General features: G+C 67.9%; 64 protein-coding genes (2 of these 64 cut by a window edge). 20 read left to right on the top strand and 44 right to left on the bottom strand.

Features of this window, described 5'->3' with window-relative positions; translation table 11 throughout:
* The 5 genes from AC1DSZ_RS09605 to AC1DSZ_RS09585 all read right to left on the bottom strand — a co-directional run.
* A protein-coding gene (locus AC1DSZ_RS09605) for a xanthine dehydrogenase family protein molybdopterin-binding subunit (RefSeq protein WP_476838142.1) crosses the window boundary here: on the bottom strand, positions 1-20 show its 5' end (the start). The gene continues 2,296 nt to the left of window position 1, outside the view; the window shows 20 of its 2,316 coding nt (coding positions 1-20); the start codon lies at positions 18-20; its stop codon lies off the left edge, out of view.
* 61 nt (positions 21-81) lie between these two features.
* Positions 82-423: a rhodanese-like domain-containing protein gene (locus tag AC1DSZ_RS09600; RefSeq protein WP_476838141.1), complete on the bottom strand. Its 342-nt coding sequence runs from the start codon at positions 421-423 to the stop codon at positions 82-84.
* 119 nt (positions 424-542) lie between these two features.
* On the bottom strand, positions 543-989 hold the full coding sequence (gene lysM, locus AC1DSZ_RS09595) for a peptidoglycan-binding protein LysM (RefSeq protein WP_476838140.1): 447 nt from the start codon (positions 987-989) through the stop codon (positions 543-545).
* Between the two features lie 148 nt (positions 990-1,137).
* On the bottom strand, positions 1,138-1,710 hold the full coding sequence (locus AC1DSZ_RS09590; RefSeq protein WP_188518967.1) for a sigma-70 family RNA polymerase sigma factor: 573 nt from the start codon (positions 1,708-1,710) through the stop codon (positions 1,138-1,140).
* Positions 1,707-1,922 (bottom strand): NepR family anti-sigma factor, encoded by a 216-nt coding sequence (locus AC1DSZ_RS09585; RefSeq protein ID WP_476838139.1) that lies wholly within the window; start codon positions 1,920-1,922, stop codon positions 1,707-1,709. Before AC1DSZ_RS09585 ends, AC1DSZ_RS09590 begins: the two co-directional genes overlap by 4 nt.
* Positions 1,923-2,084: 162 nt before the next feature.
* On the opposite strand from AC1DSZ_RS09585, the gene AC1DSZ_RS09580 reads away from it, so the two are divergent.
* Positions 2,085-2,897, top strand: coding sequence for a response regulator (locus AC1DSZ_RS09580; protein WP_476838138.1), 813 nt, complete (start codon positions 2,085-2,087; stop codon positions 2,895-2,897).
* A gap of 90 nt (positions 2,898-2,987) precedes the next feature.
* Here AC1DSZ_RS09580 and AC1DSZ_RS09575 read toward each other — a convergent pair whose 3' ends face one another.
* The 5 genes from AC1DSZ_RS09575 to AC1DSZ_RS09555 all read right to left on the bottom strand — a co-directional run bounded on the left by AC1DSZ_RS09575 (position 2,988) and on the right by AC1DSZ_RS09555 (position 5,460).
* On the bottom strand, positions 2,988-3,335 hold the full coding sequence (locus AC1DSZ_RS09575) for a hypothetical protein (RefSeq protein ID WP_476838137.1): 348 nt from the start codon (positions 3,333-3,335) through the stop codon (positions 2,988-2,990).
* Positions 3,336-3,362: 27 nt separating this feature from the next.
* A complete protein-coding gene (locus AC1DSZ_RS09570) occupies positions 3,363-3,521 on the bottom strand; it encodes a DUF3309 family protein (RefSeq protein ID WP_188518970.1) in 159 nt (52 codons plus the stop codon).
* A 337-nt stretch (positions 3,522-3,858) separates the two neighbouring features.
* Positions 3,859-4,164, bottom strand: coding sequence for a hypothetical protein (locus AC1DSZ_RS09565; protein WP_476838136.1), 306 nt, complete (start codon positions 4,162-4,164; stop codon positions 3,859-3,861).
* Positions 4,165-4,338: 174 nt separating this feature from the next.
* The gene (locus AC1DSZ_RS09560) at positions 4,339-4,992 is read right to left on the bottom strand and encodes a low affinity iron permease family protein (protein WP_476838135.1); all 654 of its coding nucleotides are present in this window, start codon (positions 4,990-4,992) and stop codon (positions 4,339-4,341) included.
* A gap of 198 nt (positions 4,993-5,190) precedes the next feature.
* Positions 5,191-5,460, bottom strand: a complete 270-nt coding sequence (locus AC1DSZ_RS09555; protein ID WP_476838134.1) for a glycine zipper domain-containing protein — start codon at positions 5,458-5,460, stop codon at positions 5,191-5,193.
* A 257-nt stretch (positions 5,461-5,717) separates the two neighbouring features.
* Between AC1DSZ_RS09555 and AC1DSZ_RS09550 the strand changes: the two genes are divergently transcribed.
* Positions 5,718-6,002, top strand: a complete 285-nt coding sequence (locus AC1DSZ_RS09550; RefSeq protein WP_188518974.1) for a con-10 family general stress protein — start codon at positions 5,718-5,720, stop codon at positions 6,000-6,002.
* A 160-nt stretch (positions 6,003-6,162) separates the two neighbouring features.
* On the opposite strand, the gene AC1DSZ_RS09545 is transcribed toward AC1DSZ_RS09550, so the two are convergent.
* Entirely contained in the window at positions 6,163-6,870 is a 708-nt protein-coding gene (locus tag AC1DSZ_RS09545) for a glycosyltransferase family protein (protein WP_476838133.1), read from the bottom strand.
* A gap of 215 nt (positions 6,871-7,085) precedes the next feature.
* Here AC1DSZ_RS09545 and AC1DSZ_RS09540 point away from each other — a divergent pair, with 215 nt between their 5' ends.
* Positions 7,086-7,280, top strand: a complete 195-nt coding sequence (locus AC1DSZ_RS09540; RefSeq protein WP_476838132.1) for a hypothetical protein — start codon at positions 7,086-7,088, stop codon at positions 7,278-7,280.
* Between the two features lie 5 nt (positions 7,281-7,285).
* Here AC1DSZ_RS09540 and AC1DSZ_RS09535 read toward each other — a convergent pair whose 3' ends face one another.
* The 4 genes from AC1DSZ_RS09535 to AC1DSZ_RS09520 form a co-directional block, all read right to left on the bottom strand.
* Complete coding sequence (locus AC1DSZ_RS09535) at positions 7,286-8,137, bottom strand: SDR family oxidoreductase (protein WP_476838131.1); 852 nt, start codon at positions 8,135-8,137, stop codon at positions 7,286-7,288.
* A 25-nt stretch (positions 8,138-8,162) separates the two neighbouring features.
* Positions 8,163-8,489, bottom strand: a complete 327-nt coding sequence (locus AC1DSZ_RS09530; RefSeq protein ID WP_476838130.1) for a hypothetical protein — start codon at positions 8,487-8,489, stop codon at positions 8,163-8,165.
* Positions 8,490-8,561: 72 nt separating this feature from the next.
* Complete coding sequence (locus tag AC1DSZ_RS09525; protein WP_476838129.1) at positions 8,562-10,640, bottom strand: PAS domain-containing protein; 2,079 nt, start codon at positions 10,638-10,640, stop codon at positions 8,562-8,564.
* A 180-nt stretch (positions 10,641-10,820) separates the two neighbouring features.
* Positions 10,821-10,958, bottom strand: a complete 138-nt coding sequence (locus tag AC1DSZ_RS09520; protein WP_188518980.1) for a hypothetical protein — start codon at positions 10,956-10,958, stop codon at positions 10,821-10,823.
* A gap of 156 nt (positions 10,959-11,114) precedes the next feature.
* Here AC1DSZ_RS09520 and AC1DSZ_RS09515 point away from each other — a divergent pair, with 156 nt between their 5' ends.
* A complete protein-coding gene (locus AC1DSZ_RS09515; protein WP_476838128.1) occupies positions 11,115-11,651 on the top strand; it encodes a hypothetical protein in 537 nt (178 codons plus the stop codon).
* 137 nt (positions 11,652-11,788) lie between these two features.
* On the opposite strand, the gene ku is transcribed toward AC1DSZ_RS09515, so the two are convergent.
* Complete coding sequence (ku, locus tag AC1DSZ_RS09510; protein WP_476838127.1) at positions 11,789-12,817, bottom strand: non-homologous end joining protein Ku; 1,029 nt, start codon at positions 12,815-12,817, stop codon at positions 11,789-11,791.
* A 438-nt stretch (positions 12,818-13,255) separates the two neighbouring features.
* Here ku and AC1DSZ_RS09505 point away from each other — a divergent pair, with 438 nt between their 5' ends.
* Positions 13,256-13,963, top strand: coding sequence for an outer membrane protein (locus tag AC1DSZ_RS09505; RefSeq protein WP_188518983.1), 708 nt, complete (start codon positions 13,256-13,258; stop codon positions 13,961-13,963).
* Between the two features lie 210 nt (positions 13,964-14,173).
* The gene (locus AC1DSZ_RS09500; protein WP_476838126.1) at positions 14,174-15,199 is read left to right on the top strand and encodes a sensor histidine kinase; all 1,026 of its coding nucleotides are present in this window, start codon (positions 14,174-14,176) and stop codon (positions 15,197-15,199) included.
* A 2-nt stretch (positions 15,200-15,201) separates the two neighbouring features.
* Here the strand turns inward: AC1DSZ_RS09500 and AC1DSZ_RS09495 are convergent, their stop codons facing one another.
* The 3 genes from AC1DSZ_RS09495 to AC1DSZ_RS09485 all read right to left on the bottom strand — a co-directional run bounded on the left by AC1DSZ_RS09495 (position 15,202) and on the right by AC1DSZ_RS09485 (position 16,145).
* The gene (locus AC1DSZ_RS09495) at positions 15,202-15,585 is read right to left on the bottom strand and encodes a response regulator (protein ID WP_476838125.1); all 384 of its coding nucleotides are present in this window, start codon (positions 15,583-15,585) and stop codon (positions 15,202-15,204) included.
* Positions 15,586-15,741: 156 nt separating this feature from the next.
* Positions 15,742-15,918: a hypothetical protein gene (locus tag AC1DSZ_RS09490; protein WP_476838124.1), complete on the bottom strand. Its 177-nt coding sequence runs from the start codon at positions 15,916-15,918 to the stop codon at positions 15,742-15,744.
* Positions 15,918-16,145, bottom strand: a complete 228-nt coding sequence (locus AC1DSZ_RS09485) for a hypothetical protein (protein WP_476838123.1) — start codon at positions 16,143-16,145, stop codon at positions 15,918-15,920. Before AC1DSZ_RS09485 ends, AC1DSZ_RS09490 begins: the two co-directional genes overlap by 1 nt.
* Positions 16,146-16,375: 230 nt before the next feature.
* Between AC1DSZ_RS09485 and AC1DSZ_RS09480 the strand changes: the two genes are divergently transcribed.
* The 5 genes from AC1DSZ_RS09480 to AC1DSZ_RS09460 all read left to right on the top strand — a co-directional run bounded on the left by AC1DSZ_RS09480 (position 16,376) and on the right by AC1DSZ_RS09460 (position 20,597).
* Positions 16,376-18,664, top strand: a complete 2,289-nt coding sequence (locus AC1DSZ_RS09480; protein ID WP_476838122.1) for a mechanosensitive ion channel family protein — start codon at positions 16,376-16,378, stop codon at positions 18,662-18,664.
* Positions 18,665-18,733: 69 nt separating this feature from the next.
* On the top strand, positions 18,734-18,928 hold the full coding sequence (locus tag AC1DSZ_RS09475) for a hypothetical protein (protein ID WP_476838121.1): 195 nt from the start codon (positions 18,734-18,736) through the stop codon (positions 18,926-18,928).
* 202 nt (positions 18,929-19,130) lie between these two features.
* The gene (locus AC1DSZ_RS09470; protein WP_476838120.1) at positions 19,131-19,424 is read left to right on the top strand and encodes a hypothetical protein; all 294 of its coding nucleotides are present in this window, start codon (positions 19,131-19,133) and stop codon (positions 19,422-19,424) included.
* A 343-nt stretch (positions 19,425-19,767) separates the two neighbouring features.
* Positions 19,768-20,085: an ElaB/YgaM/YqjD family protein gene (locus AC1DSZ_RS09465; protein ID WP_476838119.1), complete on the top strand. Its 318-nt coding sequence runs from the start codon at positions 19,768-19,770 to the stop codon at positions 20,083-20,085.
* On the top strand, positions 20,085-20,597 hold the full coding sequence (locus tag AC1DSZ_RS09460; protein ID WP_476838118.1) for a hypothetical protein: 513 nt from the start codon (positions 20,085-20,087) through the stop codon (positions 20,595-20,597). The genes AC1DSZ_RS09465 and AC1DSZ_RS09460 overlap by 1 nt, the downstream gene beginning before the upstream one ends.
* A gap of 81 nt (positions 20,598-20,678) precedes the next feature.
* Here the strand turns inward: AC1DSZ_RS09460 and AC1DSZ_RS09455 are convergent, their stop codons facing one another.
* The gene (locus AC1DSZ_RS09455; protein ID WP_476838117.1) at positions 20,679-21,482 is read right to left on the bottom strand and encodes a response regulator; all 804 of its coding nucleotides are present in this window, start codon (positions 21,480-21,482) and stop codon (positions 20,679-20,681) included.
* A 220-nt stretch (positions 21,483-21,702) separates the two neighbouring features.
* On the opposite strand from AC1DSZ_RS09455, the gene AC1DSZ_RS09450 reads away from it, so the two are divergent.
* The 3 genes from AC1DSZ_RS09450 to AC1DSZ_RS09440 all read left to right on the top strand — a co-directional run bounded on the left by AC1DSZ_RS09450 (position 21,703) and on the right by AC1DSZ_RS09440 (position 23,525).
* Positions 21,703-21,939, top strand: a complete 237-nt coding sequence (locus tag AC1DSZ_RS09450; protein WP_476838116.1) for a NepR family anti-sigma factor — start codon at positions 21,703-21,705, stop codon at positions 21,937-21,939.
* Positions 21,939-22,508: a sigma-70 family RNA polymerase sigma factor gene (locus AC1DSZ_RS09445; RefSeq protein ID WP_476838115.1), complete on the top strand. Its 570-nt coding sequence runs from the start codon at positions 21,939-21,941 to the stop codon at positions 22,506-22,508. Before AC1DSZ_RS09450 ends, AC1DSZ_RS09445 begins: the two co-directional genes overlap by 1 nt.
* 183 nt (positions 22,509-22,691) lie before the next feature.
* Positions 22,692-23,525: an HD-GYP domain-containing protein gene (locus AC1DSZ_RS09440; RefSeq protein WP_476838114.1), complete on the top strand. Its 834-nt coding sequence runs from the start codon at positions 22,692-22,694 to the stop codon at positions 23,523-23,525.
* On the opposite strand, the gene AC1DSZ_RS09435 is transcribed toward AC1DSZ_RS09440, so the two are convergent.
* The 8 genes from AC1DSZ_RS09435 to AC1DSZ_RS09400 form a co-directional block, all read right to left on the bottom strand.
* Complete coding sequence (locus AC1DSZ_RS09435; protein ID WP_476838113.1) at positions 23,526-24,557, bottom strand: cysteine synthase A; 1,032 nt, start codon at positions 24,555-24,557, stop codon at positions 23,526-23,528.
* 179 nt (positions 24,558-24,736) lie between these two features.
* Positions 24,737-25,555 (bottom strand): MetQ/NlpA family ABC transporter substrate-binding protein, encoded by an 819-nt coding sequence (locus AC1DSZ_RS09430; RefSeq protein ID WP_476838112.1) that lies wholly within the window; start codon positions 25,553-25,555, stop codon positions 24,737-24,739.
* Positions 25,556-25,596: 41 nt separating this feature from the next.
* Entirely contained in the window at positions 25,597-26,262 is a 666-nt protein-coding gene (locus AC1DSZ_RS09425) for a methionine ABC transporter permease (protein ID WP_476838111.1), read from the bottom strand.
* Positions 26,252-27,358 (bottom strand): methionine ABC transporter ATP-binding protein, encoded by a 1,107-nt coding sequence (locus tag AC1DSZ_RS09420; RefSeq protein WP_476838110.1) that lies wholly within the window; start codon positions 27,356-27,358, stop codon positions 26,252-26,254. Before AC1DSZ_RS09420 ends, AC1DSZ_RS09425 begins: the two co-directional genes overlap by 11 nt.
* An 8-nt stretch (positions 27,359-27,366) precedes the next feature.
* The gene (locus AC1DSZ_RS09415; RefSeq protein WP_476838109.1) at positions 27,367-27,585 is read right to left on the bottom strand and encodes a hypothetical protein; all 219 of its coding nucleotides are present in this window, start codon (positions 27,583-27,585) and stop codon (positions 27,367-27,369) included.
* A gap of 348 nt (positions 27,586-27,933) precedes the next feature.
* Positions 27,934-30,219: a glycoside hydrolase family 3 N-terminal domain-containing protein gene (locus tag AC1DSZ_RS09410; RefSeq protein ID WP_476838108.1), complete on the bottom strand. Its 2,286-nt coding sequence runs from the start codon at positions 30,217-30,219 to the stop codon at positions 27,934-27,936.
* Between the two features lie 123 nt (positions 30,220-30,342).
* The gene (locus AC1DSZ_RS09405; RefSeq protein ID WP_476838107.1) at positions 30,343-31,137 is read right to left on the bottom strand and encodes an MBL fold metallo-hydrolase; all 795 of its coding nucleotides are present in this window, start codon (positions 31,135-31,137) and stop codon (positions 30,343-30,345) included.
* A 97-nt stretch (positions 31,138-31,234) separates the two neighbouring features.
* Positions 31,235-31,465, bottom strand: a complete 231-nt coding sequence (locus AC1DSZ_RS09400; RefSeq protein WP_476838106.1) for a hypothetical protein — start codon at positions 31,463-31,465, stop codon at positions 31,235-31,237.
* Positions 31,466-31,666: 201 nt separating this feature from the next.
* Here AC1DSZ_RS09400 and AC1DSZ_RS09395 point away from each other — a divergent pair, with 201 nt between their 5' ends.
* On the top strand, positions 31,667-31,966 hold the full coding sequence (locus AC1DSZ_RS09395) for a hypothetical protein (RefSeq protein ID WP_476838105.1): 300 nt from the start codon (positions 31,667-31,669) through the stop codon (positions 31,964-31,966).
* A 120-nt stretch (positions 31,967-32,086) separates the two neighbouring features.
* On the opposite strand, the gene AC1DSZ_RS09390 is transcribed toward AC1DSZ_RS09395, so the two are convergent.
* Complete coding sequence (locus AC1DSZ_RS09390; protein ID WP_476838104.1) at positions 32,087-32,266, bottom strand: CsbD family protein; 180 nt, start codon at positions 32,264-32,266, stop codon at positions 32,087-32,089.
* A 250-nt stretch (positions 32,267-32,516) separates the two neighbouring features.
* On the opposite strand from AC1DSZ_RS09390, the gene AC1DSZ_RS09385 reads away from it, so the two are divergent.
* Both AC1DSZ_RS09385 and AC1DSZ_RS09380 read left to right on the top strand, forming a co-directional pair.
* Positions 32,517-33,203, top strand: a complete 687-nt coding sequence (locus AC1DSZ_RS09385; protein WP_476838103.1) for a helix-turn-helix domain-containing protein — start codon at positions 32,517-32,519, stop codon at positions 33,201-33,203.
* Between the two features lie 128 nt (positions 33,204-33,331).
* Positions 33,332-34,447, top strand: a complete 1,116-nt coding sequence (locus AC1DSZ_RS09380) for an AraC family transcriptional regulator (RefSeq protein WP_476838102.1) — start codon at positions 33,332-33,334, stop codon at positions 34,445-34,447.
* On the opposite strand, the gene AC1DSZ_RS09375 is transcribed toward AC1DSZ_RS09380, so the two are convergent.
* From AC1DSZ_RS09375 to AC1DSZ_RS09305, 15 genes are all read right to left on the bottom strand, one after another.
* Positions 34,444-35,742 (bottom strand): flavin monoamine oxidase family protein, encoded by a 1,299-nt coding sequence (locus AC1DSZ_RS09375; RefSeq protein WP_476838101.1) that lies wholly within the window; start codon positions 35,740-35,742, stop codon positions 34,444-34,446. The genes AC1DSZ_RS09380 and AC1DSZ_RS09375 overlap by 4 nt on opposite strands.
* A gap of 52 nt (positions 35,743-35,794) precedes the next feature.
* The gene (locus tag AC1DSZ_RS09370; RefSeq protein ID WP_476838100.1) at positions 35,795-37,402 is read right to left on the bottom strand and encodes a response regulator; all 1,608 of its coding nucleotides are present in this window, start codon (positions 37,400-37,402) and stop codon (positions 35,795-35,797) included.
* Positions 37,399-39,162 (bottom strand): ATP-binding protein, encoded by a 1,764-nt coding sequence (locus tag AC1DSZ_RS09365; RefSeq protein WP_476838099.1) that lies wholly within the window; start codon positions 39,160-39,162, stop codon positions 37,399-37,401. The genes AC1DSZ_RS09370 and AC1DSZ_RS09365 overlap by 4 nt, the downstream gene beginning before the upstream one ends.
* Positions 39,159-40,178, bottom strand: coding sequence for a SpoIIE family protein phosphatase (locus tag AC1DSZ_RS09360; protein WP_476838098.1), 1,020 nt, complete (start codon positions 40,176-40,178; stop codon positions 39,159-39,161). Before AC1DSZ_RS09360 ends, AC1DSZ_RS09365 begins: the two co-directional genes overlap by 4 nt.
* Before the next feature lie 11 nt (positions 40,179-40,189).
* On the bottom strand, positions 40,190-40,594 hold the full coding sequence (locus AC1DSZ_RS09355) for an anti-sigma regulatory factor (RefSeq protein ID WP_476838097.1): 405 nt from the start codon (positions 40,592-40,594) through the stop codon (positions 40,190-40,192).
* Complete coding sequence (locus AC1DSZ_RS09350; protein WP_188519010.1) at positions 40,578-40,964, bottom strand: STAS domain-containing protein; 387 nt, start codon at positions 40,962-40,964, stop codon at positions 40,578-40,580. The genes AC1DSZ_RS09355 and AC1DSZ_RS09350 overlap by 17 nt, the downstream gene beginning before the upstream one ends.
* A gap of 10 nt (positions 40,965-40,974) precedes the next feature.
* Positions 40,975-41,847 (bottom strand): STAS domain-containing protein, encoded by an 873-nt coding sequence (locus AC1DSZ_RS09345; protein ID WP_476838096.1) that lies wholly within the window; start codon positions 41,845-41,847, stop codon positions 40,975-40,977.
* 453 nt (positions 41,848-42,300) lie between these two features.
* Positions 42,301-43,350, bottom strand: coding sequence for a sulfate/molybdate ABC transporter ATP-binding protein (locus tag AC1DSZ_RS09340; protein ID WP_476838095.1), 1,050 nt, complete (start codon positions 43,348-43,350; stop codon positions 42,301-42,303).
* A 13-nt stretch (positions 43,351-43,363) separates the two neighbouring features.
* Entirely contained in the window at positions 43,364-44,251 is an 888-nt protein-coding gene (cysW, locus tag AC1DSZ_RS09335; protein ID WP_476838094.1) for a sulfate ABC transporter permease subunit CysW, read from the bottom strand.
* On the bottom strand, positions 44,244-45,089 hold the full coding sequence (cysT, locus tag AC1DSZ_RS09330) for a sulfate ABC transporter permease subunit CysT (protein WP_476838093.1): 846 nt from the start codon (positions 45,087-45,089) through the stop codon (positions 44,244-44,246). Before cysT ends, cysW begins: the two co-directional genes overlap by 8 nt.
* Before the next feature lie 2 nt (positions 45,090-45,091).
* Entirely contained in the window at positions 45,092-46,129 is a 1,038-nt protein-coding gene (locus AC1DSZ_RS09325; RefSeq protein WP_476838092.1) for a sulfate ABC transporter substrate-binding protein, read from the bottom strand.
* A 57-nt stretch (positions 46,130-46,186) separates the two neighbouring features.
* Positions 46,187-46,354 carry a hypothetical protein gene (locus AC1DSZ_RS09320; protein WP_476838091.1) on the bottom strand — a complete coding sequence of 56 codons (168 nt, stop codon included), beginning with the start codon at positions 46,352-46,354 and terminating at the stop codon, positions 46,187-46,189.
* Between the two features lie 11 nt (positions 46,355-46,365).
* The gene (cysN, locus tag AC1DSZ_RS09315) at positions 46,366-47,994 is read right to left on the bottom strand and encodes a sulfate adenylyltransferase subunit CysN (RefSeq protein ID WP_476838090.1); all 1,629 of its coding nucleotides are present in this window, start codon (positions 47,992-47,994) and stop codon (positions 46,366-46,368) included.
* Positions 47,994-48,896 carry a sulfate adenylyltransferase subunit CysD gene (gene cysD / locus AC1DSZ_RS09310; RefSeq protein WP_476838089.1) on the bottom strand — a complete coding sequence of 301 codons (903 nt, stop codon included), beginning with the start codon at positions 48,894-48,896 and terminating at the stop codon, positions 47,994-47,996. Before cysD ends, cysN begins: the two co-directional genes overlap by 1 nt.
* Entirely contained in the window at positions 48,893-49,663 is a 771-nt protein-coding gene (locus AC1DSZ_RS09305) for a phosphoadenylyl-sulfate reductase (protein ID WP_476838088.1), read from the bottom strand. Before AC1DSZ_RS09305 ends, cysD begins: the two co-directional genes overlap by 4 nt.
* A gap of 388 nt (positions 49,664-50,051) precedes the next feature.
* Between AC1DSZ_RS09305 and pdxY the strand changes: the two genes are divergently transcribed.
* The 3 genes in view from pdxY to AC1DSZ_RS09290 are tightly spaced (at most 37 nt apart) and all read left to right on the top strand, a layout consistent with a single transcriptional unit that may run on beyond the window.
* Positions 50,052-50,900, top strand: a complete 849-nt coding sequence (pdxY, locus tag AC1DSZ_RS09300; protein ID WP_476838087.1) for a pyridoxal kinase PdxY — start codon at positions 50,052-50,054, stop codon at positions 50,898-50,900.
* A gap of 37 nt (positions 50,901-50,937) precedes the next feature.
* Positions 50,938-52,056 (top strand): endonuclease/exonuclease/phosphatase family protein, encoded by a 1,119-nt coding sequence (locus AC1DSZ_RS09295; RefSeq protein WP_476838086.1) that lies wholly within the window; start codon positions 50,938-50,940, stop codon positions 52,054-52,056.
* 14 nt (positions 52,057-52,070) lie between these two features.
* Positions 52,071-52,111, top strand: partial view of a PhzF family phenazine biosynthesis protein gene (locus tag AC1DSZ_RS09290; RefSeq protein WP_476838085.1) — the beginning only. 865 nt of this gene lie beyond the right edge of the window; 41 of the gene's 906 nt are visible here — the first part of the coding sequence; the start codon lies at positions 52,071-52,073; the stop codon falls past the right edge of the window.

The raw sequence follows: 52,111 nt of genomic DNA, 5'->3' as shown, positions 1-52,111 counted from the left end.
CCGAACTTCTTGACGGTCATGGTGATCCTCGAAGCGGAGCGAATGGGGGTATGGGAGGACGCAACTGGAAGATGGGCGCGGTCAGGGACCCGTCACGACGGGTTCGCCGTGCTGGACCCAGTCCAGCATGCCGCCGGCGTAATGGGCGTCGACCGTGACGCCGCCGGCCGCGGCGGCCGCGGCGGCGGTCAGGGAGCGCTTGCCGGAGCGGCAGGAGAAAACGATGCGCCTGCCCTGCGGATCGGGCAGCGCCGCGGCGTCGAAGGTGGACAGCGGAAACAGAACCGCGCCGGCGATGTGTCCGGCTTCCCATTCGTTCGGCTCGCGCACGTCCACCAGCAGGATGGAGCCGTCCGCCAGCCCCTTCTTGATGTCCTCGATCCCGAGATTCTCGACCTTGGGTCCGCGGCCAAATCCGAACATGCGCGCCAGTCCTCGAACGTTTCCGGACCGGACTTTAGCCCATTCGGTCGGCTTGGCCAGAGCCCTGCGCGCCCCGCCAAGCAAAAGGGGCGCGCCTTGTGGGCGCGCCCCGGATCGCATCAGGCGAGCGGCGGAATCCGCAGCACCTGGCCCGGATAGATCTTGTCCGGGTGGGTCAGCATCGGCTTGTTAGCCTCGAAGATCTCGTTGTAGTGGCTGCCCTTGCCCTTGCCGTACTGCTTCTCGGCGATGGCCCAGAGCGTGTCGCCCTTGACGACCGTGTACATGTTGGAGGCGGCCGTCTCGTTGTTGACAATCAGGTCGCTCTCCACCTCGGCCACGCCCTGCGTGTTGCCGAGCGCCAGGATGATCTTCTCGGCGTCGGCGGTGGACATCGCCTTGCCGGACACCTTCACCTTGTCGCCCTCGACTGTGACCTGGATGCCGTCGCCGCCGAGGCCGTGCTTGGCGACTTCCTTTTGCAGCGCATCCGGCTGCGCGGCGGCGGCGGGCGTCGCGCCGAACAGCTTCTCGCCGGCGTCCTTGATGAACTTGAACAGGCCCATGGTCCCACTCCCTTTGTGTTGTCGATCGATGAAGAGATAGGGCACATGCGCCGGGGTTCAAACAAGCAACCATGGGGCGAGTAGCCCGACCGGGCACGAAAAAGCCCGCGCGAATGGCGCGGGCTGGTCCGTCAGCGTGGCGAAAAAACTATTCGCCGGCGCGGAGCATCTTTTCCATCGCGGGTTCGGCGGGGTTCCAGATCGAATCCCCATCGAATTCGCCGTCGGCCGCCGTGGAGAGCAACTGCCCCAGGCGATTGCGGGCCCGGTTCACGCGGCTCTTCATGGTGCCGACCGCGCAACCGCAGATGTCGGCGGCTTCCTCGTAGGACATGCCGGAGGCGCCCACCAGGATCAGCGCTTCGCGCTGGTCGGGCGAGAGCTGCTGCAGCGCGTTCTGGAAGTCGAGGAAATCCATGTGCGAGTTCTGCGACGGCGCGGACGCGAGCCGGGCGGCGATCTGGCCTTCCGGATCGGCCACCTCGCGGCGGCGCTTGCGGTACTCGGAATAGAAGATGTTGCGCAGGATCGTGAACAGCCAGGCCGACATGTTCGTGCCCTCCGTGAACGATCCCAGATTGCTCCAGGCCTTCACGAGAGTTTCCTGAACGAGGTCGTCGGCGCGATCGATGTTGCCGGAGAGCGACATCGCAAAGGCGCGCAGGCTGGGGATCGCCCCGAGTAGCTCGGCTTTCAGGCTGGCGCTGCCTTGCGGATTCATTCCTGCTCTCCAAGCTTCTCGTCGAGCTTGTCCATGAGCTCCTTGAAGCGATCGGGAACCGGCTGGTTCAGCACCTCGTCGTACACCGCCCTCAGCTGACGGCCGATGTGATCCTGGATCTGCGGAACCATTCCGGGCGTCGACTCACGGCCGACAGCCACCGGATCCGCACCTGCGGGATCCGAGTGCAGAGCACTCTTGTTTTGCGTCATTGCCACCCTCCGGGGAGCACGGGACAACTGTCCCGCACAGCAGGATTGATCGCAGCCACAACGCATGATCGGGTGTACGGTTCCCGGAACGCTGGAACCTTTTTTTCAGCCGTACGTTGTGGCCCAATGCCGCGCCTAGGCACGGGCATCATTGGGGGCGTTATGCCGATTTCTCAGGCCATCTCACCACATCTGCCGTTTATGCGTCGCTTTGCGCGCGCTTTGACAGGCAATCAACGCATCGGCGACGTTTATGTTCAGGCGACACTGGAGTCGATCGTCTCCGATCCGTCGCGCATCGATTTGAATGGCGACGTCCGGATCGCCCTCTACCGGCTGCTGCTCGAAGTGTGGCGCTCGGTGCCGATCAACGCCCAGGTCGATCCCGGCCTCCCCGCCGTGGAGCTCGGCGCGCAGCGCAGCCTGGACGCCATGACGCCGCGCTCCCGCATCGCCTTCCTGCTGCGCTCGCTGGAAGGCTTCAGCACCGCCGAGGTCGCGCAGACGCTGGACTGCTCGCTTGGCGAGGCACAGGCGCTGCTGGACGCCGCCGGCCGCGAGCTCGCGGACCAGATCAAGACGGATGTGCTGATTATCGAGGACGAGCCGCTGATCGCGCTCGACCTGCAGAGCCTCGTGGAGGATCTCGGCCACCGGGTGGTGGACGTCGCCCGCACCCACAAGGAAGCCGTGGCCTCCATCCAGAAGCTTCGGCCGGGCCTGATCCTGGCCGACATCCAGCTCGCCGATGGCTCGTCGGGCCTGGAGGCCGTGAACGAGATCCTGGGCGCCATCGAAGTGCCGGTGATCTTCATCACCGCCTATCCGGAGCGCTTCCTCACCGGCACCCGGCCGGAACCGGCCTTCCTGATCACCAAGCCGTTCCTCACCGACACCGTGAAGGCCGTGATCAGCCAGGCGCTGTTCTTCCAGCGGCGCGCGCAGCGCACCGATAAGGCCGCCATTCCGGCCTGAACGAAAAAAAAGCCGCTCCGCAACGGCGGAACGGCTTTTCTATCGAAAAGATTGCGAAGGCGCTCGTTCGTGACGGGCGCCTTCTTCGTTTCAGCGGGTGATCATCCCGATGATCATGCCGGCGACGCCGGCGGCCACGAGCGCCGTCAGGGGGCTGCGGCGAACCGATTCCTCCAGCTCGGAGCTCAGCGTCTCGAGCCTCGCCTGCGTGTCCTCGGCGATGCCGCTGCCGGCGCGCGCGATGCTGCCGGCCGCGTCCGTGACCTGCCCGCGGGCCGTGCCGACGGCCTCGCGGACCTTCCCGGCCTGGGCCGCAGCCTCTTCCTTCACGAGCTGGGCGACAGTGTCGCTCAACTTGCCAAGGTCGGAGCGCAGCTTCGTCAAATCGTCCTTGACGTCGTCCGCGCCGCCGCCAACCGTGCTGTCGAAATCAGTCACGCGCGTCTCCTATGAGAGTCTTGAAGGTCAGAGCCTGCCGGTCAGCAGCAGGACGATCACGATCAGGATGACCACGCCCAGGATGCCGGACGGTCCGTAGCCCCAGCCGCGGCTGTGCGGCCAGCTCGGCACGGCGCCGATCAACAGCAGGATGAGGATGATCAGCAGGATTGTGCTGATGCCCATGATGAATTCTCCTGAACGTGTGCGGCCTTGCGGTCCGCTTGTTGTTGCCTCGGTTCCCGGCGTGAGAACCACGATCCCTGCGGCAACGTTCAGGGTATCGGGAAGGTTCCTGCAACCTGCGGCCGGCTGCCGCAGGCCGTATTCAAAGTAAAAACGGTTCGACGCTCCAGCGCGTCTACTCCGCGCACCAACGAGAACGGGACCCGCAACTGGTGCTGCGGATCCCGTTTGGCGCGGTTCGATCGGGCGGGAGGGGGCGTTCTAGCCCGAACCGTGCCTTGCTACTCCAACACGACATGCGGTCCCGAGTTCCCGCTCGGGACCCACAAGCCGGGGATCAGTGCGCTTCCAGCGAAGCGACGACCCAGGGGTTCCAGGGTGAGCGCTTTGCGCCCTTGGCGGACGCGTCCTGCTCGGGAGCCGACGTGGTGGCGCTGGTGGGCGCGCAGACGCCGTCCTGCTGCGCCTTCGCGCGGACGGGGGTCATCGCGACCGGCGTGCTCGCCACGATGAGGCTGGCCGCCGGGGCGCTGGCTTTCGCGGCTGCCGGCGCGTTCTTGACCACCGCGATGACGGGCGGCACGAAGAAGAAGGAGACCGCGACCGAGAAAGCGACGGTGGGAAGAATTCGCGACGCGTTCATCTTTGATCTCCGTGTAGATGCATTCGACAACGCCGCGACTCTAGGGAGGTTCCCGCGTCGCCGATGCGCGTTGGCGCACATCGCTCGCCAGCCGCCGCCTCGATTCCGTGGGGCCCCCGCCGACGGCGCGACGGCGGGTGGGAGGTTTGTACTTTCAGGTCTTCGCCCCCGGACCTAGTTGCGCCGGGACGATGACTTTCGAGCCGCGCGGGCCGGCGCTGGCGCACTCTCCGCCTCGCCACCTTCGGCTTCGCGCTCTTCGGCCGCTTTGCGCAGCCCCTTTCCCGAAGGCGGCGCGGCCCCGAGCACGTCCTCGGCCGCGACCCCGACGGCGCGGATCGCCGCGGTCTTCAGCCGCTCGCTGCGCTCCGGAGAATCCGCCGGCGCCTTGGCGGCGGATTCCACTTCTTCTTCGAGGGCCGCCACCACTTCGGGCCGGCCGAGTTCCTTGATGTCCTCGACATTCGGGTCGCGCGCCTGCTTGGCGACGTCACGATACCGGGCCAGCAGCGTGTTGAGCTGATCCTCCGACATCTCTTCCAGGTCGAGCAGCGTGTTGCGCGCCGAATGGGTCGCGCGAATGAGCTCGTCGAGCTTGATCTGGATGGAGGCCGACTCCCGGTTTTGCGTATTCTGGATCAGGAACACCATCAGGAAGGTGATGATCGTCGTCCCGGTGTTGATCGCGAGCTGCCACGTGTCCGAATAATGGAACAACGGGCCCGTGACGGCCCAAAGCAGGATCAGCGCGCACGACCCCACGAAGGTCATCGGGTTCCCGGCGAACTTGCTGGTCTTCGAGGCGAAGGCTGAAAACTTGAACGACATCGTCGAGACACTCCCGCCAACCCGGGCGTGTTCTTGCGACGACTTTGCGCCCCGGGTGTGGTGGAACGTCGCACCCTTGTGGCTGTTCCATTACGAATCCGCAATGCGGGAACGGGTCCGCACACAAACATACCGCCCGAAAACAAAAAGGCCGGCGCGAGGCCGGCCTTCCTGGAGTTCAACCCCGATCGGGGAAGCTCAGTAGTAATCACAAACCCGACGGCCATACGCGTCGTAATAGCAGTCCGCCGAACGACGCGGGGTCGTCGCCGCGCCCACCACGGCGCCGCCGGCCGCACCGATCGCCGCGCCAGCCAGAGCGCCGCCGCCACGGCCCGTCGCCGCGCCGCCGATCACCGCGCCCGCCGCGCCGCCCAGCACCGCGCCGGTGGCGGCCCGGTTGCCCTCTTCGGTCGCGCAGGCGCCGAGCGACAGCGCCACAGCCGAGATCATCAGGATCTTCTTCATCGTGTTCTCCTCCAGACAAACTGAACGCGAAACGTTCCATCCCAGGCCAACAGAAGACCCTGTGTCTCGTCGGCATTGCGGGTGGCAACGCATGTCAAGCCACAAAGGTTGCGATCGCGTCTCGGAAAGCCACAGCGGAGCAGTCGAATCAGTGCGATCGACAAGGCTTCCAGCGGCTCCGTCCCTGCCTGCCCGGGGGCGGAACCAACCTAAAGGGCCAGCGTTGGAGGACACAAACAAACCAGAGGAGCGCAGGAATGCCAGATAAGCAGCAGCGGTCGAACCGGGGCTTCGCTTCTATGGACGAGTCCAAGCAGCGGGATATCGCTCGCAAGGGCGGCGAAAGCGTCCCCAACGAGAAGCGCAGTTTTTCCCGTAATCCGCAGCTTGCCGCCGAAGCCGGCCGCAAGGGCGGTCGCAGCGTCGCTCCTGAGTCCCGCAGCTTCTCACGAGACCCGAAGCTTGCCGCCGAGGCCGGCCGCAAGGGTGGCGAGGCCTCGCACAGCCGTCGGATGAAGGACGCCGAAGCCGGTTCGCGCTGAAGCGTCAACCAGGCCTCTTTGCAGGCGTCGGCCCCGCTGCGGCGGGATCGGCGCCTTTTGCGTTTAAGCAGTCCCGCGTCTCCCGACGCCGAGCCTGGGACAAAACGCAAAACGCGGCGGGTGGAACCGCCGCGTTTTTGAAAACCGGAAGGGTGTGCGCTCAGGCGCCCACGGCCTCGCTGAGATTGATGTCGAGGACCCGCTCGCGCGTATGGCGGACGGCGGGCCGGGAGCCATTGGTCAGCGCAAGGATTTCGCCCTGCATGCTCTGCCAGGTCTCATCCCATGCCGCCGCGTCGCCGCGCGGCGGGTTCACGGCCAGGCGCACGGCCGCATGCCGGCCGGTCTGGCGGGCGAACATCTCGGGCGTGCCGGCGAACACGAGGTCAACGCGGCCCAGGACGCGACGCTCCAGGAGTTGCAGCGTTGCGGGCGCGTTGGGGCGCGCCGCGAGGTCCTCGGCGCAGTCGTAGATGCGCGTCGCCGGTGTCAGGTGCGAGCTGAACGCCATGGCGGGCGGCGACATGAGCCAGATCACGGTCGGCTGTCCGGTCTCGGCGAGAAGGTCGTCGAGCAGCTTGCGCAGCAGCGCGTTCGCGGTCCGGTCCGCGAGCCGCGGCGGCAGATGAGGCGTCGCCACCAGCAAATCGTCGCCCGCCTCTTCCCGCTCGAGCGAGCCGGCCCCTGCCCCGTCCGTCATCGGGTCGTCGAACACGATCACCCGATGATCGCGCGCCGCGCGCGTCATCAGCTCGCGAACCCGCGCGTCGTCCTCTCGCCAGCGGCGGTGCGCAAAGCAGATCAGCAGCGGCTTTTCTGTCTGCGACGGCTTTGCGGCAGGCGCGGAGGTGTCGGTGGGAAGAGACATGGGACGATCCTGAATTCCGGACGCGACGCATCGTGATCCGGCCGGTGAACCGGAATCGCGTCGCCAGATTGGGGCGGCTGCTTTTTGATGAGAACCAAGGGTCTGGAGTGAAACGTTCAAACCTCGCGAGGGTTCCAAGCCGCACGCCGCCATGGCGACGCACGGAACCGCGCCGGGCGACGCGCGTTCAGCCCGCTCCCAAGCCGGAGCCCCCCATGGCCGAACAGGACGCCGGGACTGATCGTCTCGCCGAATGCGCTGCGCTGCTCATCGGCGTCACCCGCATGATGCTGGACGCCGAACCCAAAGCCTTCGCGGCCTGGCTGCGCCGCGTCGCCGACGACATCGAGGCGGAGGCCGCGGAAACGAACCCCGGCGACCTGGCCGTCGAAGCCCGCTCCCGCCACTAACTCCGTCAGCCGTTCACGACCGTGCCGCCGTTCGGGTGGATCACCTGGCCGGAAATGTAGCTCGCATCCTCGCTGGCCAGGAACACGTAGGCGGACGCCACTTCGCGCGGCTGCCCGGGCCGGCTCATCGGCACGTCGGAGCCGAAGCTCTTCACCTTCTCGGCGTCAAACGTCGCCGGGATCAACGGCGTCCAGATCGGGCCCGGCGCAACCGCGTTGACCCGGATGCCGTCCTTGGCCAGCGCCATCGAGAGCGAGCGCGTGAACGCCACGATCGCCCCCTTGGTGGAGCTGTAGTCCAGCAGCTGCGGGCTGCCCTTGTAGGCCGTCACGGAGGTCGTGTTGATGATCGAGCCTCCCGCCTTCAGCAGCGGTCGCACGGCCTTGGCCATGAAGAAATAGCTGAAGATGTTGGTCCGGAAGGTGCGCTCCAGCTGCTCCTCCGAGATCTCGGTGATGTCCTCGCGCTGATGCTGCTCGGCCGCGTTGTTGACCAGCACGTCGACGCCGCCGAAAGCGTCCGCCGCCTTGGCCACGCAGTCGCGGCAGAACGCCTCCTGGCCGACGTCGCCCGCCATGGGAAGCGCCTTGCCACCCTCGGCTTCGATCAGCCGGACGGTCTCCTGCGCGTCCTCGTGCTCCTCCTTGTAGATGAACGCCACCGACGCGCCCTCGCGCGCCATCGCGACCGCCACGGCGCGGCCGATGCCGCTGTCGCCGCCCGTGATGATCACGCTCTTGCCATGCAGACGGCCGGCGCCGCTGAACCGGGGCGCATAGTCCGGCTTCGGGTTCATCTCGCTCTCGTGGCCGGGCTGGGACGCCTGGTGCTGGGGCGGGAGAGTCTGTTCAGGCATGAGGGCTCCGCTGGATGGGCGATGGTCAGGAATGCGGTCCGATGTCCGCCGGGGTCGGCGGCCGGCGCGGCGACCGCGCCAATTCGGGTCCCGCATAGGCTTCGAACTGCAGCATGGCGGTGGCCAGCGACCCGCAGGCCGCCAGCGAGGCGCAGGAGAGCGCCAGAACGGCGATGGGCGCGGCCTGCGTCTCGCCGGCGAAGATCAGGGATGCGATGCCGTGTGCATCCAGGGCCAGCAGGGCGCCCGTGAACGCCAGCCCGAGCACGAGGCCAAAGCTCGCATGGGTGAGCAGGAACCGCGGCCAGGCCGCGAGCGCTTGCGAGCTGTAGGGTTCGGGCTCCGGAGCCATGGCCGCCTTCCGATGGGTTCCACGGAGCAACGGGGCCTCTGGCTGTTCGTTCCCGGCGGTTCGGAACGGGCCTCAGCCCACCCACACCTTGGGCTCGCTCGGCTCGGCGCCGGGATCACGGATGTAGCTGCTCGGGATGTCGAGCCGCCACGAGAAGCCGGCCTCGGCATAGTCGAGTTGCGCCTTGCCATTCAGGGCGCGCGGAACGAGCCGCTCGATCACGGCGTGGCCGAACCCCTTGTGGCGGGGAGGCTGCACGGCCGGGCCGTTGCGCTCCGCCCAGTCGAAGATGAAGCGCGGCGCCTCGCCGGACGCATCCAACCGCCAGCTGATCGCGATCACGCCGGAGGGCACCGACAGGGCGCCATATTTCGCCGAGTTGGTCGACAGCTCGTGGAGCGCCAGGCCGATATTCTGCGCTGCCTCGGGCTCCAGCACGATGTCCTCGCCCTCGAGCGTGATGCGCGTGCCGATCACGTCGCGCCAGTGGCTGAGCTGCGTGCGCACCAGTTGCGTCACCGAGGCGCCCTGCCAGTTCTCGTTCACCAGGATGTCGAGCGAACTCGCGAGCCCCTGCAGGCGGCCCGAGAAGCGGGCTTCGAAATCACGCGCCGAGACGCTGGTGGTGAGCGTCTGGCGCGCCATCGCCTGCACCACCGCGAGGAGGTTCTTGGTGCGGTGCGTGAGCTCCCGCAGAAGAATGCGGTTATGCGTCTCGCGCTGCCGGCGTTCGGTGACGTCGACGCTCGCGCCCACCACGCCCACGATCGCGCCTGCCTCGTCGCGCTGCGCCTCGACACGCAACAGGTGCCACTTCTCGGCGCCCGGCCTCTCGACCCGGAATTCGCCCGAGGCGGGCTCGCCGGAGATCAGGACCCCGCCCTTGAGCTCGGTGAGCTTGCGGGCGAGCTCGGGCTTGAAGATGTCCGGATCGGTCTTGCCGACGAACTCCGCCGCCTCCCGACCCTCGAAATCGCTACTCACCCACGTGTAGGCGAGGTCGCGACCTTGCGTGAACACCGTGATGTCCGCGCCCTTCAGCGCTACCTGGAACCGCAGGATGGTGCTTTGCAGCTCCACGCTGACCTGCGCGAGCCGCTGCTGCACGAGCTTCTCGCTTGTCAGGTCGATGATGGCGCCGATCAGGCCGATCGGGGCGCCGTCCTCGCCCAAAAGCGGCTCGGTGCGGACCCGATACCAACGCCGGTCGCCATTGATCTCGACGCTGTATTGATGGTCGCGTGGCGCGCCCTTGGCCAGAACCTCGTCCTTCGCCGCCACCGCGATCCGGACGACGTCGGCGGGCAGGAAGTCTTCCTCCCGCAGCCCCCGGATGGTCTCCGGCGACTTTCCGAACAGTTCGCCGCTTACCCAGGTGAAGACCCGGTTCAGGTCCTGCGCGAACACGATCACGTTCGCGGCCCGCAAGGCCACCTGGAAGCGCTGCACCGCCCCGGCCAATTCGCGGGTGCGCGCAGCCACCTCCTCCTCGAGGCGTTCGTTGGCCTCGCTCAGACCCTTGCGGCTGTGGTCCACCACCCGCAGGAACCGGTAGGTGCTGAAGATCTGGTGCGCCCCGAACAGCAGGATGCCGAGCGCCGCGATGCCGCCGATCGCCATCTGCGTGCGCGCGGCGTTGCGGTAGCCCCGTTCGGACCGCAGCATCAGCACGCGATTATGATCGAGGAAGCGCACGATCTCGGCGCGCACGGCGTCGTGGTCGAAACCCGGGGCGGAGCCCCGCGCCGATGTGACCGCCTCGTCCCGTTTGCCGGATTCGACGAGGCCCAGCAGGCGCTCGGCCTCGGTGACCTGGGACCGCATGGCGTCACGGATCAGCTCGAGACGCTTGCGCTGCTCGGAATCCCGGACCGCCTCGAACAGCTTTGAGAGATGCTGGTCGGGCGCGGGCAGGAGGGATCGGAAACGTTGGCGCGCGGCCGGATCGTCCGAGATAAGGACGCCATATTCGGCCGCCAGCACGTCGCAATAGGACGCGTCCAGCCTGAACGCATGTTCGCGGACCTGGGCGGCCGCCATGTTGAGGGTCACGATCCGGTCCGTATTGAAGACCGCCAGCGCAGCCGCGAGCACGGCTGCGGCGAGCAGCGCCACCGCGAGCGCCGCCACCGTCACGCCACGATGAAACATTCCGGGAGTGCGACCGCCGGACGACGTTTCCCGTTCTGGTGTGTTCATCATTGCCGGAAAACGCCCCGACCCGGGGACTGCCCTCAAGCCGCCCTCTTGATCCCAACACGCTGCAACGCGCGTCGATCAACATTCGTTCCCATGCGCCCGCCTCGGCGGGCGAATAGTTTCCGCAGGCTCCTAGTTGCCGACCGTGAAATACAGGATCACGCCGGCCACGATGGCGAGGCCAAGGCCGATGCCCAGCACGTATCTGACATTGTGGCCCGTCACGCCCTGCTTCGCGCGCACGTCATTCTCGACAGTCGGTGTATCCAAGGGCTCTCGGGCCATTCGCATTCTCCATTGCGGGTCGTGCAGGCAACGCCACCCGCAGAACGACGGTTCCGCGCCATCGTGGTTGGTTCGAGGAACGAAAGCAGGCCATGCACGTTTGTCTCGCAAATCCGCCCCCTTCACTCTCGCGAGGCATCGATGACGGTTCACGCCCTGCCGCCAAGCGTACGGGTCCTCCTGCCGGGGGACGCCCTCTTCGTGATCGATGTGCTCCGCCGCTTCGAGCGCTTCCGCAACGGCTATGACCAGAAGCACCTGGACGCGGCCGCCGAGTCCATCCGCGACAAGCTCGGCGAAGCCGCCGTGGATGGCGTGATGTCCGACGCGCTGCTGCTCGACAACGAGATCCGCCTGCGCACGGGCGGAAACTTCGGCTTCATGCCCGAAGGCTCGCCGAGCGCCACGCAGGACGAACTGACCCTGCTGCGCATGATCGCGGCGCTCCAGGACGGCTCCTTCAGGATGGCCGGCGAGGACGCGGCGGATCTGGGCGTCATCCAGTCCCGGGCCTTGCTGATGCTCGCCAACAAGATCGCCAACCGCCTCGACACGCACGGCCTGCGGCTGCGTCGCGACGCCATCGGCCTGAACGCCGGCCTTCGCGCCCTTCCGCCGCAGCGCCCGGCCGCCGGCAAGGCGCCCGAGCTGCGCATCGTCGCCACCATGGCGCGCTGACCCCTACGCAACACTGCCGAAGGCCGGAGCGCGCTCCGGCCTTTTTGATTCCGGGAGTTTGCAAAGCCGGCGCGACCGGCTTCCACCAGCGAGACGGCGGAATGGCCAACCGATTTGCAGCGGCGAACCGCGCCCGATCAGGCGCTCTTCTTGGTCCGCGCGACCTTGGGGCGAGCAGCCGCCGCTTTTCCGGCCGCCGCCTTGACGGTTTTGCTCGGCGCGAGCGGCTTGGCGGCTGCAGCCGCCTTGGGCTCGGCGGTCTTTGCAGCCGCAGCCTTCGGAGCCGCAGCCTTGCCGCCGGTTTTCGCGGGAGCGGCCGATGCGGTCGCGGCGGATCGTTTCGCCGGGGCGACGCCCTTCCCGGCGGCTTCGCCCGATCCACCGCGCTGCTCCGCCTCGATGCTCTTGCGCAGCGCGTCCATGAGGTTGACGACGTTGTTTTGCCGCGGCTCGGCCGAGGGCGCGGGCGCGCTGCGGCCCGACTGCTTGGCCTTCACGAGTTCGATCAGCGCGTCCTCGTAGCGGTCGGTGAAACTCGCGGGATCGAAGCTGCGCCGCATGCGGCCAATGATGTGAGACGCGAGGTCGACCATGTCGGGCGGAATGTTGAGGTCCGGGATGTCCTCGAAATAGGCGTCCGGCTGCCTGACCTCATAGGGGTAGCGGAGCGTCGCCGCGAAGAGGCCCTTGCCCCGCGGCTCCAGCATCACGATGCGCTCGCGCCGGTAGAGCACCACGCGCGCGATGCCGACCACGTCGTGCTTGCGCATCGCCTCCCGGATCACCGCGAAGGCCTCCTGGGCGACGCGATCGTCCGGGGCGAGGTAATAGGGAGAGTCGACATAGAGCTCGTCGATCTCGGAGCGCGGAACGAACGCCTCAATGTCGATGGTGTGGCTGCTCTCGATGGCGATCTTCTCGATCTCGTCGTCCTCGACGATCACGTAGTCGCCCTTGGCGACCTCATAGCCGCGCACCTGGTTCTCGGTCTCGACCACGTCGCCGGTGTCGGGGTCGAACATCTGGCGTCGAAGCCGGTTGCCGGTCTCGCGGTTGACCGTATGGAAGGAGACGCGTGAGGCGGCCGTCGAGGCAGGGTAGAGCGCCACCGCGCAGGAAACGAGAGATAGCTTCAGATAGCCCTTCCAGTTTGCACGCGGCGCCATAACGCAACCCTCCGCCCGCGACATCACGCGTCGCCGGACTCCCGAACGTGAGTCTCTTTCGACTCGTTCCCTAGGCGAGGCCTTGCCGATTCTCCGTCGATCCGTCTCGGTAAACCCGTCCCGAGAGAACGAGTAAAATAACAAATATCAATGGTTCTCGCTGGCTCGCTTCCGCCTGCCCAGCATTCGCCACATTTGGGTCAATTTCCAGCCATCCCGCATGGTAAATGAATGGTTATGGTTCCGCTTGGGATTTGCGAGTTCTTGAGGCTTTGCCTTGGTTTGCTCGTTCCAGGCGTGACCTCAATGCCACATCAGCGGGCGTGAACGTTCCGGGCGCCCGTTTCGAGCGCAACCTGAATTGAATATGATCGTTGTGGCGGGTATTGTCTCTCAGGCTCAAGCCTCGAGACCCCTCCTCGAAAGGATGCGAATAAAATGATCCGTAATCTCCTCCTCGCCGCCACGGCCCTGACCGTGATGTCGGGCGTCGCCTCGGCCGCCGACCTGCCGACCTCGAAGGGCGCCCCGATGGCGCCGGTGGTGTACGCCCCCGTCTTCACGTGGCAGGGCTTCTACGTCGGTCTGAACGCCGGCTACGGCTTCTCCGACAACCGCAACGTGACCTTCACGAGCGGCACGGGCGTCGTCACGACGTTCAGCGACAGCAACGACGGCGGCTTCGTCGGTGGTGGCCAGATCGGCTACAACTGGCAGTTCGGCCAGATCGTTGCCGGCGTTGAAGCCGACATCCAGTACGCCGACCTCGGCCGCAAGAGCGACTTCGCTCCCTTCTACTACGGCGGCGGCAACGACAGCAGCTACTTCGGCACCGTTCGCGGCCGCCTCGGTTACGCTTTCGATCGCGCCCTCATCTACGTGACCGGCGGTCTCGCTTACGGCGACATCGGCGGCAGCGCCTTCGGCAACGACAACACCAAGGCCGGCTGGACCCTGGGCGGCGGCGTCGAGTACGCCTTCACCCCGAACTGGACCGCCAAGATCGAAGGTCTCTACGTGAACATCGATCGTGGCAACCGCGGCTACGTTGTCGCCGGCCCGACGGCTGCGACCACCTACGCGGTCACCAGCGGCAAGAACAACGACTTCGGCGTTGTCCGCGTCGGCCTGAACTACAAGTTCTAATCCCCGCTTAAGCGAGGCTTAGTGAGCCCGGCGGACTTCGGTCCGCCGGGCTTTTTCGTGTCTGGATGGCTGCAGTCGGGAGTGATCCTGGCCGGTCAACCCAGCCTGCTGGATGCCAGCAAGGCAACCGAACCCTTTCTCGCCCGTTAAGGAGTTCTGCGTGACACGGCCGGCGCCTCGGCCTGCGTTGATTGAACGGGCGAAATTTTCATGAACAGCGGACACCGGTTCCAGGAACTGGCGGACCATGCACCCGTGCTCATCTGGCGGGTCGGTCCGGACAAGATGTGCAATTACGTCAACATTCCTCGCCTCGAATTCACCGGACGGACCCTCGAAAGCGAATGCGGCGACGGCTGGTTCGACCCCATCCACGCCGAGGATGCGGAGCGGTGCCGCCGACATTTCGACACCGCCTTCGACCGCCGGGCCGAGTTCACCATCGACTATCGACTGCGCCGGCATGACGGCGCCTATCGCTGGGTGATGGACCGCGGCAGGCCGTTCTACGATTCCGAGGGCCGGTTCTCGGGCTATCTCGGCTCCTGCATCGACATCACGGACCGCAAGGAAGCCGAAGTGCGCGCCACCGCGGCTCTGGCGGAGGCGCGGCGAGCCGTTCGCCAGCGCGACGTGCTGCTTGCCGAGGTGCATCACCGGGTCAAGAACAACCTCCAGGTCATCCTCAGCCTGATCGGCTTGAAGGCCCGCGACGTGAACGACGAAGAGTGCCGTCTGGCGCTGGAGTCGGTCGGGCGGCGCGTCCAGGCCATCGGCGTGATCCAGCAGGAGTTGCACGAGGACGCCGACATCTCGCGCATCGGCCTGCTCGACTACCTGCAGCGCCTGATGCCGCCTTTGGCCATGATCCACCATGGCGATCGCGCCGCCCTGTCGGTGTCAGGCGAGAATGCGCCGATCGACCTCGCGGCGGCTTCGCTTCTCGGCATGATCCTTGCGGAACTGACCGCCAACGCCTTTCGGCATGGCCTCGCCGCCCAGGGCGGATCGCTGTCCGTTCAGGTCGGCCGAAGCCCGATGGGGCGCATCACGGTGACGATGGAGGATAACGGCGCGGGTTTCGACGCCGATGAGGCCGCGAAAACGACCGGGATCGGCCTCAAGCTCGTCCGCAACTTGGCCCGGCAGGGGCACATCGACATCGCGTGCGATGCCCGCGCCGGAGCGCGCTGGACCATGACGCTCCCGATCGAAGCGCCGTTGTCCGAAACCTGAGCTCAGCCGCGAGCCGCCATGGTCATCAGCCGCTCGATCGTGGATTCGAGTTCGGCGACCTGGAACGGCTTGCCGAGATGCGCGGTCGGCGGCTTAGGCGTGATGGGCTGGGGCCCCTGCCCCGTGTGGCCGGTGGCGAAGATCACCGGCAAAAGCGGCGTCTTGGCGCGCAGCTGCTCGGCGAGACGATCGCCGGCGATGTCCGGCAAACCGAGATCCGTGATCAGCAGGTCGATATCCGAGTGCTCACCGAACAGGGCGAGCGCCTGCCCGCCGTTGAGCGCCTCGAGCGGCCGATGCCCGAGCTCTTCCAACATATCGACGAGGGTGAGCGCGATAAGCGGCTCGTCCTCGACAAGCAAGACTTTGAAAGAGGCCCCGTCCAAAGCAACACCTTCCGCCCGACACTTCGACAGGGCAAATCAGCAACGACGTCGGCCCCGTGCGCAGTGTACCGCAACACGTCCAACGGATACCAGTCGTGTTCGGCAGCGAACGCGACCTCGTGGCGACCCGTTCGCGCGACGGCTCGCCACGGGTACTTACGCCTTCCGCTGCGGCGTGTCGCCTGTTTGTTCCTTATCGCGCGCCGGCGTGTTGGCCGCGCCCGTGCCGGTGCGGCTTTCGTCGGCCGCTCCGGGCTGGCCGGGGCGATGCGCGGGTGCGCCTTTGGTGGTCTTGGCGGGATTCGACTTCGGCGTCTTGGCGTCGCTGGGCATCACTGCGCCTCCGCTGCGGGATCGGGTTTCAGGCCTCCGGTCGCGGTCTCGATCGCATGCCGGAGCATGTGGAACTGACGCAGGCCTTCGACGAGTTCGTCCTTGGTCATCGCGCAGGCCCCCGAAAGGCCGATTTCGAATGCAAAGGACCGCAGGTCGGCGGTGATCGGATCGTCGGGAAGGCGAATGCTGGCCTGCCTCGGGCCGCTGGTGTGGATCTGACGCATGGCGAACTGGAACTCGTCAACAAACCGCTCGCGGGCGGAGCGCCGGCACTGCGGTATTCGGCGAACGCAACGCAGGACGGATTCGAGAAGTTCCGCCGCCCTCTTTTGACGACTCGGGAGCGCACCCGGAACCCTGCCGCAAAGCCCGCGTTGAACAGCTCGATCCACATCGGAGCCTTGTCTTGAGCATTGGAGCGCATCGGCTGCCTCGGACGCAGTGCTGGGCGGCGATGAAGATCGCTCTGGCGCTGTGCGCGCTCGCATGGGTTCTGATTTCGGCGCCTGCCCACGCCGCCTCGTCGTCCTCCAGCGTCAATCCCGCGCTGCCCTTCGCGCTCGGCGCAGGCGCATCCAAGCCGGCCGACAACAAGGCGCAGCCGCCGGACGATCCCGCGAAGGTGCCGGATTTCGTCAGCCGGCTCGACGACAGGCAGGCCCGCTCGCTGCTGCTCGACACGCTCGCCGCAAAGCCGAAGCCCGAGCAGCGCGCCGAAAACGACTCGGTCACGGACCTCTTCGGCAGCGTGCTGACGGCAGGTCGCCGCTATGCCGACCGCGTCGCCACGGTGGCGGCCGGCGCGCCAGACCTGATGATGCTGCGCGACAGCGTCCTCACCCACCTCGACGCCACGCCGGCCTCGATGCTCGGCCTGATCGGCTGGATCGCCCTGTCGATCGGCGCGGCGGGCGCGATCGAGGCGACCGTCCGGGTGCTGGTGGACTGGAACCTGCGCCGCCGCCGCGCCCGCCAGGGCCTTCCTCCTCCGCCCGAATCCCTGCGCGACGGCGGACGCCTCGGCCAACGCAGCGTCGGGCTCGCCTGCTTCACGGCCGTGGCGACCGGCCTCGTGCTGGCGTCGCCCCGGGCGTTGTCCCAGGCGCAGCAGGATTTCGCCCTCTCCTTCGTGGCGGGCGCGTTGATCGTGCGGGTCGCCGACACCTTCGCGTATCTGTGCATCGCCTATCTGGTGCCGCCGTCCACGGCCGCGGCGCGCAAGAGCGTCCGGCGGGCGCTGCGCGGCACCGTGGTGGGCGCGCACGCCACCGTGATCCTCGGCGCGCTGCTCCTGACAGAGTTTCGCACCAGCGGCGTGCCATTCGAGGCGCGGCTCCTGGTCGGCATGGCGCTGTGGACCCTGCTCGGCATGTTCCTCTATGCCGGCGTGAACCGCCTGCGGCTCATGGTCGAGGCGCCGGTCGAGGAAGGCCGGTTCAAGCGCGAGACCTTTGTGTTCCGCTGGCTGCGCACGCACTGGTACGGGGTCGCCCGTGCGGTGATCGGCCTCGTCTGGGTGTTCACCCTCCTGAGCGCGCTCGAGACCGGGCCCATGGCGTTCGAGGCCGGCGTCCTCAGCCTTCTGCTGGTGATCTACACGCCCGCCGGCGTTCGCCTTCTCACGCTGGCGCTGCGCCGCAGCTTCGCACGCCGCCAGGGGCACGACGAGAAGGTGGACCCGCCCTGGACCACCAGCCTCGTGCGCTGCGCCCGCATCCTGGCGGCCGTGGCCGCGCTCTACATGATGGGCCGTATCTGGGGCCTCGACGTCTTCGCCTATGCGAGCAACCGCCTGGGCGAGAGCGTCGCCCGGATGGTGATCGACGTCTCCATCATCGTGCTGCTCGCATATGTGGTGTGGGAGATCATCCGCGCCATCGTGCGCAGCGAGGCCGGCGGCGATCCCGTGGATCCGGAGGACGACGCCGAGGTCGCGTTTGAAGAAGGCAGCATGAAGCCGCAGACGCGCATGCAGACCTTCATGCCGCTCGTCGAGAAGTTCCTGTTCGTGGTCGTGCTCATCGTCGCCGGCATGATGATCCTGAAGACGCTCGGCGTGGACACCGGCCCCCTGCTGGCCGGCGCCGGCATCGTCGGCATCGCGATCGGCTTTGGCGCACAAACGCTGGTGAAGGACATCGTATCGGGCATCTTCTTCCTGCTCGATGACGCGTTCCGGCTGGGCGAATATGTCGAGATCGACCAGACCCGCGGCACCGTCGAGGGGATCTCGATCCGCAGCCTGCGCATCCGCCACCACCGCGGCGCGGTCCACACGGTGCCGTTCGGCACCATCCAGCGGCTCACCAACTACAGCCGCGACTGGATCATCCTGAAGCTGGAGTTCCTGCTCGCCTTCGAGACCGACCTCAAACTGGTGAAGAAGATCGTCAAGGAGATCGGCAAGGAGCTGCTGGAGGACGAGGAGTACGGCCAGCACTTCCTGGAGCCGGTGAAGTCCCAGGGCGTGCGCCGGATGGAACAGATCGGCATGGTGATCGGCATCAAGTTCATGGCCAAGCCGGGCGAGCAGTTCATCCTGCGCCGCGAGGTGTACCAGCGCGTGCGCGACGCCTTTGAGAAGAACGGAATCGCGTTCGCGCGGCCGCAGGTGGTCGTCCAGGTGCCCAGCGGCAAGCTCTCGGCCGAAGAGGCGGAAGGCATCGCGGCCGCCGCCGCCGAGGCCGCCGAGCCGCCGCCCACGCCCGAGGAGCTGCAGCAGCGCAAGGCCAAGGCGAGCTGACAAGGACCCGCCACGAGGCCCGGAACGGACGCCGCGATGCGGCGTTCGCCTTGGCAACGGAGGACGACCATGCAGCAAGCCGCGCCCGATCCGGGCCCTACCCCGAATCCGAACCCGACCCCCACGCCGCAGCCGAACCCCATCCCGTCGCCGCAGCCTGATATCCCGGATCCCAGCCCGCCTGGCCCGGACATCCCGGACCCGAACCCCGCGCCCGTGATGCCCCCCATGAGCGACCCCATCCCGCCGCCCGTCCAGATGTGACATCGCGACCGAACTGAGGCCCGGCCCCCAAGCCGGGCCTTTTTCGTCTCGGCCTCAGCCCGGAGCGGTTGTCACCATAAATCCGGTTTCGTAAGTTCCGGCCCTGTACGCGGAGCCGCGGCAGGGAACCATCGTCCCGGGGAGGCGTTGCGGGGCATCCGTTTCCGTTTGACCACGTTCCGCTTTCCAGAAGGAGACGCCCATGCAAACGGACGTCCAGGACGTTGCGCGCGCCCGAACCGGCGCGGCCGCTTCTCCTCCAGGCGCAACGCCGCCGCTGCCGTTGCTCGCCGAAAGGGGCGGCGTTCCCGATTGCGAGCGGTCCACCGATCTCGCCCATGTTCTCGACGACATGGTCCATCTGGTGCGTTGCCTGATTGAGCTCGACGAAACGGATGCGCGCGACCGGTGGACGAGGGAGGCGGTGAGCTACGAGGCGCTTGCGAAGGCCCGCCGCTCCCTCCATCGTTGCGCCCGCAACCGCGGCATGGCGTGAAATAAATTCGCCCCCGAGTGGAACCGCCGCATCGGACCGGCGTTCGTAGTCATGTCTGCGCGGGTCGGTCGGAATGAACGCCCCCTCTTCCGACTGGCGCCGCGCCGCCTTTGACCCGCAACGTCCGCGTTGCGGGTCTTTCTTTTGTGCACGCAACCGTGTCCGCCCTCCCCTTCGGCGCGCGCCGCCGCTCCCAAGTGAACGCTTTGGCTTGAGCTTGGAACTCTCCGTCGCGCGGTGACGTTGCGACTTCAAGTCTCAGGCCCAGGCGCGGCCTTACGCCGGCGTGCTGGGCGGTCCGAGAAGGAGCTTCGATCCGATGTTTGGTAGCCAGGAAACCCGCATGTCCGACGTTCGCGACGACCTTGCCGCCGTCCGCAATGATCTGGCCCGGCTCGCCGATACGGTGTCGAACATGGTGGCCGGACGGGGCGGGGTGGCCCGCAACGCCCGCGGCGCCGTCGACCAGGCTCGCGACAAGGTCTATGCCCGCGCCAACGACCTCGGCAAGGCCGGCGGAATGCTGGCCGACGAGGCTCGCGACCGCCTCAACCGAGCCAACCAGCAGATCGAGAACCGGATCGAGCACAACCCGATCAGGGCCGTTCTGATCGCGGCCGGCGTCGGCCTCGTGCTTGGCCTCATGAGCCGTTCACGCTGATGGGTGGGCTTTTCGCAACCCTGAAAGACACGGCCATGCGCCCGGTGCGCGCGGCCATGTCGAACATCGTCGAGGACGTGATCGAGTTCGCGTTGATCGGCATCCTCGCCATGCTGGCGATCGGCTTCGGCATCGGCGCCATCTATATCTGGCTGAGCCAGAAATACGGCGAGCTCTACGCGGCCCTCATCATGGCGGGCGTCTTCCTGGTGCTGGCCATCTTCGTGTTCGTGGTTCGCGCCATCTCGAGCGCGTCGCGCCGCAAGAAGGCTGAACGCGAGCGTCGCGAGGTCGCCGAGAAGATCAGCCAGGCGACGCACTCGGCCCTCGACATCGCGACCTTGATCAAGGCGGTGGGCGTCGGCCGTGGCGGATCCGCCTCGCGTGATGACGCCCGGGGCAGCATGGCGGCGCGCGTCGCGCATTCGGTGACGAGCCAGGTCAGCCCCTGGACGTTGGTCGGCATCTCGATCCTGGCCGGCTTCGTCGGCGGCCGGAAACTCGGCGATTGATCTCCCGGCAAACGTCAGACAGATCCAACGAAAAAGGCCGCGACATTGTCGCGGCCTTTTTGCTGTTTGCGACGCGGCGGCTCAGCCGACGGCGGTCTTCTGCTTGCGGTGCGACTTCTGGTCGAAGAACAGCGCCTGACTGATCACGGCCTTCACGGTCTCGACCCGGAAAGGCTTGGTCACCAGGAACGCCGGCTCAGGGCGCTCGCCCGTCAGGAACCGCTCCGGGTAAGCGGTGATGAAGATCACCGGCACTTCGAAGGACTCGAGGATGTCGTTCACGGCGTCCAGGCCCGAAGAACCATCCGCGAGCTGAATGTCCGCCAGCACGAGGCCCGGCTGCTGCTTGCGCACGGCCTCGACGGCTTCGCCGCGCGTGCGCGCGACCTCGATGACCCGGTGGCCGAGGCCCTCCACGAGGGACTCCAGGTCCATCGCGATGATCGGCTCGTCCTCGATGATCAGAACGTCCGTCGCCATCTGCTGGGCGATCTCGCGGCCGGCTTCGTCGATCAGGTTGCCGATATCCTCGGAGCTGCGGCCCATCGCGCCGGCGATCTGCTCGTGCGTGAAGCCTTCCACCGAGCTCAACAGGAACGCCACCCGGGCGGGCGGGGTCAGCGCCGCAAGATTGCGCGTGATGCCGCCGCTGGTCGCCGGAGTATCGGTGACCTGGTTCACCGCGATCGAGCCCCACACCTTCAGGAAGGCTTTGTAGAGCGCAACGCGCGGCTCCATCTCGCGCTCGAACGAGCTCGGATCGGCGATGAGCGCTTCCAGGGTGGCTACCGCATAGGCGTCGCCGCCTTGCTGGGTGCCGGTAAGAGCGCGGGCGAACCGACGCAAATAGGGAAGATGCGGTGCGATCGCCTGGGCTATGGACATGGACGCCCCTTATGAGCTGGAGAGATTTGGCCGTCAGGCCCCGGGGTGTGTCCCGGCGAGCCGGACCTTGACGTTAAACAAACGGATAGGATGCACAAAAGTTCCGTCGCGAACCCGGAACCGGGTGGGGGAAGCGACGTTTACGCCCCGTGCCTCACGTACAGGTCGTCGATTGATCCCCCGGTTTGATGACGCCGCGATCGGCAATGCGGAGGCATGCATGGACGAGAAGAAGCAAAAGCGACGGGACCCGACAGGTAGCAGCATGGATCAGCAGGCAGGACGAGCGGCTCCGGACGCCCCGGTGGCATTCGACGCCGATGTCAACGCCCAGATCGGCCGCCAATTGCGGTCCATCTATGACTCTGTCGTGAGTCAGCCTGTTCCCGATCGTTTCCTCGAGCTTCTCAACCAGCTGGACAGCAAGACCGGGGGAGAGAAGAAGGACGAAGCGTGATGGACGAGGCAGGCCGCCGGATGAAGGACGACCTGCTTGGCGCCGTGCCAGCATTGCGCGCCTTTGCGATGTCTCTGAGCGGAAATCCCGACCGGGCCGACGATCTCGTGCAGGAGACCCTGCTGAAGGCCTGGGGCAACCGCAACTCCTTTACGCCGGGCACCAACGTCTCCGCCTGGCTTTTCACCATCCTTCGCAACGTCTTCTATTCCGAGCACCGCAAGCGCCGGCGCGAGGTGGAGGACGCCGATGGCCAGATGGCCGCTCGCCTCGCCACCCATCCGGCGCAGGACGGTCACATGGATCTGGCGGACTTCAACACCGCGCTGCAGAAGCTCCTCCCCGACCAGCGCGAAGCCCTGATCCTGATCGGCGGCTCGGGCATGTCCTACGAGGAAGCCGCGCAGATCTGCGGATGCGCAGTCGGCACCATCAAGAGCCGCGTCAACCGCGCCCGCAACCGCTTGGCTGAACTTCTGTCCGTCAACACGGTGGGCGATTTCGGGCCCGATTCACGCTGGCGACCGGCGTTGAGCCAATATACACGGACCGGCGCGGACGAGCGCTGATCAACCCGGGCCCGCTCGACTTGGAGCCATGCACACATGGCCTCGCCAATACCTGTATGCACGCATAAGTTGCTACACGGGCGAGCGCCGATCGTTCTTGAATTCTAATAATTCGACCTACCAACCGGTAACGACTTGTCATTACCTGAGCGGATAGGATCGCGCATCCTGATCGAGGTGCGCATGTCCGGGTCCTCCCTGAAAACCATCGCAGTGCCGAGCAATGGCGGCGCAAGAACGGTCGCCCCAAAGACGTCGAAATCGCTGCTGAGCCAGGCCGTGTCGCAAGCCGACCTCCGTCTCGCCGGTCCGCAGACCTGGAACACGGTGTCTCGTGACCTCGATCAGACACTGACCCAGGCCGAAAGCGTCGTTCACAAGCTCCTGTCAGGCCCGGTTGCGGATCTCGACCAGGATGAGCTCGATCGCGCCAATGGATCGATGATCGACGCCATTCAGATGCATGGCGTCGGCATCTGGATCGAAACCGTGCGTCGGCATCACGACGGTACCTACCAGCACTGCATGTTGGTCAACGGCGTCACGGCCGCCTTCGTCAACAGCCTCGGCTTCAACAGGGCCGATGCGCTTCAGGTCGCCCTCGCGGCGACGTTGCACGACATCGGCAAGGCGAGCATCCCGTTGGAAATCCTGGACAGCCCAGGACGGCTCACCCCGGAGCAGTTCGCGGTGATCAAGACGCACCCGGGCGAAGCCATCCGGATGCTTGCAGACCAGCCTGACATTCCTCGCGCCGTGCTCGACGCCGTGGAGCACCATCACGAGTATCTCGACGGATCGGGCTATCCGCACGGCATCCAGGGCGCGAGCGTGAAGGACCTCACCCGCATCCTGACGATCTGCGACATCTTCGCCGCCTTGGTGGAACATCGCAGCTACAAGCCCACGATGCCTCCGGCGGACGCCTACGAGATCCTGGCCGGAATGACCGGAAAGCTCGACGTCGCGCTTGTGCGAGCCTTCCGGCCAGTCGCGGCCGCGGCCTCGGTCGGCTGATCAGACCAGCGGGGCTTTCACGCCGGACTTTTGCGTCAGCCAGGCCGGAACGGGCAGGCCCTTGGTCATCAGGAAGGCCGGGTTGAACAGCTTTGACTGGTAGCGCGTGCCGTAGTCGCACAGGATGGTGACGATCGTCTTGCCGGGGCCGAGCTGCTCCGCCAGCCGGATCGCGCCCGCCACGTTGACGCCCGAGGATCCGCCGAGGCAGAGGCCCTCCTTTTCGAGGAGGTCGAACACGATCGGCACGGCCTCGTCGTCCGGGATCTGGAACGCGGTGTCGATCGGCGCATCCTCGAGGTTCGCGGTGATGCGCCCCTGGCCGATGCCCTCCGTGATGGACGAGCCGGACGATTTCAGCTCGCCCGTCGTGTAGTAGCTGAACAGCGCCGCCCCCATCGGATCAGCCAGGCCGATCGTCACCTTGGGGTTGCGCGCCTTGAGCGCCATTGCGGTTCCGGCCAGCGTTCCGCCGGTGCCGACCGCGCAGATGAAGCCGTCGACCTCGCCGCCGGTCTGCTCCCAGATCTCCGGCCCGGTCGTCTGGATGTGCGCTTCCCGGTTGGCGACGTTGTCGAACTGGTTGGCCCAGATCGCCCCATTGGGGTTGCTGGCGTTCAGTTCCTCGGCGAGGCGCCCCGACACTTTCACGTAGTTGTTGGGGTTGGCGTATGGCACGGCCGGGACCTCGACGAGGTCGGCGCCCGCCAGCCGCAGCATGTCCTTCTTCTCCTGCGACTGCGTCTCCGGGATGACGATCACGGTCTTGAAGCCGAGCGCATTGGCGACGAGCGCGAGGCCGATCCCGGTATTGCCGGCCGTTCCCTCCACGATCGTGCCGCCCGGACGCAGCGCGCCCCGCCGGACGGCGTCCTGGATGATGAACAGGGCCGCGCGGTCTTTCACCGACTGGCCGGGATTCATGAATTCGGCCTTGCCGAGAATGCGGCAGCCGGTCCGCTCGGAGGCTTCCTTCAAGAGGATGAGGGGGGTGTTGCCGATGGCCTCGACGACGCCGGAGCGGATGAGCATGGTTGCGATCCCGTGGGCGGGCCGGCCGCCTTGCCGCTGGCCCCGCTAAGGAGGCGCACTATAGGGCGGCGCCCCGCAGGATCAACATAAGCCGCAGCCGGACGTGCAATGCTGGTATTCACATCCCGCAAACGGAAACCCCGGCTCATGCGCCGGGGCTTCACTTTGGACGCCGCTGATCACCAGCTCGTCAGCACCGCGCCCTTGAACTTCTGCTCGATGAAAGCCTTGGTTTCCGGAGAGCGGTAGGCATCGACCAGCTCCTTGACCCAGGGCTTGTCCTTGTCGGCCGCCCGAACCGCGATGACGTTGACGTAGGGACCCTTCGGGGCCTCCAGCAGGATCGCGTCCTTCTGCGGGCTCAGGCCGGCCGGCTCGGCGTAGTTGGTGTTCACCGCGGCGGCGTCGACGTCATCGAGGGTGCGCGGCGCCTGGGCGGCGTCGATCTCGATGAATTTCAGCTTGCGCGGGTTCTCGACGATGTCGAGCACGGTCGGCTTGAAGCCGACGTCGGCCTTCAGCTTGATGATGCCCTTGTCCTGCAGCAGCAGCAGCGTGCGGCCGCCATTGGTGGGGTCGTTCTGGATCGCCACCGTGCCGCCGTTCGGCACCTGGTCGAAGCTCTTGTGCTTCTTGGAGTAGATGCCCATCGGGAAGTTCACCGTGGTGGCGACGCTGACGAGCTTGTAGCCGCGATCCTTCACCTGGTTGTCCAGATAGGGCTGGTGCTGGAAGGAGTTCACGTCGAGCTCGCCGGCGTCCAGCGCCTGGTTGGGCACCACGTAGTCCGAGAATTCCTGGATGCGCAGGTCGATGCCCTTCTTGGCCAGCACCGGCTTCACGGCTTCGAGGATCTGGGCGTGCGGCCCCGGCGTAGCGCCGATCCGGATGACTTGGTCGGCCGCCCGGGCGGTGCCGGCGCCGGGAAGCGAGAACGCGAGAGCCGATGCGGCGAGGGCTGCCACGAGGGCGATACGGCGGGAGGGAGAGAACGTCACGGATAGAACTCCAGTGTTGGGAGGAAATAGGAAGGAAAGGGTCAGGATTGGCGCAGGCGCTTGTTGAGGCGGCGGGCCAGGATGTCGCCGAGGCTCTGCACGGCCTGCACGAGCACGATCAGGACGACCACCACGGCGGCCATCACCTCGGGCATGAAGCGCTGGTAGCCATAGCGGATGCCGAGGTCGCCGAGGCCGCCGCCGCCCACCGCGCCGACCATGGCCGAGTAGCCGATCAGGCTCACCACCGCGAGCGTCAGGCCGAGCACCACGCCGGGCAGCGCCTCCGGGATGAGCACCTTGCGGACGATCTGCAGCGGGCTCGCCCCCATGGCGCGCGCGGCCTCGACCAGCCCCTGGTCGACCTCGCGGATCGCGCCTTCGACGATGCGGGCGATGAACGGCGTCGCCGCCACGGTCAGCGGCACGATCGCGGCCGCGGTGCCGATCGAGCTGCCCGCGATGAGCCGCGTGAACGGGATGATGGCGACCACCAGGATGATGAAGGGCGTCGACCGGGTGGCGTTCACCACCAGCCCCAGCACGCCGTTCACGGCCGGCGCGGCGAAGAGCTCGCCCTTGCGGCTCGTGGCCAGGAACACGCCGAGCGGCAGGCCGATGGCGGTTCCGATCAAGGCCGCCACGGCCACCATCGAGAGCGTGTCCAGCGTGGCGAGCCAGACGAGACGGATGATTTCAGGCGACATGACCAAGCACCTCCGCGCCGAGACCGAGTTGAAACAGAGCCGCGAGCGCGGCCGAGAGCCCCGGCTCCTCGCCGGGCAGGCTCACCACGAGGCTGCCGAAGGGACGCCCGGCGATACGCTCGATGCGCCCCGCCAAAATGTTGAAGTCGATGCCCAGCGTCGTCGTCAGCCGGCTGATCACCGGCGTGGTCGCGTTCTCGCCCGTGAAGGTGACGCGCACCACGGCCTGCCCACCCGCGATCGGCTCGGGCCGCAGCGCGGCCGTGACGTCCGCCGGCAGGTCGATGCCGGTGACGGATGACAGGAAGCTCGCCGTGGTGGGATGGCGCGGCCGGGTGAGGACGTCGAACACGTCGCCCTCCTCCACCACGCGGCCGCCCTCCAGAACCGCGACCCGGTCGCAGATCTCCTTGATCACCGGCATCTCGTGCGTGATCAGCAGGATGGTGACGCCGAGCTCGGCGTTGACGCGTTTCAACAGCTGCAGGATCGAAGACGTCGTCTCGGGATCCAGCGCCGACGTCGCCTCGTCGCAGAGCAGCACCTTTGGGTTCGTCGCCAGCGCCCGCGCGATGCCGACGCGCTGCTTTTGCCCGCCGGACAGCTCGGCCGGATAGCGGTCGCGCTTGTCCGAAAGGCCGACGAGGTCGAGCAGCGGCTCCACGGCGCGCCGGATCTCGTCACGACCGGCGCCCGCGATCTCGAGCGGCAGCCCGACATTGTCGAACACCGTGCGCGACGACAGCAGGTTGAAGTGCTGGAAGATCATCCCGATCGCGCCGCGCACGCCGCGCAGCCCCTTCTCGGAGAGCGCGGCCACATCGACGCCGTCCACCACGACAGCGCCGCTGCTGGGCCGTTCCAGCCCGTTCACGAGCCGGATCAGGGTCGACTTGCCCGCGCCGGACCGGCCGATCACCCCGACGATCGCGCCTTTCGGGATGGCCAGGTCGATCCCCTCGAGGGCCCGCACCTCCGCCTGCCCGCGGCGGGCCGCGAAGCGCTTCGTGACGTTCTCGAACCGGATGAGCGCCTCGCGCGCGGCGGCCGGATTGATCAACGGGTCACCGAGGGCGACCCTGACGGGAGCGTTCATGGAAATCCTCAAACAGTCGGCTGGCGGCCGGCGCCGCGGCGTTCGCCTCGGCGAACCTGCTCGGCCCGCACCGCCTTTTCGGCGGCTGCGGGCGTCCGGAAGGTTCGGCCTTCCAGGCTCCTGCCCAACGGGTTCGCGGCGAAGAAGCGGTAGGACGGCTCGCCGGGCTGACGGGCGACGATCCCGACGGACACGCCGCCGAGTTCGATCAGAAATGCATCGGACATGCGGAAGTTTCGCGCCACGGGGACGCGCTCCAGATCCAGGACGAAGGGTGAGCGACGTCGTTCAGAAAAAGCGACGACACCGGCCCGAGGACGGGCGGCTGAGGCGGCGCATTCGCATCTGGATCGGCATCGTCATGGTGGTCTCCATCGCGGAGCCCACGACATCGTCGTGGCGCTTTAGCGTTTGGTGACGCGGCGCAAGCTGCTGGCTCAAAATCCCGCGACCGCAACGCCGAACGCGCTGCGACACCGCCAACATAGCTGAAAAGACCCGCAGGTCAACCGGTACAACGGACGAACGTTCGTTTTACCGGAATGTCCGTCATGCGCCAGACGCGATGCTGCGGCTCACGGCGTCGGCCGGACCGTATCCACGCGGGCGGCTTCGGCGGCGGGCGCTCCCCGATCGGGCCGATAATCCAGCACCGCCATGCGGGTCTGCCCGGCGTCCGGCCCGACATGGATCTCGATCGGCCCGCCATCCGGCAGGGCGAAGCGCCCGCCCGGTTGCCAGTAGGCCAGGTCCTGCTCGCTCAGCGTGAAACTGATCTCGCCCGTTTCTCCGGCCTTCAGCGCCACGCGTCCCATGCCCTTGAGCTCGCGCACCGGGCGCGACAGGCGCGCGACCCGGTGGCGAATGTAGAGCTGCGCCTGCGCGGTCCCCGACCGGTCACCCACATTTGCGACCGGGACCGTGATCCGCGCGCTCTCGCCCGACCCCATCCGGAGGCGGTCGACCCGGGGCTCCCCCATCTCGAAACGCGTGTAGGACAGGCCGTGCCCGAACGCGTAGAGCGGCGTCGACGGCAGGTCGATATAGGCGCTCGTATAGGGCTTGTACGCCGCCATGGCGGGGCGGCCGGTTGGCAGATGGTCGTGATAGATCGGGATCTGCCCGACGCTGCGCGGAAAGCTGATCGGCAGGCGGCCGGTCGGCTCGTTGAGCCCGAACAGCGTGCGGGCGACCGCCAGTCCGCCTTCGCTGCCAGGAAACCACGCTTCCAGGATCGCGGGCGCTTCCCGGTCCAGATCCTCGATCGTCAGCGGCCGCCCGTTGAACAACACCACGGCGGTGGGCTTGCCGACGGCCAGCACGGCGCGCGCCAGCGCCATCTGGTCGCCCGGCAAGTCGAGCGATGAACGGCTTGCGGCCTCGCCGCTCTGCGTGGCGTGCTCCCCCAGCGCCAGGATCACGATGTCCGACTGGGACGCGAGCTTGGCGGCCGCCGCGATGTCGCGCGGCTTCGCCTGCTCGATCGTCCCGGCCGCGAGGGCTGTCACCTGCGCGCCGGCGCCCAGCACGGCCTCCACGCCCTCTTTCAGCGTGATGGCCGCATCGGGGTCGCCGTGGGCGGCCCACGGGCCCAGCGTATCCGCGCCCGAGTCGCCGAGCGGCCCGATGATGGCGACCCGCTTGGCGTCGGTCGCGAAGGGCAGCGTCCGGCGCTCGTTCTTCAACAGCACGAGCGACTTTTCGGAGAGCCGCAACGCCGCCTCGCGATGCGCCTGCGAGCCGATCACGGCCGCCTCGCGCTGCGGATCGGAGCGCGCGAAGGGGTCGTCGAACAGGCCGAGATCCTCTTTCAGCTGCAGGATGCGCCGCACGGAGGCGTCGAGTTCGTCACCGGGCACGAGGCCCTCGCGCACCAGCAGCGGCATGGAAGCGATGTAGCTCCGGCTCTCCATGTCCATGTCGGTGCCGGCCCGGAAAGCGATCCGCGCCGCGTCGAAGCCGTCCTCGGCGACGCCGTGCACCGGCAACTCGCCGATGGCCCCGAAATCGCTCACCACGATGCCGGTGAAGCCCCACTCCCGGCGCAGGATGTCGCGCAGCAGGCGCTCGTTGGCGACGCCCGGCACGCCGTCGACAGCGTTGAAGGCCGCCATCACGCAGCGCGCACGGCTCTCCACCGCGGCCTGGAACGGCGGCAGTTGCTGCTCGCGCAGCGCGCGCTCGGACAGGTCCAGCCCGCTATAGTCGCGCCCCGCCTCGGTCGCGCCGTTGCCGGCGAAATGCTTCACGCAGGCAGCTACTGAGTCGGTCGCGGAGAGCTGCGCGCCCTCCAGGCCTAGCACCCGCGCGGACGCGATGCGCGCGCCGAGCCATGCCGATTCCCCTCCCCCTTCGGCCACCCGGCCCCAGCGCGGATCGCGTGAGACGTCCACCATGGGGGCGAAGATCCAGTTCACGCCCGCGGCCGAGGCTTCGGCGGCGGACACGCGCTCGCCTTGCTCGATCGCCTCCATGTCCCAGCTCGCCGCCTGCCCGAGCGGAATGGGGAGGATGGTGCGGTAGCCGTGCAGCACGTCAAAGCCGAGCAGCAGCGGAATGCCGAGCCGCGTCTCTTTGGTGGCGAGCTCCTGGAGGCTGCGCGTGTACTCGGCCCCATAGACGTTGAAGAGGCCGCCGGCCTGCCCCTTCAGAATGGCGTCTCGCACGTCCTGCGGGGCGAAGGGGCCCGTCACGGCGTGGTTGCCCGAGACGAGGTTCAACTGCCCGACCTTCTCCTCGACGGTCATGCGCGCCAGCAGAGCTTCGACGCGCGGCGAAGCGGGCGCGCTCGTGGTCAGCGTCATCCAGGCCGCAACGGCGGCCAGCGCGGGCGCGCAATGTCGTGCCAAAGGAAAAGCCATGGGCTGGATCCGGTTGGAGCAAGCATGGTTCGGGCGGGCGGCCGGAGATTACGCAGCGCAAGCTCCGCCCGCAAATCGCGCCCGCGTGATTGCTGTTGATCATGCAGGCTTCGTGCCGTGCGATCAGCGTCCCGACAGTGCGATCACGGTCGGCGTTTCGGGAAGCGTCTCGCGCGACACCATCAGGAAGGGGTCGCTGCGCCGCTCCACGGGCCAATGCGCCTGGGCGCGCTCCAGAAAGCGGCTGAGGGTGGCCTGCCCAAAATAATGCATCGGGATCATCACCCGCGCATTCAGCTGCGCGAGCACCTCCATCATGCCGTCCATGTCCAGCGTGTAGCTGCCGTCCACCGGGACCAGCACCACGTCGATGCGGCCAAGCTGCTTCAAATGGCCGGGCAGGAGCGTGTGATGCAGGTGGCCGAGATGCGCCACGCACAAACCGCCGGTCTCGAACACGAAGATGGAATTGCCGTCCCGCTCCGTTCCGCCGCCCCAATCGCGGATGCTGGTCGGAACATTGCGGATGTGCATGTCGCCAACCGTGACGTCATGCCGGGCGGGTCCGCCGCTCTCGTTCCAGCCGCGAAGCACCAGCGGGATCGACGGGTCTGGATGGTCGGTGAAATGGGTCGAATGCGCGTGGTTCATCGTCACGGCGTCGAGTTTGCCGGGCGCGCGCACATAGTCGTTGTAGTCGGTCGCGACACGCACGCCGCCCGGGCTCTCGATCACGAAGGTCGCATGGCCGATGAAGGTGAGCCCGACCTCCCCGATGCCGAGCGCGGCCGGCTTGATCAGGCTGGGCCTCGCCGACACGAGCCCCGTGCACGGATCATGATCCGTCGTCTGCGCATTCGCGGATCCGCCGAACAGGGCCAGGATGGCGAAGCTGATGATCGCAACAAGGCGGCGCATGGGCGTCTCCACTCGCGAGGTCCGCCCAGTGAAGCATTGATGGCGCGGTTTGGCGAACGCGACAGGGCGTCGCGTCGAGGCGCCTCGAGCCTCGGGGTCAGGAAGCCTGGGCGAGCTCCACCACGACGTCGTCGCCGAGGTCCGCCAGCGCGGCGTGCAGTTCCGTCGCCAGGCGATCGCTTTCCTTGCCGCGCGGGCTGACGCGAACGACGAGGCGCTCGGGTCCGTTCGCGAAGGCGAGCGTCGTGGTCACTTCCGGTTCGGTGATCCGCTGCTCGGCCAGAAACGGGGCGAGCCTGCGCCTGATCTTGTCGTGTGTCGTCGCCATGGAGGATCCTCGGGGCGAGCAAGACATTGTGCACCGCACGGTGATCATGACGCAGTGCAGCGAAAACGCAAGGGGACGATCGGACGCAGCCCACCCGGCCAGGGCCGGCTCTCCGCTCGTTTCCAGCCAGACCGGCCGGGTTTCGGGAACACGCGCGCGGCCGGCGCGTTGGTCTCCCAAGTCAACGCAAGGAGAAAACGCATGAAAAGGATCGCCATCGCGCTCGCGCTCGGTCTCATGGGCGCCTCGGCCGCCTCGGCCCAGAGCCTGACGATCGACACCAATGGCCCGCGTATCACCCGCGATCGGGACTATGATCGTGGCGACCGTTGGGATCGAGGCGATCGCTTCGATCGCCGTGACGGCTGGGAGCGCCGGGTCGAACGCCGGGACCGCTACCGCAATTTCGAGACCGGTTCTGTGGATTGCCGCGTGACGACGATCCGCAAGCGTAACGCCGACGGCGACGTGGTGGTGCGCCGCATCCGCCGCTGCGACTAAGACAGGTTTCAGTTTCGTCGTGGAAGGCCGGCCTCGCGCCGGCCTTTCTTTTTGCGCCCAGGCGCAGCACGAAAAAAGGCCGGCTTGGAGCCGGCCTTTTCGCGATCACGTACGCTGAATTTAGCGGGTCGCCTTCTTCACGGCGTCCTTGGCGTCTCCGACCGCCATGCGGCCCTCGCCCTTCGCCTTGTCGGCCTTGCCCTCGGCCTGGAGCTTGGCGTCTCCGGTCATCTTGCCGGCTGCATCCTTGACGGCGCCCTTGGCCTTATCGACTGCGCCCTTTGCGTGCTGCTTGTCCATGCGGGTCTCCCTTCTTCAACTGGGAACACAACGCGCGAACCCCGAGATTGTTCAGCGACTCTCGATAAGTCGCACTGGCCATTGCCCGTGTTTGGTGTTTACACTCTGTAATACAACCTCTGAGATAAATCGCGTCCTAGATTGTCATGCATGGCCTGATTCGAAGTCGCACCATGCAGGCACAAGGAATCGACCGATTGGCGGCCGTCCTGCCGTTCAGCGCTCGACAAACGAGAAGGTGCCCCCCGCGATGTTGATGACGATCCAGCAGAGCTACTCGGTCGAGGGGCTACGGTCGACGCCTCTCTTTCGTGACGCCACGCCTGAGACACTCGAACAATTCTCGCGTGTATGCCTCGTGCAGCGCGTTCCTTCCAGCACGGAGTTGATCGGCGGCGGCGAACGTCCCGGCTTCGTTCATGTCATCCTCGAGGGCGCGGTCGAGTTCTTCTCGATCGAAGCCGGGCGGGAAGCCATGCTGTGCACAGTCCGGGACGGCCTAGCGGTGGGCCTGGACGCGCTCCTGTCCAGCGACGAACCCGTGCACGGCGCCCGCACGCTCTCCACGGCGCGCCTGCTCGCCATTCCGGGCTCCGCGCTGATCCCGGCGCTGTCCAAGGATCCTGGCCTCGCCTTCTCGGCGGCCGTGATCGCCTCCACGCTCTCGACGCGGCTCGCCAAGGAACTCGCCGAGCAGAAGCTGCGCACCTCCATCGAGCGGCTGGCGCACTGGCTGCTGCGCGTTCAGCGCCATTATGGCGGCGCGGAGCGGTTCGAGTTGCCCTATTCCAAGCGCACGCTCGCGCTGCGGCTCGGCATGACGCCCGAGAGCCTGTCGCGCAACTTCGCGCAGATCGAGAAGAGCGGCTGCAAGGTCGACGGACCCTATGTCAGCGTGACGGACCTGCCGAAGCTCGAAAGCCTCGCCCGGATCTGACCTGAACCGGATCGCCAGTCCGGGAGCCGACCAGGCTCCCGGCGTTGCGCCTGTGCGCAGCCATCCTACAAGGGTTGACTAGTGTCATCCAAGCTCGCGTAAGTTGCCTGACCTACGCGACTCAGGCCATGCCCCCCCAGACGCATCGCACCGCCGCCGAAAACGCGATCAGCCGGAAGCCCGTCCACAACAGCGACGGGGCGCCGCCGCTCGGCTTTCTCCGGATCGGGCCTGCGGAACCCGCCAGGCAAATCCTGACGGACAGGCAACAGCCCTTCGAGGCGCTTTGCCGCGAGGCGGGGCTGGAGCCGGGCGCGTTCGACGACCCCGATGCGCTGGTGTCCTACCGGGCGCTCGGCCGTTTCCTCCAACTCGCAGCCGCACGATCCGGCCTGGGCCATTTCGGCCTCCTGGTCGGATGCTCGTCATCGCCGTCCTCGCTAGGGCTGGTGGGCTTTCTGGTCCAGAACGCCCCGACGGTCGGAGCCGCCATCACGGACCTCACCGAGTACCTGCACTTCCAGGGCCGCGGCGGCATCCCCGTCACGTCGACCGACGGCGACGCGTTCACGATCGGCTACACACCGCTGGACGCCAGCATGCCGGGCGCGGATGACATCGCCGAGATGGCGATAGGCGTGCTCTACCGCGTGCTCGGCAAGATCTGCGGCGACGCCTGGAGCCCTCTCGAGGCGCTGATCAGCCGGGCGCGGCCGGCCGAGCCGGCGCTGTTCTGGCGGCTGCTGAACGCGCCGGTCCGCTTCAACTCCGACCACACGGCCCTGTCCTTCCAGAAGCGCTGGCTGGATGCGCCCGTCGCGGGCGCCGACCCCGCGCTCTACCGCTACCTGCGCCGCCAGGTCGAGGCCATGCATGCGCTGGAGAGCCAGGGTTTCACCGAGGAGGTGCGCCGCGCCATCCGGCTCCGGCTGCGCGACCGCGCGCCCTCGGCCGACGACATCGCGCAGGCGCTGCGGATCAACAAGCGCACCCTGACGCGCCGGCTGGCCGCGGAGGGATCGAGCTTCTCCGCCCTGCTGAGCGAGACGCGCTACGACATCGCCCAGCATCTGCTGCGCACCACCTCGATCCCGCTGAGCAAGGTGGCGCTGCTGCTGGGCTATTCGGAAGCGAGCGCCCTGACCCGCGCGTTCCGCGAATGGTCGGGCGTCAACCCGCAGCAATGGCGGGTGCAGCACCGCTTCATCGGCTTGCGCCCACCAGGCCCCGAGATCGGCGGCTAGCCGCGCAGCGCCGCCAGCGCCTGCCGCGCCGCCGCCCGGCCCGCGAGCGTGGCGCCGCCTACCGTCATGCCGCCCCCGACCGTGTCGCCGCCGCCGGACGTCGCCTCTCCGGCGAAGAACAGGCGCTCCCCGACCGGCTGCGCCAGCGCGTCCCGCAACCCCGCCGCGCCGGGCGGCGCATACGAGTATGATCCCCGCGAATAAGGCTCCGCAGTCCAGTCCGCCAGGCGCCCGGAGCGCAGGCGCTTGCGCGCGTCCGATCCCACGATGCCGGCGAACACGTCCAGCATCGCCGCCACGGCCCCGGCTTCGCCGTCGCGAACCAGGTCCCGCGCCGGCGTGCCGCCAATGGTCCCGATCACGATGTCCCGGCCGAACGGCCAGAGTTCGAGGTTGAAGCCGGAACCCAGCGGGTAGATGTCGCTCGGCGACGGCCAGCCGAAGCGCTCGCCGTCGAATGCCAGCACCACCTTTGTGAGGGCGCCCATGCGCAGCCCGTGGATGGCGTCCAGGGTCGAGGCCGGCAGGGCCGGCTCGAACGCGATCGCGTCGGCCGCCAGCACGCCGACCGGCGCGGTGACGATCGCGGCCCGGGCCGACAGCACGCCCGCCCCGCTCTCCACCCGCACGCCGTCCGCCGACCACGCGATGCGGCTCACCGGCGTCCCGAGCCGGATCGGCAAGCCAACGGCCGTGGCGCTCACCAGCGCCCCATAACCGCTCGGCACGGTGCGGTCCGGCCCCTCCCAGAGCTGGCGCAGATCCGCGACGCCGACCCGCTCCGGATCCTCGCCGATCGCCTGCCGCCCGTAGCGCAGCGCCGCCTGCAGCACGCCGTCCGGCTCGTCGCGGACCAGATCGAGCAGCGAGCAATCGGGCGACCGCCCGCTGTCGTCCCCGCCCTCGTAGAGCAACTCCCAGAGCCGCCCCGCTCCGCGCTGACGCTCCCGCCGATAAGCTTCGGGCAGGCGCTCCCCGTCGCGAAAATGCACGCCGGCGCCCCAGCCCCGATGCTCGGGCAGAGGAACGCCCAACTCGGCCGCGATCGCCACCCACGGATTGCGGTCCGCATAGTGCACATAGGCCGCGCCGGCGTCGAACAGCGCGCCGCCGCAACTGTCCGTGAAAGCGCGGCCGCCCACCCGGTCCCGCGCCTCCAGCACCCACACACGCAACCCCGCGGCGACGAGATCGCGCGCAGCCGCGAGGCCGGCCGCGCCGGCGCCGATCACCACGACGTCGCAGTCGGCCAATACGTCGGTCCGGCGAAGCGCCGGGGAAGGATCTGATGTCATGCGATGCGGCTCCCGCCCGCTATGTAGGCGCGGCGGGCGGCTCCGACAGCCCTCACCCAGCCCGGGTGAGCTCTTCGCGCAGCCGTTGCGCCAGTTCGTCGAACGCGAAGGGCTTGCGCAGCAGGCGGTGCGCGCCGGGCACGTCCGCCAACGCGCGCGTGTCCGCGTGGCCGCTCGCGAACACGATCGGCAGGTCGGGCCGGATCGCCTTCAGGCGCTTCGCCGTCTCGGCCCCGGTCATGCCCGGCATCACGTAGTCGAGCACCACCACGTCGACCGGCGCCGCTTCCACGAGGGCGATCGCTTCGGCGCCGTTCTCCGCAACCGCGATCCGGTAGCCGAGCTCCACGAGGGCGTCCGACAGCACGCGGCGCACGTCGTCGTCATCCTCGATCAGCAACACCGTCTCGCCGTTGCCGCCGGGGACGTCCTGCAACGGCGCGGCCTGGGCGGGGATCTCGAAGCCCTGCGCCTGCGGCAGCAGGATCATGACCTTGGTCCCCCGGCCCTCCTGGCTCTCGATGGTCGCCCGCCCGCCGAGTTGGCGCGCCACGCCATAGACCTGCGAGAGGCCGAGCCCGGTGCCTTGCCCGGCCGGCTTGGTGGTGAAGAACGGATCGAACGCGCGCTCGCGCACGGTGTCGGGCATGCCGGGTCCGTCATCCTCGACGGCGACCGAGATCCAGTGTTCGGCTGATCCCGGCTGCGGCTCGACTCTGGTCGACAGCGTGATGCGGCCGTTGCCCCCCATGGCGTCGCGGGCGTTGATCGCGAGGTTGACGAGGGCAAGCTCGAGCTGGTTGGCGTCCGCCAGAACATGGCCGGCCTGGGGATCGAGATCGGTGGAGATCTCCACCGTCGGGCCGATCGACTGCACGAGCAGGTTCTGCATGCCAAGGATGAGGCCGTTCACGTCCACCGGCTTGGCCTCGAGCTCCTGCGTGCGCGAGAAGGCCAGCAGCTGCGAGATCAGCTTCACGCCGCGCTGCGCCGCGTGCATCGCGTGGCCGGCCAGTTCCACGATCGGCTGTTCCTTGGACCGCCGCTGGATCAGGCTCAGCCCGCCCACCACGGCCGCCAGCAAATTGTTGAAGTCATGCGCAATGCCGCCCGTGAGCTGGCCCACGGCCTCCATCTTCTGCGACTGCACCAGTGCGGCTTCCGCCTTGGCGCGTTCGAGGATTTCCGCCTGAAGCCGCGCGTTGGAGTCGGCGAGTTCCCGCGTCCGGTCGGCGACGCGCTGCTCCAGCTCGTCGTTGAGCCTGCGGAGTTCGTTCTCGGCGTCGTGGAGGCGAAACAGCGCCCGCACGGCGGCGACCAGCTCCTCCGGCTCCGCGGGCTGGGCCATGTAGGAATCCGCGCCGCTGTCGAGCCCACGCGCCTTGTCGGCGCTGGCCACGAAGGAGGCCGAAACCTGCAGCACGAGGATCCAGGGACGGTCGCGCTTGATGATGCGGCAGATCTCGATGCCGCTGTAGTCAGGCAGCTTCACATCCAGCAGGACGACGCTGGGCTCGCGTTCTTCGACGAGCCGCAGGGCGTCAGCGCCCGTCCCGGCCTCGATCACCTCGTAGCCGGCCCGCTGCAGCGTCCGCGTCTTGGCGTAGCGGACCGCCTCCGTGTCATCGACATTCAGGACGAGGCGCGCCTGCGGGGTCATGCGACCGGCTCCGCACCGCCGGTGACGCCCGCCAGCAAGGACAGCAGCACGTCCCGCGACAGGGCCTCCTTGCTGATCAGCGCCTGCGCGACCCCAAGCTGCGTGCGCAGCGCGGGATCGATCACGTGCGAGGTGGACACGATCACCGGAATGGCCGCGGTGGCGGGCTCCTCGCGCAGGCGGCGCAGCAGCGCGGGGCCGTCCATCACGGGCATCTGCACGTCGAGAAGAATGGCGTCCGGCCGTGCGACCCGGATGCTGTCGAGAGCCTCCAGGCCGTTCTCGGCCTCGACCACCTCATAGGCGGGGTCCGAGCCGATGATCTGCCGCAGCACGTAGCGGAACGCCTCGTCGTCATCCACGATCAGGACGCGGCGGGTCTGCGGGCTGGTCGGCGCGACGCCGGCGGCCTTCGTGCCGTTGAACTCGGCCGGGATCACCAGCGAGAAGCACGAGCCCTGGCCGGGCTCGCTGGTCACCAGCACCTCGCCGCGGATCAGCTCCGCGAGCTTTCGCGAGAGCGGCAGGCCGAGGCCGGTGCCCTTGGAGCGCGCCTGCAGCCGGTTCTCGACCTGCACGAACTCGTCGAAGATCCGGCCCTGGTCGCCGGGCGCGATGCCGATCCCGGTGTCGCTCACCGCGATGGTGACGACCTCGGCCGCCGGATCGGCGAAGGCCTTCACGCGCACCTCGCCGGTTTCGGTGAACTTCAGAGCGTTGGAGATGAAGTTGCGCAGGATCTGGGCGACCTTGCCCTCGTCTGTGACCAGCGCCGGCAGGCCCGGCGCCTCCTCGAACACCAGCGCGACGGCCTCGGACGTCTGCAGCGGCCGCATCGCGCCGCGCAAGCCTCCGAACAGCTCCGTGATGGTGAAGCGCGTCGCCTTCACGTCGAGCTTGCCCGCCTCGACCTTGGCGAGGTCAAGGAGGTCGTTGACGAGCTCGGTCAGGTGCTCGGCGGACTGGCGAATATAGCCGACCTGCCGCGCCTGCTCGGGCGTCAGCTCGCCATCGATCCGGTCGATCAGCATGCGCGAGATCGCCAGGATGGAATTCAGCGGCGTGCGGAACTCATGGCTCATGTTGGACAGGAAACGGGTTTTCAGCTCGCTCGCCTGGCGAAGCTGTTCGGCTTTCTCGTCCAGTTCGGAATAAAGCGCGACGACGCCGCGGTTGGTGTCCTCGAGTTCGCGGCTGAGGGTCTTCAGCTCCTCGTTGCGCTCCTTCAGCTCGCTGAGGCTGTTGATGAGCTCCCGGTTCTGGTCGCGCAGCGCGCCGAGCGGGTCGCCGCTGTCCTCCCGGGCCACCGCCGAGGCGAGCGCGCCCAGCGCCTGGGGCGCCAGCGTCGCGGCGCGCGAGGGCCGCGCCTTGCGCAGCTCCACCACGGTTCCCTTGCCGGGGGCCGTGTCGATCGACACCTCGTCCATCAGGCGCTTCGCGCCGATGATGCCGAGCCCCATGCCGGTGCGGGACTTGTAGCGTCCCTCCAGGATGGTTTCGAGCTGGCGGATGCCCGGACCCGTGTCGCTGATCCGGATCACCATCGCCTGCGACCGGGGTTCACCGTCGAGCAGAAACTCGGCCCTGCCGCCTCCTCCGTACGCATAGGCGTTGCGTGCGATCTCGGACACGGCCGTGGCGATGCGGGTCTGGTCCTGCGCGTCGAAGCCGAGCCGGGCCGCCACGCTGCGGGCGCGCTGGCGCACGAACACGATGTCCATTTCGCTCTGCAGGGCCGTCGAGATGATGGCGTGCCTCATGCGCGCGCCCTCGCGACCACCACGGTGGCGTCATCGCGCCCCCGGCAGGCGTCGCGCCACAGCACGGCCGCGATGAGGCTGGGATGAGCCGCGAACAGGCCGGGATAGCGCTCCACCGACCAACCCGACGAGAGCCCGTCCGAGTGCATGATCACCAGGAAATCGCGCGGCCAGGGATAGTCGAAGGCCTGCACCCGCCGGGCTGAAACGCCCGCGGAGCCGTTATGCGAGACCATGCGGCGGATTTCGCCCGGCCCCACCACCGCGCCCGCGATGTTGCCGATGCCCGAGAAGGTGACCCGCCCTTCATCGACGTCCAGGGTGGCGGCCGCGACGGCCGCGCCGCGCGTCGCCCGAAGCCCGTCGTGAATGCGCTCGATCGCGTCGACTACGTCCGGGAAGCTCCCCGCATGCGTGGCGAAGATCCGCACCGCCGCCGTGGAGGCTTCGGCGGCCGCAGCGCCATGGCCGAGGCCGTCGGCGACCAGCAGCATCGCCCGGCCTCCGCGGTCCCGCGCCACCGTCCAGGCGTCGCCGCAGACTTCCTCGCCGGGCTTGGGCGTCGCGACGGATCCGAGCGTCAGCCCCGTGCGGGTGGGTTCGGCTTGGCCCGGGGACGGACGAGCCCGCGCCAGCCTGGCCATCACGGCCGAGCCCTGGCCGGGCCACGACGCGACATCGATGAAATGCGCCTGCCGGCCGATTGCGCCCAAACCCTGGCCGGCGCTGCCGGCCGTCGAGAACCCGTCTCGCAGGCAGGCGTTCACGTCCGACATGCCGGGCCCACGGTCCACCGCAATCAACTCCACGCCGTCGCCCTCATCATCCGAATAGAGCGCAGCCAGGATCGTTCCCCCGCCCGCGTGCTTGATGAGATTCGTCGCGAGTTCGGTCGCCACGATGGCGACCCTGCCGCTGTCTTCCGCCGAGAAATCGATGCGCTCGGAGAGCAGCACGGCCCGGCGCCGGGCCTCCGAGACCTGGCTCGCTTCGTGAACGCTGATGGCCTCGGTCACCATGGATACCCCTACGACCAACGCACGATGGTGACGCGCGTACCCTCGCCAGGTCTGGAGTCGAGCGTGAATTCATTGGAGAGGCGCCGCGCGCCGCTCAGGCCGAGCCCGAGGCCCTTGCCCGAGGTCCAGCCATCCTTCAACGCGAGCGCGATGTCCGGGATGCCCGGACCCTCGTCCTCGAACGTCAGCCGCAGCCCGCGCCGCATGCCTTCGTGAACGATCTCCAGCCGCGCCGTGCCGCCGCCGCCGTAATCCAGCGTGTTGCGGGCGAGCTCGCTCGCGGCCGTGACGATCTTGGTCTGGTCCACGAGGCTCAACCCGATCTCGACCGCCCGCGCCCGAACCTCCTGCCGCACCCTGACGATGTCGTCGGAACTGCGGACCGGCATCACGTCGTCACGAACGACGGCCACTGAAGTCTCCCAGGCCGCGAAGGCGCTTCTGAATCAGCAGCATGCCTCGCTCCACGTTCAACGCGGTTTTGACGCCCGTCAGCGACAGGCCGAGCTCCACGAGCGTGATCGCGACGGCCGGACGCATGCCGACCACCACCGTATCGGCGTCGAGCATGCGCGACACGGCCGCGATGTTGTCCAGCATGCGGCCGATGAAGCTGTCGACGATTTCGAGCGACGAGATGTCGATCAGAACGCCCTTGGCCCGCGTGGCTGCGATCTTGGCCGTGAGGTCTTCCTCCAGGGCGAGCGCCAGCCGGTCGTGCATGTCCACCTGGATGGTGATCAGCAGCGCGTCGCCCATCTTGAGGATCGGGATGCGGTCCATCCGGCGATCCTCAGCGAACATATTCGGGGGAAGCCGGCATCTGGGGTACGTCGGTGACCCGCTTGCCGATGCGCTGCAACGCCAGCGCAAGCGCGTCCGCGAGGCTCGCCTTGGAGACCACGTTCAGCTCCACGCCGAGGTGAACCATGGTCTGGGCGATCTGCGGGCGAATGCCGCTGACCACGCAATCCGCGCCCATCAGCCGGGCCGCCGCGACGGTCTTGAGGAGATGCTGAGCCACCAGCGTGTCCACCGTGGGGACGCCCGTGATGTCGATGATCGCGATCTCGGCCGAAGTGTCGACGATGGACTGGAGCAGGTTCTCCATCACCACCTGGGTGCGCTCGCTGTCCAGCGTGCCGATCAGCGGCAGCGCCAGGATGCCGTCCCACAGCTTCACCACCGGGGTCGAAAGCTCGGAGATCTCGCGCTGCTGGCGAATGATCACCTCTTCACGCGAGCGCTGGTAGGCCTCGATGGTGATCAGCGCCAGGCGGTCGAGCTTGCGGGTCGCGTCCAGCGTGGCGGCCGCGATCAGGTCGCCCTGGCCGGCATATTCGGCCGCCACCGCGCCGAACAGCGCGGGCTTCAGGCCCAGCACGAAGTTGGCGGTCTCGCTGGGCGTGAAGCCCTGCAGGGCGCGCGACCGGGACAAGGCCGTGAGCGTCTGGCTGAGCTCGTCGGACGCCGGCGACCGGTCGCCCGCATGCGCGAGATCCGGCGCGACGAGCGCCAGAACGCGGCCGCACTCGCTTTGCAGCTCGGCGTCCTTGATGCGCCCTGTCTGCAGCGCCCCTTCGGCGCGCAGGAAGTTGAGCCAGCCCTGGATGATCTCATCCCGGCGGCGCGCGATGACGCCGTTCCAATCGGCGGTTGCCGCCATGTCTTATCCCCCCTGAAGGAGCGGGAGGTTGGGCGAGGGCTCTCCACCCTCACGCCCATCGACGACGAACCCGCCCCCGAACCCCGATCCAAGCCGCAGCTGAGCCGTTAAACTCGCGACATGGAGATCGGTTCCATGCTGAAGCTGGGCCGGAAGGTCGTTCTTGCGGCCGCGCGGCACGAGTCTTGGCCATGCAACCTCTACTGGTCCGGCCGGAGCGCAGGCTTGACTTTTCCTCCGGCTGACTCGGAACCAGAACGACGTTGCTCCGTTGTCAGTGCAGCGAAAGCAACAGGAGGACACTATGGGCTTGGGTAAGGGCGCTTTGCTTTGGATGCTTGGAATTCCGCTGCCGATCATCATTCTTCTTGCGCTGTTCTGGCGCTAAGAATCGATCTTCGATGATCCGAAAAGCCTCGCAGTTCGCTGCGAGGCTTTTTTGTTGGCTCCACGTCAGCCCGCGCCGAACACGGTTGCGCGGATGATCTTCAATCCCACGGTTTCGCCCACCGCCGGCGCCACCGCGCTCGGGAGATCCACCTCCAGCCGACGCGCCAGGCCGGTGACGGCCACCTCCGCCCGGCGGATCGCCCCGTGGCGGCGCACCGCCGCGACGACGCCCGCCAGCCCATGCGCGTGAGGCGGCTCCACCAGCCGCACGTCCTGCGGGCGCACATAGAGGTTCGCCGCGCCGCGCGCGTTGTGGGCCGGGGCGGCGAAGATCGGCTTGTCGTTGAAGAAGGCCTGCCCGCCCGCAACCTCGACGTCGAGCCGGTTGCTCTCCCCCAGGAAGCCGCACACGAACGGCGTCTCGGGGTGGTCGTACACGTCGTCCGGCGTCCCCACCTGCTCGATCCGCCCGTCGTTCAGCACCGCCACCCGGTCCGCCAGCTCCAGCGCCTCGTCCTGGTCGTGGGTGACGAAGAGGGTGGTGTGGCCCGTGCGCCGGTGCACGTCGCGCAGCCACTGGCGCAGGTCCTTGCGCACGCGCGCGTCGAGCGCGCCGAAGGGCTCGTCGAGCAGGAGCACGCGCGGCTCGATCGCGAGCGCGCGCGCGAGCGCCACCCGCTGCCTCTGCCCGCCCGAGAGCTGCCCGGGAAAGCGCGCCTCGAGCCCGACCAGCTGCACGAGGTCGAGCAGCGCGCCGACGCGGCGGCGGATCTCGTCCGCGGAGGGTCGCTCGGCCCGCGGGCGGGCGCGCAGCCCGTACGCGATGTTGTCCGCCACGCTCAGGTGCCGGAACAGCGCGTAGTGCTGGAACACGAAGCCGATGCGGCGGTCGCGCAGCGACAGCCGATGCGCCTCGACGTCGTCGAAGCGCACCTCGCCGCCGTCCGGCTCCTCCAGGCCCGCGATCACGCGCAGCAGCGTGGTCTTGCCCGAGCCGGACGGACCCAGCAGCGCGACCAGCTCCGCGGGCTCGACCTCGAGCGAGACGCCCTTCAGGGCCGCGAACGCGCCGAACTGCTTGGTCACGCCCTCGATGCTCACCGCGACGGACATGCGCGAACTCCCATCAATGCTTGCCATTCGCCGATAGATGGTCGGCGTAGCGCCATTCGAGCAGCGTTTTCAGAACGAGCGTCACGAGCGCCAGCAGGGCCAGGAGGGACGCCACCGCAAAGGCTGCCACCGTGTTGTACTCGTTGTAGAGGATCTCGACATGCAGCGGCATCGTGGTGGTCAGCCCGCGGATGCGGCCCGAGACCACCGAGACCGCGCCGAATTCGCCCATCGCGCGGGCGTTGCAGAGCAGTACGCCGTAGAGCACGCCCCACTTCACGTTGGGCAGCGTGATGGTCCAGAAGGTCCGCCAACCGGAGGCGCCCAGCGTCAACGCGGCTTCCTCGTCGGCCGTGCCGTGCGACTGCATCAGCGGCAGAACCTCGCGGGCCACAAACGGGAAGGTCACGAAAATCGTGGCCAGCACAATCCCGGGCAGCGCGAAGATGATCTCGACGCCATGCGCCTTCAGCCAGGGACCGAACCAGCCCTGCGCGCCGAACAGCAGCACGTAGACGAGACCCGAGATCACCGGCGACACCGAGAACGGCAGATCGATCAGGCTGGTCAGCAGCGTCTTGCCGCGGAACTCGTATTTGGCGATGCACCACGCCGCCGCGAGGCCGAACACGACGTTGACCGGCACCGCGATGGCGGCGACCAGCAGCGTCAGCCGAACGGCCGCGAGCGCGTCGGGGTCGGAAAGGCCCTCGAGATAGACGTCCCAGCCCTTGCGGAACGCCTCCACGAACACGGATGCGAGCGGCAGGCCGAGCACCAGCAGCAGGAACACGAGCGCGATCGCGATCAGAACGGCCTGCACGAGCCGGCTTTCGCCGCGCACGCGTGCCCCGCGCCTGGCGGGCCGGGCCGGAGCGCGCGTGAGAGCAGCCTCAGACATGGCCGTATTTCCGTCGCAGGCCGCCATGCAGGAGGTTCAGCAGCAGGATGAGGAGAAACGACGCCAGCAGCATGAGCACACCCACCACGGCCGCGCCGGCGTAGTCGAACTGCTCGAGCCGGATCACGATCAGCAGGGGTGCGATCTCCGACACCATGGGCACGTTCCCGGCGATGAAGATCACCGAGCCGTATTCCCCCACCGCCCGCGCGAAGGCCAGCACGAAGCCGGTGATCAGCGCCGGAAACACGGCCGGCAACACCACGGTGAACACCGTGCGCAGCCGCTCGGCGCCGAGCAGCGCCGCGGCTTCCTCTACCTCGGGCTCGATCTCCTCCAGCACGGGTTGCACGGTGCGCACCACGAAAGGCAGGCCGATGAACACCAGCGCCACCGCGACGCCCAGCGGCGTGTACGCCACCTTGACGCCGAGCGGGTCCAGCAGCGAGCCGACCCAGCCATTGGGCGCATACACGGCCGCGAGCGCGATGCCGGCGACGGCCGTCGGCATCGCGAAGGGCAGGTCCACGGCGGCGTCGACGAGCCGCCGTCCGGGGAAGCGGTAGCGCACCAGCACCCAGGCGATCAGCATCCCGAAGATCGCGTTCACGAGCGCCGCCAGAAACGCCGCTCCGAACGACAGCCGCAGCGCCGCCACGGTCCGCTCGGATCGCGCGATGGCGATGAACTCGGCGGGACCGATGCTGGCGGCCTTCAGCACGAGGCCGGCCAGCGGGATCAACACGATCAGGCACAAGGCCGTCAGCGTCACGCCGAGCGCCAGCCCGAACCCCGGGAGGATGCTCGGCTGGCGCCAGCGGGTTGCGGCGGCCTGCATGCTCAGCGCTTCGGCTTGTAGAGCTGGTCGAAGGTGCCGCCGTCGCCGAAGTGCTCGGGCTGCGCCTTGGCCCAACCACCGAAGTCCTTGTCGATCGTGACGAGATCGATGGTCTTGAACTGCGCCATGTCCTTCGGGTCCGCAGCCTCGGGCTTGAACGGCCGGTAATGATGCTTGGCGATGACCGCCTGCGCCTTTGGGGTGTAGAGGAACTCCAGATAGGCCTGCGCGGCTTCGCGCGTGCCCTTGGCGTCGACATTGCCATCCACGAGCGACACCGGCGGTTCCGCCAGGATCGACAGCGACGGTGTCACGATGTCGAACTTCTCGGCGCCGAACTCCTCGCCCACCAGATAGGCCTCGTTCTCCCAGGCCAGCAGCACGTCGCCGATGCCGCGCTGCGCGAAGGTGGTGGTCGCCCCGCGTGCGCCGGTGTCGAGCACCGACACGTTGGCGAACAGCGCCGCGATGTACTCGCGCGTCTTCGCGTCGTCGCCGTTGTTCGCCTTCTTGGCCCACGCCCAGGCGGCGAGGTAGTTCCACCGCGCGCCGCCGCTGGTCTTCGGGTTCGGCGTCACCACGCCGACGCCCGGCTTGGCCAGGTCGCCCCAGTCCTTGACGCCCTTGGGATTGCCCTTGCGCACCAGGAACACAATCGTGGACGTGTAGGGAGACGCGTTGTTGGGCAGGCGCTTCTGCCAATCGGCCGGGATCTTCTTGGTCCGCTGCGCGATGGCGTCGATGTCGCCGCCCAGCGCCAGGGTCACCACGTCGGCGTTGAGCCCGTCGATCACTGTCCGGGCCTGCGCGCCGGAGCCGCCATGGGACTGGCGGATCGTGACCGCCTTGCCGGTTTTTTCCTTCCACTCCTGCGCGAACGCCGCGTTGATGGCGCGGTAAAGCTCGCGGGTGGGATCATAGGATACATTCAGAAGCTCGACGGTCTGGGCCCGGGCGCCAGCCGTCACCGCGAAGCAGAACGCCAGGGCGAGCGCCGCCATGGCGTAATCGAAAAGTCGTCGAAGGCGCTTGCGTGTCATCGATGCTCTCCTGCGTTCACTATAACGACCTCGCCGCGAAATGCGCGGGGGTCTGAATCAAGGCGCCGCGTTGCGCGCCTCGACCTTCGGAGCAGCGGGGGCGGGCGGCCCCTCGCGCAGATCGTTCAGCAGCGCCGCGCCGATCGCCGCCAGGACGACGAGCGCGAGAAACGCCAGATTGGCGCGGCGTTCCCGGCTTGAATCCACCGGCGCCGGCTCGAGCAATGGGCTCTCGCTCATATTCCGCTTCCCTCCGCGTCGTAGTGGCCGCGGGCGAGACGCTGGCGCTCGAACGACCTCCAGGCCGCCTGATGCGTCAGACGGAGAATGGGGCGAAGAAGCGCCTCGGCGAGCGCAGCCGCGGCTGTGATGCGCCAATCGGCGAAAGTGATCTGGACCAGCGCGGCGATCGCCAGCGACGCTAGGGCGCGCCAGCTCGCCTCCTCGACGATCTGGGGCCAGCCGCCCGGCGCGAGGCGGCGCACCACCCGGGCCGCGAAGCCACGCCGTTGGGCGGGCGGGCGCGATGCGGCGGAGCCGCCTTCGGCCAGGGAAACCAGCCTGGCCGCCGCAGCGTCGACCAGCCCGAGCGCGACGGTGTCGCCGGACACGCGGTCCACCAGGATGAAGGACCCTAGTTCGCGGTCGTCGTCGTAGTCGGTCAGCGCCACCGCCCGGTCGAGCGCGACCGTGACGATGCCGATGGCGTTCATCGCCAGTTCGTCGGCGGCTTTGGTCTCGAAGGAATGGATGTCGACCGCGCCCGCGATGGCGATACGCGCGTGGGCGGTCGCGGTTCCCAGCCGCAGCGTCAGCTCCGCGCCCGGCGTAAGGGGCTGCTCGCCCATCCACAGCAGCCGCGCCGCGAAGGCCCGCCGGGCCGTGAGCGGGTCCGCCACCGCCACGATCACGTCGCCGCGCGACACGTCCACCTCGTCGGCGAGCGTCACCGTGACGGCCTGCCCGGCGACGGCCTCGGCCAGGTCGCCGTCCTGCGTGACGATGCGGGCCACCCGGGAGCGCCGGCCTCCCGGCAGGATCGCGACCTCGTCGCCGGGCTTCACCGCCCCACCCGCGATCGTGCCCGCGAAGCCGCGAAAATCGAGGTTGGGCCGGTTCACCCATTGCACGGGCAGTCGAAAGCGGGCTCCCGTTTGCGCATCGGCTTCGACGTCAACGGTCTCCAGGTGATCGAACAGGGCCGGGCCCATGTGCCAGGGCATGTTGGCCGACAAGCTCGCGACGCCGTCGCCGCTCAAAGCCGAGATCGGGATTGACGTGATGGCCGCAAAGCCGAGCGGGGCCGCCATCGCGCGATACTCCGCGACGAAGCGCTCGAACACGGCTTGGTCATAGCCGACCAGATCCATCTTGTTCACCGCCACCACGACGTGTCGCACGCCCAGCATCGAGACGATGAACGAGTGCCGGCGCGTTTGCGGCAGCACGCCCTTGCGAGCGTCGATCAGGATGATGGCGAGGTCGGCCGTGGAGGCCCCGGTCGCCATGTTGCGGGTGTATTGCTCGTGCCCTGGCGTATCCGCGACGATAAAGGCGCGGCGTGGCGTGGCGAAATAACGATAAGCGACGTCGATCGTGATGCCCTGCTCGCGCTCGGCCGAAAGGCCGTCCACCAGCAGCGCCAGATCCAGCTTGTCGCCCTGGGTGCCGAATCGGCGGCTGTCGCGGCCGAGCGCGTCCAGCTGGTCGTCATGCACCAGCTTGGCGTCGAACAGCAGCCGGCCGATCAGCGTCGACTTGCCGTCGTCCACCGACCCGCAGGTGATGAAGCGCAGCAGGGCCGGCGCGGCCGGCTCGGATTCGGGATGGGGAGCCGAAACGGCCTTGAGGGCGGCGGCGCTCATCAGAAGTAGCCCTCCTGCTTCTTCTGTTCCATGGAGCCGGCGCCGTCATGGTCGATGATCCGGCCCTGACGCTCGGAGGAGCGCGACCCGCGCATCTCGGCGATGATGTCCGGCAGGGTCGCGGCCGTGCTCTCCACCGCGCCCGTCAGCGGGTAGCAGCCGAGCGTCCTGAAGCGGACCATGCGCGTCTGCACGACCTCGCCCGGCCGCAGCGCCATGCGCTCGTCGTCGCGCATGATTAGCGCGCCGTCGCGCTCCACCACCGGCCGAGGCGCGGCGAAATAGAGAGGCACGACCGGGATGTTCTCGCGGGCGACGTAGTCCCACACGTCCAGCTCGGTCCAGTTGGACAGCGGAAACACCCGGAAGCTTTCGCCCGGGCGCTTGCGTGTGTTGTAGAGCCGCCAGGGCTCAGGCCGCTGCGCCTTCGGGTCCCAGCGGTGCTCGGCCGAGCGCAGCGAGAAGACGCGCTCCTTGGCGCGTGATTTCTCCTCGTCGCGCCGGGCGCCGCCAAAGGCCGCGTCGAACTTGCCGGCGTCCAGCGCCTGCCGCAGCGCCTGGGTCTTCATCACGTCCGTGTGGACGCGCGAGCCGGAGCCGCACGGGTTCACGCCGGCCCGGACGCCCTCCTGGTTCACATGGACGATGAGATCGAGGCCGAGCTCCTTCGCGCGTTGGTCCCGGAACGCGATCATCTCCCGGAACTTCCAGGTCGTGTCGACGTGGAGCACCGGAAAGGGCAGCCGGCCCGGGTAAAACGCCTTAAGGGCGAGGTGCAGCAGCACCGCCGAGTCCTTGCCGATCGAGTACAGGATCACGGGGTTGTCGCAGGTCGCGACCGTCTCCCGGATGATGTGGATCGCCTCGGCCTCGAGCTTCTGGAGGTGGGTGAGCAGGATCATGCCGGTGCTCCCGCGCGCACCAGCCGGCCATCTTCCGCCACGTGCAAGCCGCACTCTTTTTTGGCCTCGTCCTCCCACCACCAGCGCCCTGCCCGCTCGGGCTCGCCGGCCGCAACGGCGCGGGTGCAGGGCGCGCAGCCGATGGACGGAAAGCCTTGCGTGTGCAGCGGATTCAGCGGCACTTCGTTCTGTTCAGCGAACGCCAGCACGGCGTCCCGGCTCCAGTCGATCAGCGGATTGGCTTTCAGGAGCCCGTGCGCGGGGTCATGCGCCACGAACCCCATTCCCTGACGATTGGCCGACTGGTCGCCCCGAAGGCCCGTCACCCAGGCGCTTGCGCCGTCCAGGGCGCGGCGCAATGGCTCGACCTTCCGGACGCCGCAGCAGGCCTTCCGGGCCTCTACCGATTCGAAGAAGCCGTTGACGCCTTGCCGGGCCACGAGGTCTTCGACGCCGTCGTGGCGCGGATAGACAGCGCGTATTCGACGCTCGTAGCGCTGCTCAGTGTCGACCCAGAGCGTGTAGGTCTCGGGAAAGAGCCGCCCGGTGTCGAGGGTGACGATCTCGATGTCGAGGCCCGCTTCGCAGATCCAATGCGTCAGGGCCTGGTCCTCGAGCCCGAAGCTCGTCGTGAAGACGATCCGGCCCGACACGGCTTGGCGCAGCAGGCGAAGGCGGTCGACGGGCAGAAGGTCGCCGAACGCCGCATCCAGGCGGTCCGACAGCGCGGCCGGTGCATTGATCACGTCTGAAGCGAAAAGCGACATCGCCGGAGCTCGTTCGGTTTAACGAACAAAACCGTAGCGCGAGACGGCTTTGGAATCAATACACGTTTCAATCAGCATCTTTCTCTTATAATACATAAACGAACGTAAAATAGGCTTTTGAGCAGCGCCTCATGTTCGGAGGAACGACGGCGGCTTGATGGCGTTAACGAGGCGGCAACTCTTTCGAGGACCGCGTCATGGAACTCTCAGCAGAACTCCTGTTCGCCCTCTGCGCCGCCGTTTTCGCCATCTATGAATTCGCCCTGGACCGCGCGCCCTTCTGAAGGCGGGCCAGGCGAACGGACCAAGCGTTGACTTCACCGTTCGCGATCGCGGCGATCAGCCCTTTTGATTTGTTTGAGCCGCCATCCTTGGCGATGCTGCGGGCATGAACATTCTCTCGATCCAGTCCCACGTCGCCTACGGGCACGTGGGAAACTCGTCCGCGACATTCCCGATGCAGCGCCTCGGCTGCGAGGTCTGGCCGATCCACACCGTTCAGTTCTCGAACCACACCGGCTACGGCCAATGGACCGGGCGGGTGTTCGACGGCCCCATGATCGAGGAGCTCGTCGACGGCATCGCCCAGCGCGGCGTGCTGGGAACCTGCGACGGCGTCCTCTCCGGCTACATGGGCTCGTCCGACATCGGGGTCGCGATCCTGTCCTCCGTGGCGCGCGTCAGGGCCGCGAACCCGAAGGCCGCCTATTGCTGCGACCCGGTGATCGGCGATGTCGGCCGTGGCGTGTTCGTGCGCCCCGGCGTGCCGGAGTTCATGCGCGAGCAGGCCGTGCCGGCCGCCGACGTCATCACGCCGAACCAGTTCGAACTGGAACTCCTGACCGGGCGCGCCTGCAACTCCCTGGCGGACGCCAAGGCGGCGCTGGCGGCGGCGCACGGGCTCGGCCCCAAGGTGGTGCTCGTCACCTCCCTGCTGAGCGAGGAAACGCCCGACGACGCCATGGACCTGCTCGCCTCGGATGGGCAAAGCGTTCACCGCGTCCGGACGCCCAGGCTGAATGTCAGCGTCAATGGCGCGGGCGACGCGATCGCGGCGCTGTTCTTCGTGCATTGGCTCCGCTCGGGCTCGGCCGCCCAGGCGCTGGGCGAAGCCGCCGCCTCCGTCTATGGCCTGCTGAAACGGACCGAGGAGGCCGGCTCGCGCGAGATCCTCACGGTGGCGGCGCAGGACGAGTTCGTCGCGCCCACGCATCGCTTCCCGGTGGAGCCGGTTTAGGCTTGCCGCACGCGCGGCAGGGTGGAATGTCTTTGGCATGAAGCTGCGCGTCGCCACGTTCAACGTCGAGAACCTCTCGTCCCGCTGGCGTTTCGCCGACGTGCAGCGCGGCGACGTCACGGCCGCCATGTCGCTGGCCGAGTTCGACCGCCCGCACGAGCGCGAGGCGGCCGAGCGCTCCGTGGCGCTGACGCTCGAGGACGACAAGCGCCAGATGACGGCGCTCGCCATCGCGGAGGCGCGGGCCGACGTGCTGTGCCTGCAGGAAGTCGACAGCCTGCGGGTGCTGGAGGCGTTCTTCGCCAACTACGTCCACCGCATGTCGGACATCCGCTACGGCCACTTCAAGCTCGTGGAGGGCAACGACCGCCGCGGCATCGATGTCGGCTTCGCGGCCCGCCGCTCCCTGCTGCGGCCCGACCAGGTGACGGTGACATCTCACCGCGAGGGCACGTTCGATGAGTTCGACGTCTATGACCGCGACATCGCGGCCTTCGGCATCAAGCCGGGCGACCGGGTCTTCAACCGCGATTGCCTGATGGTCGACCTCGACCTCGGCCACACCGCGCTCACGCTATTCGTGTGCCACCTGAAATCCATGAACAACGGCAAGGCCGACGGCCGCCCCGCCACCATGCCGCTGCGCCGCGCCGAGGCCCGCGCCGTGCGCGCGCTGGTGCAGCGCCGGTTCGGGCCGGACTGGCGCCGCGCGAACTGGATTGTGGCCGGCGACCTCAACGACTATTCCGAGGTGATCGGCCCGCTCGGCGCCGTGGAGCACAAGCCCTCCCCGGCCCTCCAGGTCCTGACCGAGCATTTCGGCGTTAACTCGGTGGCCGACCTGCCGCCGCATGAGCGCTGGACCCACTTCCATCGCGCCTGGATCGAGGACGAGGCTCGCATTCGCGAGGAGCACGTGCAGCTCGACTATGTGCTGCTCTCCCCTGCCCTGGCGGAGCGCGGCGCCACCGTCGAGATCGTCCGGCGAGGGCTGCCCTATCGCACCCCGCTCGACCCGCGCGATCCGGATCGCTCCATCCCGAAGCTCGCCACCACGGCCGACCGCTATCCACGCGTCGGCTGGGACCGGCCCAAGGCGAGCGATCATTGCCTGCTCGCGGTGGAGATCGACCTTCCCGCCAACCGCCGCGACTGAACCAGGAGGCCGCCATGCGCCGCCGTTTCTTCACCCTCGACGTGTTCACCACCCG

Source organism: Alsobacter sp. P4_H11, assembly GCF_056400925.1.
Note: the sequence above shows the minus strand (reverse complement) of the source record. Positions and strands in the feature narration are given on the sequence as shown.

What these genes read in the sequence shown, in the direction of transcription:
- AC1DSZ_RS09600 (WP_476838141.1), bottom strand. Translation starts at nt 423, where the DNA reads ATGTTCGGATTTGGCCGCGGACCCAAGGTCGAGAATCTCGGGATCGAG.
- lysM (WP_476838140.1), bottom strand. Translation starts at nt 989, where the DNA reads ATGGGCCTGTTCAAGTTCATCAAGGACGCCGGCGAGAAGCTGTTCGGC.
- AC1DSZ_RS09590 (WP_188518967.1), bottom strand. Translation starts at nt 1,710, where the DNA reads ATGAATCCGCAAGGCAGCGCCAGCCTGAAAGCCGAGCTACTCGGGGCG.
- AC1DSZ_RS09585 (WP_476838139.1), bottom strand. Translation starts at nt 1,922, where the DNA reads ATGACGCAAAACAAGAGTGCTCTGCACTCGGATCCCGCAGGTGCGGAT.
- AC1DSZ_RS09580 (WP_476838138.1), top strand. Translation starts at nt 2,085, where the DNA reads ATGCCGATTTCTCAGGCCATCTCACCACATCTGCCGTTTATGCGTCGC.
- AC1DSZ_RS09570 (WP_188518970.1), bottom strand. Translation starts at nt 3,521, where the DNA reads ATGGGCATCAGCACAATCCTGCTGATCATCCTCATCCTGCTGTTGATC.
- AC1DSZ_RS09565 (WP_476838136.1), bottom strand. Translation starts at nt 4,164, where the DNA reads ATGAACGCGTCGCGAATTCTTCCCACCGTCGCTTTCTCGGTCGCGGTC.
- AC1DSZ_RS09560 (WP_476838135.1), bottom strand. Translation starts at nt 4,992, where the DNA reads ATGTCGTTCAAGTTTTCAGCCTTCGCCTCGAAGACCAGCAAGTTCGCC.
- AC1DSZ_RS09555 (WP_476838134.1), bottom strand. Translation starts at nt 5,460, where the DNA reads ATGAAGAAGATCCTGATGATCTCGGCTGTGGCGCTGTCGCTCGGCGCC.
- AC1DSZ_RS09550 (WP_188518974.1), top strand. Translation starts at nt 5,718, where the DNA reads ATGCCAGATAAGCAGCAGCGGTCGAACCGGGGCTTCGCTTCTATGGAC.
- AC1DSZ_RS09545 (WP_476838133.1), bottom strand. Translation starts at nt 6,870, where the DNA reads ATGTCTCTTCCCACCGACACCTCCGCGCCTGCCGCAAAGCCGTCGCAG.
- AC1DSZ_RS09540 (WP_476838132.1), top strand. Translation starts at nt 7,086, where the DNA reads ATGGCCGAACAGGACGCCGGGACTGATCGTCTCGCCGAATGCGCTGCG.
- AC1DSZ_RS09535 (WP_476838131.1), bottom strand. Translation starts at nt 8,137, where the DNA reads ATGCCTGAACAGACTCTCCCGCCCCAGCACCAGGCGTCCCAGCCCGGC.
- AC1DSZ_RS09530 (WP_476838130.1), bottom strand. Translation starts at nt 8,489, where the DNA reads ATGGCTCCGGAGCCCGAACCCTACAGCTCGCAAGCGCTCGCGGCCTGG.
- AC1DSZ_RS09525 (WP_476838129.1), bottom strand. Translation starts at nt 10,640, where the DNA reads ATGTTTCATCGTGGCGTGACGGTGGCGGCGCTCGCGGTGGCGCTGCTC.
- AC1DSZ_RS09515 (WP_476838128.1), top strand. Translation starts at nt 11,115, where the DNA reads ATGACGGTTCACGCCCTGCCGCCAAGCGTACGGGTCCTCCTGCCGGGG.
- ku (WP_476838127.1), bottom strand. Translation starts at nt 12,817, where the DNA reads ATGGCGCCGCGTGCAAACTGGAAGGGCTATCTGAAGCTATCTCTCGTT.
- AC1DSZ_RS09505 (WP_188518983.1), top strand. Translation starts at nt 13,256, where the DNA reads ATGATCCGTAATCTCCTCCTCGCCGCCACGGCCCTGACCGTGATGTCG.
- AC1DSZ_RS09500 (WP_476838126.1), top strand. Translation starts at nt 14,174, where the DNA reads ATGAACAGCGGACACCGGTTCCAGGAACTGGCGGACCATGCACCCGTG.
- AC1DSZ_RS09490 (WP_476838124.1), bottom strand. Translation starts at nt 15,918, where the DNA reads ATGCCCAGCGACGCCAAGACGCCGAAGTCGAATCCCGCCAAGACCACC.
- AC1DSZ_RS09485 (WP_476838123.1), bottom strand. Translation starts at nt 16,145, where the DNA reads ATGCGTCAGATCCACACCAGCGGCCCGAGGCAGGCCAGCATTCGCCTT.
- AC1DSZ_RS09480 (WP_476838122.1), top strand. Translation starts at nt 16,376, where the DNA reads ATGAAGATCGCTCTGGCGCTGTGCGCGCTCGCATGGGTTCTGATTTCG.
- AC1DSZ_RS09475 (WP_476838121.1), top strand. Translation starts at nt 18,734, where the DNA reads ATGCAGCAAGCCGCGCCCGATCCGGGCCCTACCCCGAATCCGAACCCG.
- AC1DSZ_RS09470 (WP_476838120.1), top strand. Translation starts at nt 19,131, where the DNA reads ATGCAAACGGACGTCCAGGACGTTGCGCGCGCCCGAACCGGCGCGGCC.
- AC1DSZ_RS09465 (WP_476838119.1), top strand. Translation starts at nt 19,768, where the DNA reads ATGTCCGACGTTCGCGACGACCTTGCCGCCGTCCGCAATGATCTGGCC.
- AC1DSZ_RS09460 (WP_476838118.1), top strand. Translation starts at nt 20,085, where the DNA reads ATGGGTGGGCTTTTCGCAACCCTGAAAGACACGGCCATGCGCCCGGTG.
- AC1DSZ_RS09455 (WP_476838117.1), bottom strand. Translation starts at nt 21,482, where the DNA reads ATGTCCATAGCCCAGGCGATCGCACCGCATCTTCCCTATTTGCGTCGG.
- AC1DSZ_RS09450 (WP_476838116.1), top strand. Translation starts at nt 21,703, where the DNA reads ATGGACGAGAAGAAGCAAAAGCGACGGGACCCGACAGGTAGCAGCATG.
- AC1DSZ_RS09445 (WP_476838115.1), top strand. Translation starts at nt 21,939, where the DNA reads ATGGACGAGGCAGGCCGCCGGATGAAGGACGACCTGCTTGGCGCCGTG.
- AC1DSZ_RS09440 (WP_476838114.1), top strand. Translation starts at nt 22,692, where the DNA reads ATGTCCGGGTCCTCCCTGAAAACCATCGCAGTGCCGAGCAATGGCGGC.
- AC1DSZ_RS09435 (WP_476838113.1), bottom strand. Translation starts at nt 24,557, where the DNA reads ATGCTCATCCGCTCCGGCGTCGTCGAGGCCATCGGCAACACCCCCCTC.
- AC1DSZ_RS09425 (WP_476838111.1), bottom strand. Translation starts at nt 26,262, where the DNA reads ATGTCGCCTGAAATCATCCGTCTCGTCTGGCTCGCCACGCTGGACACG.
- AC1DSZ_RS09420 (WP_476838110.1), bottom strand. Translation starts at nt 27,358, where the DNA reads ATGAACGCTCCCGTCAGGGTCGCCCTCGGTGACCCGTTGATCAATCCG.
- AC1DSZ_RS09415 (WP_476838109.1), bottom strand. Translation starts at nt 27,585, where the DNA reads ATGTCCGATGCATTTCTGATCGAACTCGGCGGCGTGTCCGTCGGGATC.
- AC1DSZ_RS09410 (WP_476838108.1), bottom strand. Translation starts at nt 30,219, where the DNA reads ATGGCTTTTCCTTTGGCACGACATTGCGCGCCCGCGCTGGCCGCCGTT.
- AC1DSZ_RS09405 (WP_476838107.1), bottom strand. Translation starts at nt 31,137, where the DNA reads ATGCGCCGCCTTGTTGCGATCATCAGCTTCGCCATCCTGGCCCTGTTC.
- AC1DSZ_RS09400 (WP_476838106.1), bottom strand. Translation starts at nt 31,465, where the DNA reads ATGGCGACGACACACGACAAGATCAGGCGCAGGCTCGCCCCGTTTCTG.
- AC1DSZ_RS09395 (WP_476838105.1), top strand. Translation starts at nt 31,667, where the DNA reads ATGAAAAGGATCGCCATCGCGCTCGCGCTCGGTCTCATGGGCGCCTCG.
- AC1DSZ_RS09390 (WP_476838104.1), bottom strand. Translation starts at nt 32,266, where the DNA reads ATGGACAAGCAGCACGCAAAGGGCGCAGTCGATAAGGCCAAGGGCGCC.
- AC1DSZ_RS09385 (WP_476838103.1), top strand. Translation starts at nt 32,517, where the DNA reads ATGTTGATGACGATCCAGCAGAGCTACTCGGTCGAGGGGCTACGGTCG.
- AC1DSZ_RS09380 (WP_476838102.1), top strand. Translation starts at nt 33,332, where the DNA reads ATGCCCCCCCAGACGCATCGCACCGCCGCCGAAAACGCGATCAGCCGG.
- AC1DSZ_RS09375 (WP_476838101.1), bottom strand. Translation starts at nt 35,742, where the DNA reads ATGACATCAGATCCTTCCCCGGCGCTTCGCCGGACCGACGTATTGGCC.
- AC1DSZ_RS09370 (WP_476838100.1), bottom strand. Translation starts at nt 37,402, where the DNA reads ATGACCCCGCAGGCGCGCCTCGTCCTGAATGTCGATGACACGGAGGCG.
- AC1DSZ_RS09365 (WP_476838099.1), bottom strand. Translation starts at nt 39,162, where the DNA reads ATGAGGCACGCCATCATCTCGACGGCCCTGCAGAGCGAAATGGACATC.
- AC1DSZ_RS09350 (WP_188519010.1), bottom strand. Translation starts at nt 40,964, where the DNA reads ATGGACCGCATCCCGATCCTCAAGATGGGCGACGCGCTGCTGATCACC.
- AC1DSZ_RS09345 (WP_476838096.1), bottom strand. Translation starts at nt 41,847, where the DNA reads ATGGCGGCAACCGCCGATTGGAACGGCGTCATCGCGCGCCGCCGGGAT.
- AC1DSZ_RS09340 (WP_476838095.1), bottom strand. Translation starts at nt 43,350, where the DNA reads ATGTCCGTCGCGGTGAGCATCGAGGGCGTGACCAAGCAGTTCGGCGCG.
- cysW (WP_476838094.1), bottom strand. Translation starts at nt 44,251, where the DNA reads ATGTCTGAGGCTGCTCTCACGCGCGCTCCGGCCCGGCCCGCCAGGCGC.
- cysT (WP_476838093.1), bottom strand. Translation starts at nt 45,089, where the DNA reads ATGCAGGCCGCCGCAACCCGCTGGCGCCAGCCGAGCATCCTCCCGGGG.
- AC1DSZ_RS09325 (WP_476838092.1), bottom strand. Translation starts at nt 46,129, where the DNA reads ATGACACGCAAGCGCCTTCGACGACTTTTCGATTACGCCATGGCGGCG.
- cysN (WP_476838090.1), bottom strand. Translation starts at nt 47,994, where the DNA reads ATGAGCGCCGCCGCCCTCAAGGCCGTTTCGGCTCCCCATCCCGAATCC.
- cysD (WP_476838089.1), bottom strand. Translation starts at nt 48,896, where the DNA reads ATGATCCTGCTCACCCACCTCCAGAAGCTCGAGGCCGAGGCGATCCAC.
- AC1DSZ_RS09305 (WP_476838088.1), bottom strand. Translation starts at nt 49,663, where the DNA reads ATGTCGCTTTTCGCTTCAGACGTGATCAATGCACCGGCCGCGCTGTCG.
- pdxY (WP_476838087.1), top strand. Translation starts at nt 50,052, where the DNA reads ATGAACATTCTCTCGATCCAGTCCCACGTCGCCTACGGGCACGTGGGA.
- AC1DSZ_RS09295 (WP_476838086.1), top strand. Translation starts at nt 50,938, where the DNA reads ATGAAGCTGCGCGTCGCCACGTTCAACGTCGAGAACCTCTCGTCCCGC.